Source organism: Streptomyces sp. PA03-3a (assembly GCF_033792735.1).
Lineage (GTDB): Bacteria > Actinomycetota > Actinomycetes > Streptomycetales > Streptomycetaceae > Actinacidiphila.
Genome location: NZ_JARAVM010000015.1, coordinates 110,257 through 165,943, shown reverse-complemented (window position 1 = coordinate 165,943; position 55,687 = coordinate 110,257). Strand labels below are relative to the sequence as shown.

Here is a 55,687-nt window from a genome sequence, read left to right as displayed (position 1 = left end):
CAGGTCGACGACGCGCTTGCGCGACCGGGTCTTGAACTCCTCGTCGGCGTCGAAGACCGTCCGGGAGGCCTTGTAGAGCCGGTTGAGGCGCGACATCGAGGCCTCGCCCGCCTCCTCGCCGGCCTCGGACGCCTCGTGGTCCAGCTCGTGCGGGTGCTCCACCAGGTACTGGATGAGCATGCCGAACTGGGTGCCCCAGTCGCCGATGTGATGGCGGCGGATCACCGTCTCGCCCTCGAACTCGAGGATCTTGACCAGCGCGTCGCCGATCACGGAGGACCGCAGGTGGCCGACGTGCATCTCCTTGGCCACGTTCGGCTGCGCGTAGTCGATCACCGTGGTGCCCGGCTCCGGCTTCACGGGCACGCCGAGCCGGTCGTCGGCGGCCCGGGCGGCGAGCGTCCGGGTGATCGCGGCGTCCGAGACGGTGATGTTGAGGAAACCCGGTCCCGAGACCTCGACGGCGGCGATCAGCTCGTCGCCGGCCGGGAGGGCCTCGACGACCTGGGCGGCCAGCTCGCGCGGGTTCTGCTTGCTCCGCTTGGCGAGGCCCAGCACGCCGTTGGCCTGGAAGTCGGCCCGGTCGCTACGTCGCAGCAGCGGGTCGGCACCGAGGGCGTCAGCGACGCGCTGCTGGATCGAGGCGGAAAGCGAGTTGACCGAGGCCATGGGATGGGTGCTTCCTGAGAGGGATCGGAGATCAACCCTCAGTATCCCACGCGCTACCACTCATTTTTCTCTGGGACAATTGCCGGGTACCGCGCTACCCGCTGCACAGGTGGAAGGAAGTCGAGACAGTGGCTCAGAGCACCGAGGCCGACTGGGTCGCCCGCTTCGCGGACGACGTCATCGCGGAAGCCGAGCGTCGGGCTCCGGGCAAGAAAATCATCGTCGCCTCGGGTATCAGCCCCTCCGGCCCGATCCACCTGGGCAACCTGCGCGAGATCATGGTCCCGCACCTGGTCGCCGACGAGATCAAGCGGCGCGGCGTGCCCTGCGAGCACATCCTGTCCTGGGACGACTTCGACCGCTACCGCAAGGTGCCGGCCGGTTACGACCCGGCGTACGCCGAGCACATCGGCAAGCCGCTGACCTCCGTGCCGGCGCCCGAGGGCAGCTCGTACGAGACCTGGTCGGACCACTTCAAGGCCCCGTTCCGCGAGGCGCTGGCGGCGCTCGGCGTCGAGGTCACCGAGATCAGCCAGACCGTCGAGTACACCTCCGGCGCCTATCGCGAGCAGGTCCTGCACGCGATGCGCGAGCGCCGGCGGATCGACGAGGTGCTCGGCCGCTACCGGACGAAGAAGAAGGGCGGCGGCGAGGAGCAGGACGACGAGGAGGCCACGCTCGCGCAGGCCCCCGAGTACTTCCCGTACAAGCCGTACTGCTCGGCCTGCGGCAAGGACACGACCACGGTCGTCGCCTACGACGACGACACCACCGATCTCACCTACGAGTGCCAGGACTGCGGCAACCGCGAGACCGTGCGGCTGAGCGAGTTCGACCGCGGCAAGCTGGTCTGGAAGGTCGACTGGCCGATGCGCTGGGCCTTCAAGGGCGTGGACTTCGAGCCCTCCGGCGTCGACCACCAGTCGCCCGGCTCCTCGTGGATGGTCGGCCAGCAGCTGGTGCGCGAGATCTTCGGCGCCGAGCCACCCATCGGCCCGATGTACGCCTTCGTCGGCATCAGCGGCATGGCCAAGATGTCCAGCTCCAAGGGCGGCGTGCCGATCGCGGCCGACGCGCTGCAGATCATGGAGCCGCAGCTGCTGCGCTGGCTGTATGCGCGCCGCCGGCCCAACCAGGCGTTCAACATCTCCTTCGGCGACGAGATCTCCCGCACCTACGACGAGTGGGACGCGCTGGAGCGCAAGGTCGCCGAGGGCACGGCCGCCCCGGTGGACCTCGCGGTGCACTCGCGGGCGGCGGGCACCGCGAGCGGTGAACTGCCCACCACACCGCGCAAGCTGCCGTACCGCACCCTCGCCTCGGTCGTGGACATCACGACCGGGGACGAGGAGCAGACGCTGCGCATCCTGCGCGACTTCGACCAGGAGCAGCCGCTGGCCTCCCTGGACGAGGCCCGGCCGCGGCTGGACTGCGCCGAGCGCTGGGTCAACACCCACGTCGAGCCGGAGGCCCGTACCCGGGTGCGCACCGAGCCGGACGCGGAGGCCCTGGCGGCTCTGTCCGGCGAGGAGCGGGAGGCGCTGAAGCTGCTGGTGGACGGGCTGCCCGAGCACTGGTCGCTGGACGGGCTGACCACCCTGGTCTACGGAGTGCCGAAGATCCAGGCGGGCTTCGCGCCCGACGCCAAGCCGACGCCGGAGATGAAGGTCGCCCAGCGCTCCTTCTTCGCCCTGCTCTACAAGCTGCTGGTCGGCCGGGACACCGGTCCGCGGCTGCCCACGCTGCTGCTGGCGGTCGGTCAGGACCGCGTGCGGGAGCTGCTGGCGGCGAGCTGAGCCGGACGCGCACAGGACGGCGGCGGGTGGCCCGGCCACCCGCCGCCGTCGCGCGTACCGGGGCGCGAATATTCGAACGCGGTGGGGGAGCGCCCGCGCTAGGGTCGTCGCACGCGGGGCGGCTCACGGTGTGCTTCCTTCTCTCACTGTCAATGAACAGCGCACCGGCTTCCCGCCCCGCGTACACGACCGGCGTCACCGGCCCGGACATGGGGACCGGGCACGGGACCACCGGTTCCCGGGGCGGCTCCCGGCGTGCTTCCTTTTCACAGTCATCGCTATCGCTGTGCCGCGAAGGTTGTCAGCGCGCCCACTTCCCGCCCCGGCACACCGACCAGGGGGAGACACAGGGATGTCCACGGCCACCACGCACGCCACCGCGACCGCGCCGCGCACGCTCGCGGCGGTGCTGCTCGCCCGCCGCGGTGCGGTCTACCTGCCCGCCGCGCCGCCGCAGCCGTCGCTCGCCACCGCGGCGGGCGTGGCACTGCTGGAGGCGGACCTGCTCGACCGCGGCCACCTGATCGCGCCCGCCCTGCGGGCCGCGCTCACCGAACGGAGCGAGGCCGCGCTGACCGCTGCCGGGCGTGCCCTGCTGGCCGAGGCCGACCAGGCGCTGGGCGCCGACCGGCCCCATGTGCCGCTGTTCCGCGACTTCCCCGCGAGCACCCCGCGGGACACCTTCGCCTTCTACGTCGACCGAGTGCTGACCCTGCTCTTCCAGCATCCGGAGCAGCCGTGCGTGCTGTGCGGCACGCAGGGCACCGTCCACGCCGTCTCGCCCTGCGCGCACCTGGTGTGCCGCTCCTGCTTCGACGGCGCGGATTTCTCGGCGTGCCCGGTCTGCCACCGCCGGATCGACGCGGACGACCCCTTCCTGCGGCCCCGCCGGCCCCGGCGCTTCGGCGCGCCGCGGCGCGCCCTGCCCGAGCGGCTGCGCGTGCTGCAGTACGGCGGCGACCTCGCGGCGCGGGACGCCGACGCGGAGCGCGAGATCGGCGGGCTCCTCGCCCGTACCGGCGCGCTGAGCCCGCAGGACGCCGACGACCTCGTGGCGCTGCTGGGGACCCGTGAGCGGGACGAGCTGGCCTGGCTGCCGGAGCAGATCCCCGGCCGGGAGACCAAGGCCCGGGTCCTGGCCTGGCTGCTGGCCGATCCCGCCGCGTACGCCACCGCCGTCCCGGCCGCCGCCGCGCGCATCGACACCGCGACCGACGTACTGCGGCTGCTCGCCGTCCGGTCGGGCGGTGACCCCGGCCTCGTCGACCTGCCGCGCTTCGGCGCGGTGCCGCGGCCGCTGCGGCGCGCCCTGCTCGGGGTGCTCGACGGCCTGGCGCCGGACCTGGCCGCGCAGGACATGCGCCGCCACCGGCACGCGTGGCTGCGCGTCGCCGAGCGTCTGCACCCCTTCGAGCACGCGGGCCGCTTCCCGCGGGCCGCGCTCGCCGTGGCGGCGCTCCGCGACACCCGCCTCGCGGACGGCGACGCGCTGACCGCGACCCTGCGGGCGGCGGCCGACGCCGCGCCGCGGATCGACGCCACCGGGACGACGGTACGGGTGCGCGGCTGGGCGGGCCGGGTCGAGGCCGCGCTGGACGCCATGGACGTACCGGCGGCGGTCGCGCTGCTGGCGCAGCGGCCGGGCGACTTCGTACGCCGGCTCGACCACCTGCTGCGGCTCTCCGGTGCCGCGGACGCGGACGTCGTGCTGTCGGCGCTGGAGACGGCGGTACCCAGGGTGTCGCCCGCGGTGCTGCTGTCCGCGCTCGGCGCGATCCGCAGCCGTCCGAACGCGGCCCGCACCAGGGTGTTCTTCCCGAAGGGCGGCAGCGCCAAGACGCATCTGGCGGACGACGACCGGCTGCCGGTCGACGCGGGTGCGCTCGGAAGGGCCGTGGCCGTGCTCCACGCCGAGGTGCTGCGGCGGGCGGCGGAGCGGGACGCGGTCGAGGTCGCCGTCGTGGACGCGGAACTGGACGGCCTGATCGCGCCGTTCACCGAGCGCACCGCCTCGCGGGCCCTGGTGACCCTGCCGCGCGGCAGCGAACTGCGTGTGCCGGAAGGCCGGACGATCCGGCTGTTCCTGCACTGGACGGAGAGCGAGCGGTCCGGGCGGACCGACCTGGACCTGTCCACGGCCATGTTCGACGCCGACTGGCGGCGGGTGGGCCACTGCGACTACACCGCCCTGCGGTTCGGCGGCGGCGCCGCGGTGCACTCGGGCGACCTGACCAGCGCCCCCGCCCCGGACGGTGCCGACGAGTTCGTCGACCTGGATCTGAACGCCCTGGCGGACGCCGGGGTGCGCCACCTCGTCGCGCTGGTCTTCTCGTTCAACGACGTGCCGTTCGAGGAACTGGACGAGGCGTTCGCCGGGCTGATGCTGCGCGACGAACCGGGCGACGCGGGGCCGGTGTTCGACGCCCGCGCCGTCGAGCAGCGCTACGACCTGACCGGGCGGGCCCGCACGAGCGTGCCGCTGGTGATCGACGTGGCGGGCCGCACGATGCGGTGGCTCGACGTGGCCAAGGGCGTCACCGGCACCCGCCACTCCGTGGCGCGGCACGGCGACGGCCTCGCCGCGCTCGCCGAGGGTCTGACCGGGATGTTCGCCTCAAGGGCCCGGGTGGGGCTGGGTGAACTGGCCGTCTGGCAGGCCGCGGCCCGCGCCGCGACCGTCCTGCTGCGGCACGCGGACGGCTCCACCACCGCCTACCGGCGGCGGGAGGACGAGTCCGCGGCGGAGTTCGCGGCCCGGATCGGTTCGCCGTACGCCGACCCCGCCGACGGCGTGGAGCCGGACGCGGCGCGGCTGGCGTACCTGCTGCGCGGCGACGTCGCCGTGGCCGAGGGCTGCGAGGTGTTCTCGCTGCACCCTGCAGCCCTCGACGCGGCGCGGGTGCGGCTGCTGTCGGCGTCCGACGTGGTCGCCTCGCTGGCCGCTGCCGCCGCTCCGGCCACCGGCTGAGAGGCTACGACGCGGTCTCCGTGGCCGTGGGACGGCGAACGCCCCGCCGACCCGTCGCGTGCTCGGACACCCGCCGAAGCCGGACACCGGGGGCCGGACACGCCGTACTCCGGCGGCCCTACGCGATGTGGTCTTCCATCATCTGGCTGTTGAGACGGGCCGTGAACTGTTCCATGTACTGGGTCAGATCGCGAGGCGGGAGGCGCAGTCCGTACGCGGCCTCGAGGTTCGCGGCGAAGGCGCGGGGCGTGGGCATTCCCTCGCCCTCTATCGACTGCCGGAACACCCGGTAAAGGTCCTCGTCCGGCGGCACCGCGTCCGGAACGCCCTCGCCGAGGGGACGCGTGCCGCCGGCGCCGTTGGGGACATGTACGGGCGGCTCTGGCTCCGGTGCCTGCTCCCGGACCGGCGCGGGAGCAGGCGCGGGAGCAGGCGCGGGCTCGGGTTCGGGCGCGCGGGGGTGCGGCACGGGGGCCTGCGGCGGCCTTCCCTGGGAGAAGGCCTGTTGCTGCGGCGGCGTATACGTGGACGGCCCGTTGTCCGGGGTGTAGCCGCCCTGGTAGCGCACGGGCTCGGGAGTGGCAAACCACTTGCTCGGCCCTTCCGCCACGGCGGTCGCCTCCGGCGCCTGGGCGGGCGGCATCGACTGGCCGACCCTGGAATCCTGATCCGGCGCCGCGACGGCGGGAGCTGCCGCCTGCGCGAGCCGCGGCCGCGGGTCGTTTCCTGTCGCCGTGATGCCGGCCGGGGCGGGGGCCGGGAGGTCGATGCCCGCGGCGGCCAGGCCGATGGCCGCGGTCTGCTCCATCGGCACCCCGTACCGGGCGAGCTTCAGCGGCATCAGGGACTCGACCGGGGCCTTGCGGCGCCAGGCCCGGCCGTAGCGGGCGCGCAGCCGGGCGCGGTAGACGAGACGTTCCTGCTCGACCCGGATGACCTCGTCGTAGCTGCGCAGCTCCCACAGCTTCATGCGCCGCCAGAGGCGGAAGGTCGCGAAGGGGGCCAGCAGCCAGCGGGCGAGCCGGACCGACTCCATGTGCTTGTCGGCGGTGATGTCGGCGACCCGGCCGATCGCGTGCCGGGCCGCCTCCACCGAGACGACGAAGAGGATCGGGATGATGCCGTGCATCCCGACGCCGAGCGGGTCCGGCCAGGCCGCCGCGCCGTTGAAGGCGATCGTGGCGGCCGTCAGCAGCCACGCCGTCTGGCGCAGCAGCGGGAACGGGATGCGCAGCCAGGTCAGCAGCAGGTCGAGTGCGAGCAGCACCACGATCCCGGCGTCGATGCCTATCGGGAAGACGTTGGCGAACCAGCCGAAGTCCTTGCGCAGCGCCAGCTCGCGCACGGCCGCGTACGAGCCCGCGAAGCCGATCGCGGCGATGACCACCGCGCCCGTGACGACCACACCGATCAGGATCCGGTGCGTCCGGTTCATGCGTATCGCGGACACCCGCGACCCTCCCAGGCTCGGAAACTGGCCTGCCCAGCCTGCCACACGGGGCAACGGGCAGGTTGCCCAAACGTGGTGAATCGGTACAGCGGATCCCGCAGTTGTTACGCGTTCGCCGCCGCGACCGCGGTGGCCGCCTCCTTGGCCGCCTTGAGCGCGCCGGCCTTCAGGCCGGAGCCGGCCGGGGTCTTCGCGTCCTCCAGGCCCGCGCCGTTGTAGGTGAGCACCAGCACGGCGTTCCCGGTGCGGGCGACGACCGTGACGTCCCGGTACTCCTCCTTGTCCTTCTTCGCCGTCGAGGTGACCGCGGTGCCCGCGTCCCACACGCCGTCCACCGCGACCGGAGTGCTCTTGGCGCCCTTGACCCGGCCGGCCTCGGCGACCTGCTCGGCGTAGCGCTCCTTCGCCTGCTCCTCGGCCGAGCCGAGGCCCGCGACCGTGTCGTAGCGCTGGAGGGAGACGTCCAGCCAGCGGTACTGGTAGCCGTCCAGGCCGTTCCAGGAGCAGCCGCCGCGCTCGTCGCGCTCGGCGGAGTGCGCGGGGGTGCCCGCGGGCTTCTTCGCCTTGGGAACCAGGGACTTGACGGTCTTGGCGCCGATGACCCGGCACGGGTCGGGGAGTTCGGAGTACCTGGCGGCGACGGCGCTTGGCGACGGTGACGCGGACTTCGACGCGGGGGCCGAGGCTGCGGCCTTGTGCGCGTCGTCCTTCGACGAGTCCGAGCCGGAGGAGCAGCCGGCGACGAGCATCACCGGCACGGCCGCGCCCACGAGCAGGCGGGCGAGGTGCGGGGCTGATCGGTGCATGGATCCTTCGCTCATTTCGTTGCGTGTCATGTCATGGCACAAACGGCCAGACTACGCGCTTCGTCTCATTCGTCGAGTTGATCTGCCAGCTCGGCCGCGACCTGGCGGGCGCCCAGCTGCAGCTCTTCGCTGGGCGGTTCGACCGATTTGTCCGTTGACCACTGGGAGAGTTCGACGGTGACCAGGACGTTCGCCATGCGGAAGACCACGGCGATGTCGCGGTGGAGTCCGGAGTCCTGGGTCTTGAGGGCGTCGTCGAGGAAGGCCCCGTCGCCGAGGTCGTCGAGGGTGCGCGGAGAGGTGTCGCCGGTGGCCGTGACGGACGGCGAGGGGGCGCCCGAGGCCGTGGGGTTCCCGCTCTCCGCGCCGGGCGGGCCCGCGGTCGCCGACGCGGAGGCGGCGGCGTCGGCCGGCGCCGTGGCGGCCGGGATGTGGGCCTCCGCGGCCCGGCTGTCGTAGTCCGCCGTGGCCTGGCTCTCGTCGCTGACGGATGTGTCGTACGACACGACGCGCTCGAGGTCGATGTGGAGGTAGCGGTTGCCGAGCTCGGTGCGGCCGGTCCATCTGCAGCCCGCCTTGCGGTCCGTGTCGAACGTCACGGTCGCCTCGCCCGCGTAGTCGTCCGCTTCCGGGACGAACTTCTCGAGCGTGCCGGGGGCCAGCGCACCGCACGGCTCGGGCAGTACCCGGTAGCGGCCGGGCGGGGCGGCCGGGGTGGACTGCCTGCCGTCCGCGGTGTCCCCGTTGCGTGCGCCGTCCCCCGTGCCGCCCGAGCCTGTGCACCCCGCCAGCGCGGCGGCGGCGAGCGCGGTCGTGCACACCGCGGCCACCAGGCCCCGGACCCGGTGCACGCGGTCTCCCGTTGGCTGCACTTGAGGTGGCCCCTTCCTCCGGCGATCGGTCCGGCGCCCGCGTAAATCCCTTGGCGGGGGTGGGCGACGGGTAGACACAATGTCTACCGCACGCGCTGCGGCCGTCGCCGGATCATGGGGCTGTATGGCTGGCTTCGCCCTTTATTTCGCTTTCCGTTGAGACGTGTTGTTTGTGTTGCCTTGATGGAAATCACCGTCCGACCCAGGGGGGATCGAGATGTCGTACACAGAAGTGCCCGGAGTGCGGGTGCCCATCCGCATGTGGACCGACCCGGCCGCGGTCGAGGGCGGGGCCATGCAGCAGCTGCGCAACGTCTCCTCGCTGCCGTGGATCAAGGGTCTCGCCGTCATGCCCGACGTCCACTACGGCAAGGGCGCCACGGTGGGCTCGGTGATCGCGATGCACGGCGCGGTCTGCCCGGCCGCGGTCGGCGTGGACATCGGCTGCGGCATGAGCGCCGTGCGGACCTCGCTGACGGCCGAGGACCTGCCCGGCGACCTCTCCCGGCTCCGCTCCAAGATCGAGCAGGCCGTCCCGGTCGGCCGCGGCATGCACGACGAGGCCGTCGACCCCGCCCGGCTGTACGGCCTGTCCGCCGCCGGCTGGGACCGCTTCTGGGACGGCTTCGACGACCTGGCGGAGCCCGTCCGGTTCCGCCGGGAGCGCGCGACGAAGCAGATGGGCAGCCTCGGTTCCGGCAACCACTTCATCGAGGTCTGCCTCGACGAGGAGGGCGCGGTCTGGCTGATGCTGCACTCCGGCTCGCGCAACATCGGCAAGGAGCTCGCCGAGTACCACATCGGCGAGGCCCAGAAGCTGTCCCACAACCAGGGCCTGGTCGACCGCGACCTGGCCGTCTTCATCGCGGACACCCCGCAGATGGCGGCCTACCGGCGCGACCTGTTCTGGGCGCAGGACTACGCGAAGCGCAACCGCGCGATCATGATGGCCCTGTTCCAGGAGGTGCTGCGGCGCGAGTTCCGCAAGGCCAGGGTCACCTTCGACGAGGTCATCTCCTGCCACCACAACTACGTGGCGGAGGAGCGCTACGACGGGATGGACCTGCTCGTCACCCGCAAGGGCGCGATCAGGGCCGGCAGCGGCGACCACGGCATCATCCCGGGCTCCATGGGCACGGGTTCGTACATCGTCCGCGGCCTCGGCAACACCGACTCCTTCAATTCCGCCTCGCACGGCGCGGGCCGCAAGATGAGCCGCACCGCGGCGAAGAAGCGGTTCTCCACGCGGGACCTGGAGGAGCAGACCAAGGGCGTCGAGTGCCGCAAGGACTCGGGTGTGGTGGACGAGATCCCGGGCGCGTACAAGCCGATCGAGAAGGTGATCGAGCAGCAGCGGGACCTCGTGCAGGTCGTCGCGAAGCTCAAGCAGGTCGTCTGCGTGAAGGGTTGAGCCCGGCCGGGCGGGCGGGTCCGGGGCCGCGAAGGGCCCCGTAGCCGCCCGTCGTCCCGCCGGGCGGCTACGGCTCCCGGTGCACCCGGTGCTGGGCGGCCTGGGCGCGGGGGCGGACGACCAGCAGGTCGACGTTGACGTGGGGCGGGCGGGTGACCGCCCAGGTGACCGTGTCGGCGACGTCCTCGGAGGTGAGGGGCTCGGCCACGCCCGCGTAGACGGCGGCGGCCTTCTCCTCGTCGCCGTGGAAGCGGGTGAGGGCGAAGCCCTCGGACTTCACCATGCCGGGGGCGATCTCGACCACGCGGACCGGCTCGCCGAGCAGTTCCAGGCGGAGCGTGCCGGCGAGGGCGTGGGCGCCGTGCTTGGCCGCCACGTACCCGCCGCCGCCCTCGTACGGGGTGAAGGCGGCCGTGGAGGAGAGCACGACCACGGTGCCGTCGCCGGAGGCGATCAGCGCGGGCAGGAAGGCCTGGACGGTGTTGAGCACGCCGAGGACGTTGACCTCGTACATCGTGCGCCACTCCGCGGGGTCGGCGGTGGCGACCGGGTCCGCGCCGAGCGCGCCGCCGGCGTTGGCGAACAGGACGTCCACCCGGTCCAGCGAGGCGGCGAGCGCGTCGACGGCGCTGCGGTCGGTGACGTCGACGGCGACGGCCGCCGCCGAGTGGCCCGCGGCGGTGATCTCCTCGGCGAGCGCTTCCAGGCGGTCGGCACGGCGGGCGGTGAGCACGACGTGGTAGCCGGCTTCGGCCAGCCTGCGGGCGGTGGCGGCACCGATGCCGCTGCTCGCGCCGGTCACGACTGCGGTACGGGGGCTCATGGTCGTGCTGCCTTTCGCCGTTCGGGAGGTCGGGAAGGGCGAGTGCCCGCCCACATTCGCAGCATAGGCGCGGTGGTGCCGGGCGCTCGCAGGGCGGTCCGCCGGTGGCCCCGGAGCCCCGCCGGTGTTGCTCAGCCTCCCGTGCCGGCCCATGCGGCGAGGGCCGCGGCGCGGTCCCCGGCGGCGGCGCGCTCGGCGGCCCAGGCGACATAGCCGTCGGGGCGGACGAGCAGCGTGGTGCGGCCGCGGTCCGTACGGGTGACGTGGACGGCGCGCGGGTCGGCGGGAGCGGGGGTGTCCGCGGGGCCGTCCGCGAGTCTCTCGGGGGTCACGAGGACGAAGCGGCCCGCGCGCAGGGCCTCGTACAGCCGGCCCTCGCGCAGGGGCAGATCGGGCGCGCGCCGGCCGGTCAGGGGATGGGCGCCGCGCGGGGCGGGGTAGGCGACGCCGATGCCGGTGACCGTGCCCAGGGCCCTTCGGCGCAGTGGCGGGAGGTGCCCGACGGCCAGGGAGAGGAGGTCGCGGAGGGCCCGCTGGAAGGCGTTGTGGGCCATGGCGAGCCGGATGATGCCGCCGCTGCTGCGCAGCACCATGGCGCCCACCGGGTGCCGTTCGGTCTGATAGGTGTCGAGCAGCGTGTCGGACGCGCCGCCGCGGACCACGGCGGCGAGCTTCCACCCGAGGTTGGCGGCGTCCTGCAGGCCGGTGTTCATCCCCTGCCCGCCGGCGGGGGAGTGGACGTGCGCCGCGTCCCCGGCGAGCAGCACGCGGCCGGCGCGGTAGACGGGCACCTGGCGTTCGTCGCTGTGGAAGCGGGAGAGCCAGCGGGTCTCGCCCATGCCGTGGTCGGTGCCCAGGGCGCGGCGCGTGATGTCGCGGACCTCGTCGAGGCCGACCGGGTCGCCGTCGGGCCGCTCGCCCGCGCGGTCCCAGCACATCACGCGGTACCAGCCGTCGCCGAAGGGCGCGACGAAGGCGAAGGCGTCTCCGGTGCCGTTGACGGTCAGCAGCCCGGGGGGCGGCTCGGCGAGCCTGACGTCGGCGAGCACGATCGACCGGATCACGGACCGCCCGGGGAAGGGCAGGCCCAGCGCGGTCCGGACGGCGCTGCGGTGTCCGTCGGCGCCGACCGCGTACGCGGCGCGGCGGGCGGTGACGGTGCCGTCGGCGGCACGGACGTCGAGCCGGACGCCCTCGTCGTCCTGGTGCACGGCCAGCACCTCGGTGCCGTGCTCGAAGCGCACGCCGGCGGCGCGAGCGCGGCGTTCCAGCAGTCGCTCCACCTCGTACTGGGGAGTGATCAGCAGGTAGGGGAAGCGGGAGGGCAGCTCCGTCAGGTCCAGTGAGAGCCGGCGGAAGAGCCGCAGGCCGTTCAGCCGGTGGCCGGTGGCGGCCAGTTCGTCGGCGAGGTCGCGGGCGTCGAGGAGTTCGAGGGTGCGGGCGTGGACGCCGAAGGCCCGGCTCAGGTTGGCGTGTCCCGGGGCGCGGCGCTCCAGGACGGTGACGGGGACGCCGGCCGCGGCGAGGTCCCCGGCGAGCAGCAGGCCGGTGGGGCCCGCCCCCACGACCAGGACCCCGGCCGGGTGGTCCGCGGTGCCGGGGCGACGGGCGGCGTCGATGCGGTTCTCGGTGCCGTTCTCGGTGGTCATGGCGGCCTCCTGGGGCCAACGTATGTGGGCCAACAGTTGTTGGCCAACGCTTGTTGGCAAACATAGACCGGCCCCTCTGGTGACGTCAACAGCTGTTGGCCTACAGTTGTGGGCATGACTGCGACGTCCCCCGCCCCCCGCCGGTCCGACGCCACCCGCGCGGCGATCCTCACCGCGGCCCGCGACCGCTTCGCCGCCGACGGCTACGAGCGCGCGACCATCCGCGCGATCGCCAGGGACGCCGGCATCGACCCCTCGATGGTCATGCGCTACTACGGCAACAAGGAGGGGCTCTTCGCCGCCGCCTCCGAGTTCGACCTGCGCATGCCGGACGTGGCGGCGGTCGCGACCGAGGACGTCGGGGCCGTTCTCGTCACGCACTTCCTGGAGCGCTGGGAGGAGGACGAGACGCTGACCGCGCTGCTGCGCGTCGGCGTCACCAACCCGGCCGGCGCCGAGCGGATGCGGTCCATCCTGCAGCGGCAGCTCGCACCGGTCGCCGCGGCCGTGTGCCCGGATCCGGAGCCCGCACGGGCCGCGGAACGCGCCGTGCTCGTGGCCTCGCAGATCCTCGGCATGGCCGTCAGCCGGTACGTGCTCCGCTTCCCGCCGGCCGTGGAGATGCCGCGCGAGGAGGTCGTGGCCTGGCTGGCGCCCACCGTCCAGCGGTACCTGACAGCCGTGGCTCCCTGAGCCGGCGGGCGGTCGCCGTCCGCGCGGGGCGGACCCGTGAACGAAGGAGTGACGAGGCATGGAGCAGCCGAAGAACGTCCTCGCGGTGATCGCGCCGCACGTCGGGGGCCGCGGTGCCGGTGCCGCCCTCGCCGGGCTCTTCGGGGACCGGGCCGCCGTCACGGTCGTGGAGTCCGCCGACGAGGACCCGGCCGCGCTGGCCGCGGCCCACGTGATCATGACGGCACTGGGCCCCGTGACGGCCGGGCACCTCGCCCGGGCGACCGCCCTGGAACTCGTCCAGTGCACCAGCCACGGGCACGAGCACGTGGACGTCGCCGCCGCCCGCGCCCGCGGCGTACCGGTGTGCACCATCGGTTCCAGCGGGGCCGAGACGCAGAGCGTCGCCGAGCAGGCCTTCGCGCTGATGCTCGCGCTCGCCAAACGGATCGTCCCCGGGCACGAGGCGCTCTCCCGCGGTGAGTGGCCGCTGCCCCGTCTGCAGCGCTCGCTGACCGAACTGGACGGCCGGGTCCTCGGCGTGATCGGCCTCGGGGCGATCGGGCAGGCCGTGGCCCGGCGGGCCGCCGCCTTCGGGATGACCGTGCTCTACACCTCGCGCGGGCCCGTACCGGCCGAGGCCGAGCGGCTGCTCGGCGCCCGCCGTGTGGCGCTGGAGGAACTGCTGGCCGCCGCCGACTACGTCTCCGTCCACGTCCCGCTGAACGGCGCGACCCGGCATCTGCTCGACGCGCGGCGGCTGGCGCTGCTCAAACCGACGGCCTTCCTGGTCAACACGGCGCGCGGCGCGGTCGTCGACCAGGACGCGCTGGCCGACGCCCTGGAGGCCGGGCGCCTGGCCGGTGCCGGGCTCGACGTCTTCGAACCCGAGCCGCCGCCGGCCGGGACACGGCTGCTCCAGGCGCCCAACGTCGTCCTGTCGCCGCACGCGGGGGGTGCCACCCGGGACACCGTGGCGCGGATCGCCCTGGCCGCCGTCCGCAACGTCGTGGACTTCCTCGACGGCCGGCCGCTACGGGACGTCGTCCGCGCCGCGCAGGCCTGAACGGGTCCCGGGAGAAGGCGCCTTGCCCGCTCGCCGCCGGCTCAGGCGCTCTGGTCGCCCTCGACGTTGGTGCCCGGGCCGAGCCCGGCGAGCGCGTCCTTGGCCACCGCCAGGGCGCCGTCGCGGACCTCGGAGTCGTCCGGCGACTTCTTGTTCTCGAAGTCGCTGCCGTTGTAGGTGACGGTCACGACCGCGTTGCCCTTGCGGAACACCACGACCGCCTCGCGCGTCTGCTGCTTGTCCTCGGTCGTCAGCTCCACGGACACGGACGCCTCGTCGCCGATGCCGGCGGCCGTGATGGACTTCTTCAGGCGCTTGTACGAGGCCTTCGCCGCAGCCTCGCCGTCCTGGCCGCCGCTGCTGGTGGACACCTCGAAGGTCACGTCGAGCCACCGGTAGTCGAAGCCCTTGAGGGCGTTCCACGAGCAGCCGGTGCGGTGCGAGGGGTCGGTGAGGGAGAGCTGCTTGCCCGCCGTCTTGGCCTCCGGCACCAGCTTCTTGATGGTCGCGGCCTTGATCGCGGTGCACGGTGCGGGAGGTTTGGAGTAGGTGGCGGGCGCGTCTTTCGAGCCGTCCGAACCGGAACCGGAACCGGACCCGGAGTCCGAACCCGAGCCGGAGTCCGACCCGGACGGGGCGGCGGAGCCGGCCGGGGATCCGTTCGCCGACGTACGGCCGGCCTCCTCGTGGGACGAGGAGGCCATCGTCCAGCCGACGATGGCGAGTATGGCGGTGGGCAGCAGACGAGCCGCCAGGGTGAGGGGCAGGGACGCCACGGCGGTCTTCTCTTCGTCGATCCTGAGGAACCTGGGGCTGAGGAGGTGAGCGTGGGGGACGTGGGGCCTGAGCGTACGACGCGAAGATGAGATTGCCATATGAAAGTGGCCCGGGAACAGACCAGGCGCGTAGGGGTTGCGGCACCGGGCGTGACGGGTGTAGTCGCGCGCCCCGTCAATCCGGGTGCGCGGCGGTGGTGTCGGAGTCGGGACAGGCGCCGTGACCGATCTTCTGGGGGGCGACGTCGGACGTCTTCGACCCCGTCGCCATGGGCAGGCTGCCCGATGTGTGGGTCCTCGGCGTCTCCGCGGCGGACCGGCAGGCGCTGCTCGACCTGGTCGTCGCCCGCGGCTGGTGGCACGAGTACGCGGAGGGCTGCCGTGTGCTGCCCCTGCCGACCGCCGCGCGGGTGCTGTCCCGGCCGTGCGACGCCGAGGTGCCGACCCTGTGCGTCGAGCCCGTGCCCGGCTTCCGGGCGATCTTCCGCTTCCTGTCGGACGAGACGATCGACTTCGGCATCGACCTGTACGAACTGCAGGGCCAGGAAGGGCTGGACGCCTGCTGCGGCTTCCTGCGGGCGATCGGCCGGCGCCTGGACCGAACCCTCTTCCTGTGTCCGGAAGGCGCCGACGTGGACCTGGCGATCCTCTGGTACGAGCCGGGTGGCGACCGCATCGCCGTCCGGCACGACCGGTGACAGCGTGGGAGCGCTCTCATAGCATGCGGGGACATGAGGAGCCTGACCAAGCGCGCCCTTTCCGCCGAGCAACTGGCCGCCATGCTGCGGGCGTCAGCGGGCGTCGGCTGCAGCGTCGAGGCGGAGCTGACGGACGGCTGGTTCAACGCCGCCTACCGGGTGCGGCTCGACGACGGGCGTCCGGCGGTGGTGAAGATCGCCCCACCGCCGGACGCCGCCGTCCTGCGCTACGAGCGCGGCATCATGGCCACCGAGGTCATGGCGCACCGCCGTATGGCCGCCCTGGGCGGCATCCCGCTGCCGGAACTGCTGTACGCAGCCCCGGAGTTCATGGCGCTCTCGGTCCTGCCCGGCACCCCCTGGGACAAGGCGGCCGACCGCATCCCCGCGGACCGGCAGGCCCGGCTCCGCCGTGAACTGGGCCGGATCGTTGCGCGGCTGCACACGCTGGCCCCGGAGGACGGCCGGTACGGCTACCCGGCCCCCGAGGCCGGGCTGTCGGCGGCGGACTGGCCGACGGCGTTCGGCGCCATGGTGGAGGCGCTGCTGGAGGAGGCCGGGCACCGGCACACCCCGCTCGGCGCCGCCCCCGAAGAGATCCGCGCACTGGTCGTGGCCGGCGCGGACGTCCTGGCGGAGGTGGAGGAGCCGCGGCTGGTCCACTTCGACCTGTGGCCCGGCAACGTCTTCGTCGCCGACGACGGCTCCGCCGTCACCGGGCTCATCGACCACGAGCGGGCCTTCTGGGGCGACCCGTTGGCCGAGCTGGTCTCCCTGGCCCTCGGCGGCGACGCGGGCCCCGGCAGCGATCTCGTGGCCGGCTACCGCGAGGCGGGCGGCGTTCTGGACTTCGGGCCGTCCGCGCTGCACCGGCTGGCCCTCTACCGGGTCTACCTGGGCCTGATCCTGGTCGTCGAGTGCGGCCCGCGGGGCTACCCCGCCGACCACGCCGACCATGTCCGCGACGTCCTCGGCCGGTGGGTCGCGGAGCTCAGGACCATACGGCGGGCCCGGCCCGACTCGGCCTAGGACAACCATCGGGCCCCGTCGCGGCACCTGGAGGCCGGGGGAGTCACCCGGCGGCGGTCGTGGGCTGCTCCACCACGTTCCGGCCGCCGATCGGCGCCACCCGGCCGGGCTGCTCCGGCGGCCGGCCCGCGGTGAGGCCCGTGCCGGACACAGGGGTGGCGGCGTGGGCGGACGGCGGGGCGGTCGTGGGGGCCGCCGTGTGCGTGGACGCGTGCGTGGGCGTATGGGCGGGCGTGTGGGCGGGGGCGGCGTGGGCGGGCGCCGCGTGGGCGCCTCCGGACTGCTGCGCGGCTCCCGGGGCGATCGCCATCGGGGCGGCGGAGGAGGGCACCGCCGCGGTGACCGCGCGGGTCGCCTCCGTCTTCGGGTGCTCGTCCTTGTCGGGTGCGTGGCTCACCCCGAACCGGGTCCGCAGGTGGTGCCCGGCCGCCTCGTCGAGGCTCACGGGCCGCTGCAGCCGTACCGCCAGCCGGCTCGCCTCCCGGCCCAGCGCCGCGAGGTCCTCCCACCTCAGGTGCACGACGAGCGGCAGTTCCGCCTCGCCGTCGGGGAGCGCTTGAAGGCCCTGGAAGGGGACGTTGCTCTGACTGTTCATCGGCCGGTCCTCACCGTCGGCTGCAGTGCGGTACGCGAGGGGATACGCACCCCGGCACCGGAACGTTCAGCCGCGCCCCCGCGGCGCGCTGCGCACGGCGGGGATGATGGGACCGTGCGCACCCTCGGGATCGACCTCGCCGCGGGCCCCCGGACCACCGCGGCGGCGGTCGTCGTCTGGCCCGGCGACGGCACGGCCGCCGTCGCGCCGCCGCTGCTCGGGTGCGCCGACGATGCGCTGGTCGACCTGCTGTCCGGCCTGGAGGCGGAGGAACGCGCCGGAGTGGACTGCCCCTTCGGCTGGCCGATCCCCTTCGTCGAGGCCGTCACCGCCCACACGGCGGGCGCGCCCTGGCCGGGACGGGGCACCGACAGCGCCGTGCACCGGGCGACCCTGCGCCACCGCCGCACCGACATCCTCACCCACGAGGAACTCGGCGGCCGGTGGCCGCTGTCCGTCGCCTTCGACCGGCTCGGCGCCACCGCGGCCCGCTGGGCCCATCTCGCCGACGCACTCGCCGCCCGCGGACGTCCGGTGGCCCGCGACGGTTCCGGGCGGATCGCCGAGGTGTACCCCGCGGCGTCCCGCAGACGATGGGGCCTCGGCCGCGAACGCTCCATGGCGGAACTCTGCGCGGCCGCGCCCTGGCTGCGGTGCGGCCGGGCCGAACGCGCCGTGTACGACGGCAGCGAGCACGCCTTCGACGCCCTGATCGCCGCGCTGGCCGCCCGCGCCGTGGGGCGCGGGCTCACCCGCCTCCCGTCCGGCCCCGAACAGACCCGCGCCGCGGCCGTCGAGGGCTGGATCCACGTCCCCCACGCGGCCACCCTCGCGTCGCTGCCGTGACGCCCGGCCCGGTCAGGGGAGGCGGATCGCGAGGGTGACGACCGTGCCGACCGGGCCCGGGACGATCGAGAGGTGGTCGGTGACCAGGCGGACGAGCCACAGGCCGCGCCCACAGCGGGAGTCGAGGCCGGGGAGCAGTTCGGGGATGACGGCGGCGTCGAAGCCGGGGCCGCCGTCGGTGACCCGGCACTGCACCTCGCCGTCGGTCCGGCGCAGCATCAGGCGGCCGCGGCCGCCGCCGTGGACGATCGCGTTGGAGGCCACCTCGTTCACCGCCAGGACGAACTCCCCCCGGTTCGCCGCGGGCAGGCCCGCCCGCATCGCGAACTCCTCGGTCAGCACGCGCAGCCGGGGAAGGTCTCCTTCCGCGAAGTCGCGTTCGAGCCGGCACCCGCCGGCGGCGGGGTCGCCGGCGGACGGTTCACGCAGCTCCTCCAGCATCAACCGCTCACCCCGATCAGCGTCAGCCCCGGCAGGGCCGCCGCGCCCAGTCTGCGCAGCAGTGCCAGGTGGAAGGCCGAGCAGCGGACCTGCACCCGCACCCCCCGCTCTCCCGCGGCGGCCACCAGCGTCAGCAGCTCCGCCGCACACCCCACGTCGAGGAAGTGCAGGTCGCGCAGGGCCAGTACGAGGTGCCCGCCCTCCGCGGTCCGGCGCAGCGCGTCCGCGACCACGCCGTGGAACCGTTCCCGTGTGCCGAGGTCGGCCTCGCCCAGTAGCCGCAGCCGTCCCTCGGTGCGCGTCGCGTACAGCGCGCCGAGCCGGGTCAGCAGGTTGCGCGGGTGCGCCTGCGCCATCGCGTCGAGCACGTCCCCGGCGAACCACCGGCGGTCGTAGGCGCAGACCTCAGCGTAGGGGCGTCCGGCGAAGAGGTGGTCGGCGTGGGTCTCGCGATGCACCATCGCGTCGATGGGCGCGCCCAGGTCGCGCACCCAGTGCATGTCGATGTACGCCCGCAGGCCCACGTATCCGTCGCGGACCGCGCGGTCGGTCTCCTCGGTGAGCCGGCCCTGCTGCCGCACCGCCGTGAACTCGTCCTCCGGGCTGATCAGTTCGCGCATGCTGCTCAGCACGAGCTGCCCGCTCCGCCGTGCGGAGCGCACCCATGCGTCGGCGTCCCCGGGCCGCCCGGCGTCGTCGGCCGGTCCCAGGTGGGCCAGCACCTCCGGGTCCGGCACACCGGGGGCGGCGAAGACCATCACCCGCTCGCCGGCCGCCAGCCCGAGCCGTGCGAACGCGGCCAGGACGTCCCAGCGTGTGTCGTCGCCGTCGTAGCTGACGAACGCGTGGTCGCCGGGCCGCATCCGCTGCACCGGCACGACCCGCACATCCGCGGCAGGCATCCGTCCTCACCCTCTGGTCTACGAGCTGCCGAGGGTAGGAGCGCGTACCGCGGGGACGCCAGGCGGGACCGACTCTGCCCGGGATCGCGCGGGGAGCGACCGCGACCGCGCCGCGGCTGCCCGGAAGCGTCCGTCCGTCAGCACGATGTGACGGACGGTGATCAACGTGCCGGTCAGGCGCCCGTGCGCCGGCCCGGCCGTCCCGTACCGCGTCACCCGGATGCGCCGTGAGGACGATGCTCCCGTCCCCGCCGTGGTCCAGTGGGGGCGTGGCGAGTTCCCGACGGGAGCCGGGCGGGCGCGCGGGCGTTCAGGTGTGCGCGTGCGGGCGTCGGGGCCGTCGGACGGGCCGCGGGAAGGAGGTGGTGACGACGCCCCGCCGGAGCCCTGCACGGCTGTGAGAGCGACCACTTGCCCCCGTTTCGGCAGGCAGCGCGGATTAAGCCCCGGTAAACTCCTTGTTCGCCATTTCCGGCGCCCGGTGAAAGGGCCCGTCGCCGTCCGGTCGGGACGGCCGCGGCAGAGGGAGGCCGGGCGTGCGCCAGTCGCGGGAACCAGCCCGCGCGCCGGGACGCCGTGGTCCCCGGCCGTCCGGTCGAAGGTCGCCGGCACCGCAGTGGTCCCGAGCTTTTGGAGGGTTTGACATGCGTCCGTCCCTGGCTGTGAGTGACCGGATCAAGGTGCCCGGCGCGTCCGCCGCCGCGCCACCGTCCCCCGGCTCGCCCGAGCCGGGGAGCACCGTATGACACTCGTCGAGTCGCCCTTCCCGCTCCTGGAGGACCCCGCCCCGGCCGGTGCCGCCGGCGTCCCCGGCGAACCGGGTCCCGCGCTCTTCCGGGCCGGCGCCGCCGCCCCCGAGCGCACCCTGCTCGGCATCCTGGCCGCCACCGCCCGGGCGCACCCCACCGCGCCCGCCGTCGACGACGGCACCACGGCGCTGAGCTACCGCGCCCTCGCCGCGGCGGCCGAGCGCCTGCGCCGCCGCCTGGCGGAGGCCGGCATCGGGGCCGGCGACCGGGTCGGCGTACGGGTGCCCTCGGGCACCGCCGACCTGTACGTGGCGATCCTCGCCGTGCTCTGCGCGGGCGCCGCCTATGTGCCGGTCGACGCCGAGGACCCGGAGGAACGCGCCCGGCTGGTCTTCTCCGAGGCACAGGTGTGCGCCGTCATCGGCGAGCACCTCGCGATCACCGCGTGGGCAGGGCCCCGCGGCACCGCAGGCCGCCGTCCCGGGCCGGACGACGACGCGTGGATCATCTTCACCTCCGGTTCCACCGGCAGGCCGAAGGGCGTCGCCGTCACCCACCGTTCGGCCGCCGCGTTCGTCGACGCCGAGGCGCGTCTGTTCCTCGCGGACGAGCCGCTCGGACCCGGCGACAGGGTGCTGGCCGGGCTGTCGGTGGCGTTCGACGCCTCCTGCGAGGAGATGTGGCTGGCGTGGCGGCACGGAGCCTGCCTGGTACCCGCGCCGCGCTCCCTCGTGCGCACCGGCCTGGACCTCGGCCCGTGGCTGGTCGAGCAGGGCATCACCGTCGTGTCCACCGTCCCCACCCTGGCCGCGCTGTGGCCCGTGGAGGCGCTGGACGACGTCCGCCTGCTGATCTTCGGCGGGGAGGCCTGCCCGCCCGAACTCGCCGAGCGCATGGCCGTCGAGGGCCGCGAGGTGTGGAACACCTACGGCCCGACCGAGGCCACCGTCGTCGCCTGCGCCGCCCAGCTCACCGGCGAGGGCCCGGTCCGCATCGGGCTGCCCCTGGACGGCTGGGAGCTCGCCGTGGTGGACGTCCACGGCGAACCGCTGCCCATGGGCGCGACCGGCGAGCTGGTCATCGGCGGGGTCGGCCTCGCCCGCTACCTGGACCCCGCCAAGGACGCCGAGAAGTACACCCCGCTGCCCGCCCTCGGCTGGGACCGCGCCTACCGCAGCGGCGACCTGGTCCGCGCGGACACGGAGGGCCTGGTCTTCGTCGGCCGCGCCGACGAGCAGGTCAAGCTCGGCGGCCGCCGCATCGAACTGGGCGAGATCGACGCCGCCCTGCAGGCGCTGCCCGCCGTCGCCGGCGCTGCCGCCGCCGTACGCACCACCAAGGGCGGCAACCAGATCCTGGTCGGCTACGTCGCGGTGACCGAGGACTTCGACCAGGCCGACGCGCTCGCCCGGCTCCGCGAGGCGCTGCCCGCCGCCCTCGTGCCGCTGGTCGCGGTCGTCGGCACCCTGCCGACGCGGACCTCGGGCAAGGTCGACCGGGACGCGCTGCCCTGGCCGCTGCCCGGGCTCGAGACGCCCGCCGCGGAGCTCGCCGGCACCGAGGGGCTGCTCGCCGGGCTGTGGGGGGAACTCCTCGGCGCTCCGGTGACCGGGCCCGAGGCCGACTTCTTCGCGCTCGGCGGAGGGAGCCTCACGGCCGCCCGCCTCGTCTCCCAGCTGCGCGGCCGCTACCCCGCAGCCGCCGTCGGTGACGTCTACCAGCACCCCACCCTCGGGGCGCTCGCCGCCCGCCTGGACGAGGCCGCCGCCCGCCGCGCCGCCGCGCGCCCGGTACGGCCGGTGCCCCGGCGGGCCGCGGCGGTCCAGCTGGCGCTGATGCCGCCGCTGCTCGTCCTGGCCGGACTGCGCTGGGGTGTCGTGGCGGCCGCCATCGGCAACACGCTGCTCCTCCTCGGCGCCTTCCCCTGGGTACCGGCCGTCTCCTGGTGGTGGGTGCTGGCCGGCTGGGCGCTGCTCGTCAGCCCCGCCGGACGGGTCGCCGTCTCGGCGGGCGGCGCCCGGCTGCTGCTGCGCGGGGTGCGTCCCGGCACCTATCCGCGCGGCGGGGCGGTGCACCTGCGCCTGTGGGCCGCCGAACGCCTGGCGCACGTCAGCGGCGCCGGCAACCTCACCGGCGCCTGGCTGAGCCACTACGCCCGCGCGCTGGGCGCCAAGGTCGGCGACGGCGCCGACCTCCACGCGCCGCCGCCGGTCACCGGCATGCTCAAGCTCGGCAAGGGCAGCGCGGTCGAGCCCGAGGTCGACCTGTCCGGGCACTGGCTCGACGGCGACCTGCTGCACATCGGCAAGATCCGCGTCGGGGCGGGCGCCACGGTCGGGTCGCGCAGCACCCTCCTGCCCGGCGCCCGGATCGGCAAGCGCGCCGAGATCGCCCCCGGCTCCGCCGTGGTCGGCGCGGTCCGGGCGGGGCAGCGCTGGGGCGGTGTGCCCGCCGTCCGCAGGGGCAAGGCCCCGCACCGCGGCGCCGACTCCCGGCCGCCGCGGCGGCTGCGCTGGGCGGCGGCGTACGAGGCGACCGCCTTCGCCCTGGACCTGCTGCCCGCGGTGTCGGCGCTGCCCGCCCTGCTGGTGGCGGCCCGCTTCCTGCGCGACGCCGGTGCCGCGCCGCTGTCCGCCGCGCTCACCGCCGTCCCCCTGGCCGCGCTCGCCTGGCTGCTGACGTACGCGCTGCTGGTGCTGGCCGGGGTGCGGCTGCTGGGCGTCGGGCTGCGCGAGGGCCACCACCCCGTGCACGGCCGCGTCGCCTGGCAGGCGTGGACGACGGCCCGGCTCATGGACCGGGCCCGCACCCATCTGTTCCCGTTCTACGCCAGCCTGCTCACGCCCGTGTGGCTGCGGGCGCTCGGCATGAAGGTCGGCCGCCGGGTGGAGGCGTCCACCGTGCTGGCGCTGCCCACGATGACCACCGTCGGCGACGGGGCCTTCCTCGCCGACGACACCATGGTCGGCAGCTACGAGCTCGGCGGCGGCCGGATGCGCATCGCCGAGGCCCGGATCGGCAAGAAGGCCTTCCTCGGCAACTCCGGCATGACCGCCCCCGGCCGCTCGGTGCCGAAGAACGGCCTGGTCGGCGTGCTCTCGTCGACGCCCAAGGGCGCCAAGGCGGGCAGCTCCTACCTCGGCATGCCGCCGATGAAGCTGCCCCGGGTCCCCGAGGAGGGCGACCGCAGCCGCACCTTCGCGCCCCCCCGGCGGCTCGTGCTGGCCCGCGCGGCCGTCGAGCTGTGCCGGGTCGTCCCCGTGATGTGCGCGGTCGCGCTGGTGGTGCTGGTGCTCGCCGGGTACGCGGCGGTGGCGGGCCGGTACGGGGTGCCGGTGGCGCTCGCCGCCGGCGGGGCGCTGCTCGCGGGCGCCGGTGCGGCCGCCTGCGCGGTGGCCGTCGTGATGAAGTGGCTGTTGGTGGGGCGGGTGCGGGCGGGCGAACGGCCGCTGTGGAGCTCGTTCGTGTGGCGCAACGAACTGGCCGACACCTTCGTCGAGGTGCTGGCCGTGCCGTGGCTGGTCGGCGCGGTCGGCGGCACCCCGCTGATGAACCTGTGGCTGAGGTGCCTGGGGGCGCGGATCGGGCGCGGCGTATGGTGCGAGACGTACTGGCTGCCGGAGGCGGACCTGGTCCGGGTCGGGGACGGCGCGACCGTCGGCCGCGGCTGCGTGGTACAGACACACCTGTTCCACGATCGGATCTTGCGGATGGACGAGGTCGTACTCGGCGCGGGCGCGAGTCTGGGCCCGCACGGCATCGTGCTGCCCGGCGCGACGGTCGGGGCCCGCAGCGCGATCGGCCCGGCCTCGCTCGTCATGCGGGGCGAGGACGTGCCCGGGGGCACCCGCTGGCTCGGCAACCCGATCTCCGCCTGGCACACAGAGGGGGCCCGCACAGGGTGAGCAGCGGCAAGCGCGTGCGTGGCGGGGCCGCCGTCCCCGCCACGCCCGGGGCGGAGGTGTCCGCGGACTCCTACTTCCCCGAGCACGGCAACGGCGGCTACCGGGTCACCCACTACGACCTGGAACTCGACTACCGCCCGGCGGCCAACCGCCTGTCGGGCCGGGCCCGGATCTCCGCGGTGGCGGACCGGGCCCTGTCCGCGTTCAGCCTCGACCTGGGCGCCTTCCGCCTCGACCGGGTCCTCGTCGACGGCCGCCCCGCCCGCTACACCCACCGCGCGGGCAAGCTCCGCGTGAGGCCCGCGAAGGCGCTGCCCGAGGGCCCGTTCGCGGTGGAGGTCCGCTACGTCGGCAACCCGAGGCCCGTCCGCTCCCGCGACTGGGGGGAGCTGGGCTGGGAGCAGCTGGAGGACGGCGCCCTCGTCGCCAGCCAGCCGATCGGCGCGCCCTCCTGGTTCCCCTGCAACGACCACCTCGGCGACCGGGCGGGCTACCGGATCACGGTGACCGCGCCCTCGCCGTACACGGTCGTCGCCAACGGCAGCCTGGAGTCGTACCGGGTGGGCGCCTCCACGACGACCTGGGTGTACGACCAGCCGCGGCCGATGCCGCCGTACCTGGCGACCGTGCAGATCGGCCAGTACGAGCTGATCGACCACCTCGGCGGCCCGCTGCCCCAGCCCGCCGCCGTACCGCCGCGCCTGACCGCCGACTTCGCCCACGACTTCGGACGACAGCCGCGGATGGTGGAGGCGTTCACCGAGTTCTTCGGGCCCTACCCCTTCGGCGAGTACGCGGTCGTCGTGGTCGACGAGGAGCTTGAGGTGCCCGTCGAGGCGCACGGGGTCTCCGTCTTCGGCCGCAACCACCTGGACGGCCGCCGCGGCGGCGAACGCCTCGTCGCCCACGAACTGGCCCACCAGTGGTTCGGCAACAGCCTCGCCCTCGCCGACTGGCGGCACATCTGGCTCAACGAGGGCTTCGCCGCGTACGCCGAGTGGCTGTGGGCGGAGTCCTGCGGCGAGACGACCGCCGCCCGCAGCGCGGCCCGCGCCCACGCCAAGCTCGCCGCCCAGCCCCAGGACCTGCGGCTCGCCGACCCCGGCGTCCGGCGCATGTTCGACGACCGGGTGTACAAGCGCGGCGCGCTCACGCTGCACGCGCTGCGCACGGTCATGGGCGATCCGGCGTTCTTCCGGCTGCTGCGGGCCTGGACCGCCGCCCACCGCCATGGCACCGTGACCACCGGGCAGTTCACCGCCCTGGCCCAGGAGCACACCGGCCGGCCGCTGGAGGAGCTGGTCTTCCACCCGTGGCTGCACGGGACACGGCTGCCACGTCTGCCGATCGGGGGAGCATGAGCGACACGCACACGGACGAGGGCGGCATCGTCGTCTACTGGCGGCCCGGCTGCACCTTCTGCATGAAGCTGCGCGCACAGCTGCGGTTCGCACGGCTGCGCCACACCAAGGTCAACATCTGGCGCGATCCGGACGCCGCCGCCTTCGTGCGCTCCGTGGCGGACGGGAACGAGACCGTGCCGACCGTCACCGTGGCGGGGCGGCCCATGGTCAACCCGTCGCTGCGGCAGCTGAGGGAGGCGGTCAGGGCGTACGCCCCGCACCTTCAGCCGAAGCGCGACACATAGCGGCGCTGCCAGGGCGTCTCCACCGCGCGCCGGGCGTAGTGCTCGCGCACGTAGGCGACGGCCTCGCCTGGCGGCACCCCGTCCAGCACCGCCAGGCACGCCAGGGCCGTGCCCGTACGGCCGACCCCGCCGTGGCAGGCGACCTCCACCCGCTCGCTTGCCGCCCGGCGCCACGCCTCGCGCAGCGTCTCCGGGGCGGCGGCGCGGTCCGCCGGCAGCCGGAAGTCCGGCCAGCGCACCCAGCGGCTCTCCCAGGCCACCGCCGGGGGCTCGTGGCCCAGCAGATACAGCCCGAACGTGGGGACGGGCCCGGCCGGCAGCGGATGCCGCAGCCCCCGGCCGCGCACCAGCCGCCCGGACGGCAGTCGCAGCACCCCCGGTGCGCCCGGCTCCCAGCCGGGCACGGGCTCAGCGCCCATGGCCGCCGCCCGCCGCCGGGTAGAGCACGGCGCCGGTCAGGCCGCCGTCGTCCGCGGCGTCCGCCCGCAGGCCGGACAGCCGCAGGCAGGCCTCGGCGGTGTCGTCCACGGGCGGGCACTCGACCCGCACGGAGCCGACCGCGGTCACCGCGCCGTCGTGGTGCAGTTCCCCGCCGGCGGACGGTGCGGGCAGCCCGCCGTGCAGGGTGCCGAGGGCGACGACGTCGCCGGACGCGCCCGAGGCCTCCCGGATGCCGAAACGCCAATGGGCGTCGCTCGCTTTGAGGAGGTATTTCCCGGACCTCCCGCATTCCGCCAGGGAATCCCCGCGGGCGCGGACCAGTTCGGCTATAGCGCAGCACAACGGGGCGTCATGTCCGGCCGCCGTGCGGAAACGGCTGAAATCGGCGAGCGGCGCGGACCGCATCGCGCGGTCGAGCAGGACGACCGCCGACTCCCGTGCGTGCGGATGGCCGTGCTCGGCGATGTCCAGCAGGAACGGGGCCGCGACGACGGCGCCGGGAAGCACCTCCCCGGTGCGTCCGCGCAGCAGGGAACTGCTGGTCAGGGCCGCCACCGCGGAGGCGACCGCGTCGAGGTCGCGCGCGGCGGCGAGTGCCCTCAGGCCGTCCCGGGCGTCCTCGGTCCGAGGGCGCGGCCGCGGCGTGGGAATGGCATTCCAGTTGACGGCGTCGATCTCGGTGAGCAGCATCCGCACATGATTCCACCCGCTCCGGAATTTCGGGGTTCCGCATGCGGGACAAGCGTTCGAGCGGCTATCCTCCGCCGCCTCAGGCGGTGTGACGCAGATACAGCGCGCCGCAACTGTGGCAGAACGGCTGCGCCGCCGGCGTCCCCCACACGTCCTCCGCCTGCACGGCCGCGGCGGGGGAGAGCTCCCGCCCGCACAGCCCCGTCGCGGCGCCGTCCTCGACCATGTGCCACGCCCGCACCGGGCCGTCGCCGGCCGGGCCGCCGTTCTCGGTGTCGTACTCCGCACGCATCTCGTACACGGGCATCGTGGTGCCTCCGGGTGGGTCATGCCCCTTGTGGTGCCGGTAGTCCAGTATGTCCGTGCGCCACACCCTCGGCGATCCCGGCCGCGCCGGGGGCGGGAGTGCCGCGGTGGAGCGGCCCGGGGGGCTCGGTCAACGACCGTGCGGCGCCGGTGGGTTGGCCGCGGCGAGCGGCGAACCGCCCTCAACCGCCCTTCGGTGGCGGAGTCCGAGTGGCCCCGCGGGGCGGACGCCACGGGTGACCGGTGGACGGCGGACCGTCACCGATTCGGTCACCCATCGTGATCGGGGAAGTTCCCACCGCATGAATGAAGTCCGAAATTAGGGGATTTCACCCTATGTATTGACTGCGGGGAGTAATGGAACCTAGGGTTCATGTCAGAGGACGACTCCTGTGAGCCGTATCCCGTCCGATATTCCACGTCTGTGATGGTGTGTCCGCACCCGAGGTCCGGACGCACCCCCCGTCGCACCAGTGCCATGCGCATCGGCCGGTGCGACCCGCGCACGGTCGCACGCGACCGGCGCCGACGTTCCGCACCTCGAAGGGGAACGACAATGCGCGTCCAGAGCATGACCATCCGCCGGGTCGCCGCGGCGGCACTCGCGGCACCGATCCTCGCCCTCGTCGGAGCCGGCGCGGCCGGCGCGGCGCCGCAGCAGGCGGCCCCCGCCTCGCACCAGTCCGTCGTCACCCACGGGGACGGCTGCAGGGGCTACGGGGACTGGGGTTACGGATGGCGTTACAACCACCACTACGACAACGGCTGTGGCTACGGCTGGGGAGGTTACGGCTGGGGAGGTTACGGCGGCTACGACAACGGCTACGACAACGGCGTCGTCGTGGTGGTGCTGTAACCGTCAGTGAACCCGCGTTCGCCCGGCGTCTGTCACGGCCACACCAGGCAGTACAGCTGGTGCCCGCTCTCGTGGCAGCGCTGGGCGAAGTCCTGCCACTCGTGCAGCATCTTGTAGATCATGAACGCGTCCCGCGGTCCTCGGCGGTCGGGGACGGTGGACCAGATGAAGGCGGCGGCGCCGAGGGCCTCCTCGTCGGCCTTGCGCAACGGCTCGACGACGGAATGGGGCAGTTTGACGACGGCGTAGTCGGGATGGAGCACCACGAGTTCCAGCGGCGGGACCTTCGCCGGGGGTATGCCCTCGATCCCGGTCAGCACCATCGCGGCCATCGTCTCCGGCTTGACCTTGGTGTACATGCCCTGACCCAGCTCGTCGCCGCCGAGTTCCTCGGGTCGCATCGAGATGGGGACCCGAGCGGCGGTGGCGCCGTCGGGCGCGCCGAAGTACTTGTAGGTCACCCCCACTCGGCCACCCCTGCTCCCGCTTTTCTCAACGGCCCTGTCGCGCTCTTTCGGCGGCCGGCGGCGCCGACCGGTGGGGCGGGCGTGCTCCGCGCCCGGGTCTTCCGACCCGTCGCCCACGTCACCGCGTTCGCCACCGCGCTGCATTCCACTACCCGACCATCCGCAGACCCAACCGCGCAACCCGATCATCGTCTCAGATGCACGGTCGATACCTCGTCGCGCAACGCCCGGCATTTGAGAGCATGTGCTTGTGAGCTATCCGTACGCCTACGAAGCGCCAGTTTCTCAGACCTTGTTCGATCGAGCAGCCGCCGTGACCCCTGGTGGGGTGAACAGCCCGGTACGCGCCTTTCGTGCCGTGGGCGGTACGCCCCGGTTCATGGTGTCCGGAACGGGTCCCTACCTGAAGGACGCGGATGGTCGCGAATACGTCGACCTCGTCTGCTCGTGGGGGCCGATGATCCTCGGCCACGCCCACCCCGAGGTGATCGCCGCCGTGCAGGCGGCGGTTGCGCGGGGTACGTCCTTCGGCACTCCCGGTGAGGGTGAGGTGGAACTGGCCGAGGAGATCGTGGCGCGCGTCGCGCCGGTGGAGCAGGTACGGCTGGTCTCCTCCGGCACCGAGGCCACGATGTCGGCGATCCGGCTGGCGCGCGGGTTCACGGGCCGGGCCAAGGTGATCAAGTTCGCGGGGTGTTACCACGGTCATGTGGACGCCCTGCTGGCCGCCGCGGGTTCCGGGGTTGCCACGTTCGGGTTGCCGGACACCCCCGGGGTGACGGGCGCGCAGGCCGGCGACACGATCGTGCTCCCCTACAACGATCTCGGCGCGGTACGGGCCGCGTTCGCCGCCCACCCCGGCGAGATCGCCTGCGTGATCACCGAGGCGTCGCCCGGCAACATGGGCGTCGTGCCGCCGGCCGAGGGCTTCAACCAGGGCCTGGCGGACCTCTGCCGCGAGAACGGCGCGCTCTACATCTCCGACGAGGTCATGACGGGCTTCCGCGTCTCGAAGGCCGGCTGGTACGGCATCGACGGCGTGCGCCCCGACCTGATGACCTTCGGCAAGGTGATGGGCGGCGGCTTCCCCGCCGCGGCGTTCGGCGGCCGTGCCGACGTGATGGCGCACCTCGCGCCCGCCGGGCCGGTCTACCAGGCGGGCACGCTCTCCGGTAACCCGGTGGCCACCGCCGCGGGCCTCGCCCAGTTGCGGCTGCTGGACGACGCGGTGTACGAGACCGTCGACTCCGTCGCCGCGGAGGTGTCGGGCCTGGTCACCGCCGTGCTCGCCAAGGAGGGCGTGGCGCACCGCCTGCAGGCGGCGGGCAACATGTTCTCGGTGTTCTTCACCGAGGACCGGGTGACGAACTACGACGAGGCCAGAAAGCAGGAGGCGTTCCGCTTCACCGCCTTCTTCCACGCGATGCTCGCCCAGGGCGTGTACCTGCCTCCCTCCGCCTTCGAGTCGTGGTTCGTGTCGTCGGCGCACGACGGCGCCGCCGTCGAGCGCGTCGCCGCGGCCCTGCCGGCCGCCGCCCGAGCCGCCGCGGAGGCCACGGCATGAGCGAGATCACGGTCGTCCACCTGATGCGGCACGGCGAGGTCGAGAACCCCACCGGCGTGCTCTACGGGCGTCTGCCCGGCTACCACCTGTCCGATCTGGGCCGGAAGATGGCCGACCGGGTCGCCGAGCACCTCGCGGGCCGCGACATCCGCCATGTCGTCGCCTCCCCGCTGGAGCGCGCTCAGGAGACCGCGGCGCCGATCGCCGCCGTCCTCGGCCTCGACGTCGCGCGCGACGATCGGCTGATCGAGGCGGACAACGTCTTCCAGGGCAAGACCTTCGGCGTCGGCGACGGCGCGCTCAAGCGTCCCGCCAACTGGAAGCACCTGGTCAACCCGTTCCGGCCGAGCTGGGGCGAGCCCTACGCGGACCAGGTCGTCCGCATGACGGCGGCGCTGGAGGCGGCCCGGGACGCGGCGCGCGGCCACGAGGCGGTGTGCGTCAGCCACCAGCTGCCGATCTGGATCGTGCGCAGCGCCGTCGAGCAGCGGCGCCTGTGGCACGACCCGCGCAAGCGGCAGTGCACCCTGGCGAGCCTGACGTCCTTCACGTTCGAGGGCGACCGGATCGTCTCCGTCGGCTACACCGAGCCCGCCCGCGACCTGGTCCCCGCGCACCTGCTGGCCGGGGCGAAGCCGGTCAAGGGCGGCAGCAAGGGCTTCGGCGCGTAGCCGTTCCCGGGTGGCGCCGGTCACGGAGACCGGCGCCACCGCGCACGCTCCGCGACGGCCGCCGCCGCCCGGCCCGATCCGGTGTCCCGAGGCGGTGAATTTCCTCGCCCCGGGAAGGAACCCGCCGCACGCCCATGGCATCTAGCGCGATGGGGCCGAGGCACGGCACGGGGATTGGGGCGCGGAATGCGGGACATCAGCCGACGAGGAGTACTGGGCCTGGCGGCCGGAGCGGCCGCGGCCGGACTGGCGGGCTGCGCCGGGGAGGGCCCCGGCGACCGGCACGCGAACGGGGGGTCCCCGCCGTCGCCGACGCCGTCCGCGGGCAGCCCGCGGGTGTCGCCCTCCCCGTCCCCGTCGGTGCGGACGATAGGTGACGGTTCCACGGCCGACACCGGGCCGCAGCCGCACCAGCCCGTGGTGGAGCGCCTGGAACCGGGGGAGAAGCCGCCGCAGTTCGTGATCTTCTCCTGGGACGGGGCGGGCGAACTGGACAACGGGCTCTTCGAGCGGTTCCGGAAGCTCGCGGTCGAGCACGACGCGAAGATGACCTTCTTCCTCTCCGGCGTCTATCTGCTCCCCGAGTCGAAGAAGCGGCTCTACAAGCCGCCGCGCAATCCCGTGGGCGCCTCCGACATCGGCTACCTCACCGACGCCCACATACGCGTCACCCTGGAGCAACTGCGGCTGGCCTGGCTGGAGGGCCATGAGATCGGCACGCACTTCAACGGCCACTTCTGCGCGGGGTCCGGCTCGGTGGGCCGCTGGAGCCCGGCCGACTGGCGCAGCGAGATCGAACAGGCCGTCGGCTTCGTGGAGAAGTGGCGAACCCACACAGGCTTCACCGACCTGCCCCCGCTGCCCTTCGACTACCGCAAGGAACTGGTCGGCGGCCGTACGCCCTGCCTGCTGGGCCAGGGTTCGCTGCTGCCCACCGCCGCCCGCCTGGGCTGGCGCTACGACGCCAGCGGACCGGGCGGTCTGCAGGTGTGGCCGGGCAAGAGCCACGGGCTGTGGAACCTGCCGCTGCAGGCGGTGCCCTTCCCCGGCCGCTCCTTCGAGGTGCTGTCGATGGACTACAACATGCTGGCCAACCAGTCGGTGAACTCCACGCGCGGCAACCCCGCTCGCTACCCGGCCTGGCAGCGGCAGGCCCGAGACGCCTACTTGGCGGGCTTCAGCCGGGCGTACGAGACCAACCGGGCGCCGCTGTTCATCGGCAACCACTTCGAACAGTGGAACGGCGGGATCTACATGGACGCCGTCGAGGAGGCGCTCCGGCGGATCGCCGACCACCGGGACGTGCGGCTGGTGTCGTTCCGCCAGTTCGTGGACTGGCTGGACGCGCAGGACCCGGCGGTCCTGGCGAAGCTGCGCACCCTCGGGCCGGGGCAGCGCCCGGCGGGCGGCTGGCGCCGATTCCTCGCGCAGGAACGTTCCTCCAAGTCCCCTTCGTCCTCTGTCTCCCCTTCCTTCTCCTGAGCGTCTGATCCGACCGGTTCGCACACCTGGCCGGGGCCGCGATTAACCGTCGCTTACTTGGGGCATTTGCCGCTTTCGGCAAAGCTGTCGGGGGTGCGTAAGATCGCCCCCGGCCTCATGCGAAACTTTTCACATGAGTCCTACGCGCGCCCTCCGACGCCGTCCGCTCCGCCGTGCCGCCGCACTCGCCGGGGCAGCCGCGTTCGCGCTGGCCGTCACGGCCTGCTCGACCTCCACCGCGTCCTCCAACGGCACCGGCTCCGGGACGAACTACGTCGGCGGGACGGGTGAGATCTCCACGGTCGAGCCGGGGCACCGGGTGGCCGCGCCGGAGCTGAACGGGAAGTCCGTGGAGGGCGCCCCGCTGAGCCTCGCCGACCACAAGGGCAAGGTCGTCGTCCTCAACATCTGGGGCTCGTGGTGCCCGCCCTGCCGGGCCGAGGCGCCGCACCTGGCGAAGGTGGCGAAGGAGACCGGGTCCCAGGGCGTGCAGTTCCTCGGCATCAACACCCGGGATCTGCAGACCGCGCAGGCCAAGGCCTTCGAGAAGGAGTTCGCCATCCCCTTCCCGAGCTTCTACGACCCGTCCGGCGACCTGGTGCTGCGCTTCCCCAAGGGCAGCGTCAACCCGCAGGCCATTCCCTCCACGCTGATCATCGACCGCCAGGGGAAGATCGCGGTGCGCGCGCTGAAGGAACTGAGCGCCGACGAGCTGCACGAGGTCCTCGACCCGGTGATCGCGGAGAAGTGACGTGAGCGCACTCGCCGCCGGTGCCAACCAGACCGTGCTGAACGGCGCCCTGCTCGCCGCCGTGCCGATCGCGCTCCTCGGCGGCCTGGTCTCGTTCTTCTCGCCGTGTGTGCTGCCGCTCGTCCCCGGCTACCTGTCGTACGTGACCGGCGTCACCGGCACCGACCTGGCCGAGGCCCGGCGCGGCCGGATGCTCGCGGGCGCCTCGCTGTTCGTCCTCGGCTTCACCGCCGTGTTCGTCTCCGGCGGCGCGCTGTTCGGCAACTTCGGCTGGACGCTGCAGGAGCACAGGGCGGTCATCAGCAAGGTGCTCGGCGCGCTCACCATCGTCATGGGCCTGGCCTTCATGGGCCTGGTGGGCGGCATCACCCAGCGCGAGTTCCGCTTCCACCGCAGGCCCACGATGGGCCTGGTGGGGGCGCCGCTGCTCGGCCTGCTCTTCGGCATCGGCTGGACCCCGTGCATCGGCCCGACCCTGGCCGCCGTCAACGCGCTCGCCTTCAACGAGGCCAGCGCGGGCCGCGGCGCGCTGCTCACCGCCGTCTACTGCCTCGGCCTCGGCCTGCCGTTCATCGTGGCGGCCGTCGCCTTCCGCCGCGCGCTCGGCGCCTTCGGCTGGGTCAAGCGCCACTACGTGTGGGTGATGCGGATCGGCGGTGGCATGCTCGTCGCCGTGGGCCTGCTGCTCGTCACCGGCGTGTGGGACCACATCGTCTACCAGATGCAGATCTGGTCGTCCGGCTTCACTCCAGGGATCTGATCCATGAGCTCCAAAGACACCGCGGGGGCACCCCCCGGCGCGGCGGCGGACACCGGTGCCGACCTCGGCGCGGCCGGCGCACAGTTGTCGACCGCGCCCGTCGAGGACCTCGGCCAGGCCGTCCCCGGCTCCTTCGGCGGCGTCCGCAAGCCGGGCACGGCCGGCGCGCTCGCCTGGACCGGCCGCGAGGCCGGGGGCTGGGTGCGCTGGACGTGGCGTCAGCTCACCTCCATGCGGGTGGCGCTGATCCTGCTCTTCCTGCTGTCGCTGGCCGCCGTCCCCGGTTCGCTGGTGCCGCAGACAAGCGTCGACGAGATCAAGGCGCAGAACTTCAAGGACGCCCACACCACGGTGGCGCCGCTGTACGAGAAGCTCGGGCTGTTCGACGTCTACAGCTCGGTGTGGTTCTCGGCGATCTACATCCTGCTGTTCGTCTCGCTCGCCGGCTGCATCGTGCCGCGCAGCTGGCAGTTCGTCGGCCAGCTCCGCGCCAAGCCCCCGGCGGCGCCGCGCCACCTCACCCGGCTCCCGGCGTACGCGACCTGGCGCACCGAGGCCGAGCCGGAGACCGTGCTCGCCTCCGCGCAGCGCCTGCTGCGCGCCCGCCGCTTCCGCACCGAGGCCGCCGGCTCGGCGGTCGCGTCGGAGAAGGGCTTCCTGCGGGAGGCCGGCAACCTGCTGTTCCACGTCGCCCTGTTCGGACTGCTGATCTCCTTCGCGGTGGGCGGGCTGTTCAAGGCCGAGGGCGGCAAGCTGATCGTCGAGGGCGACGGCTTCAACAACACGCTCACCCAGTACGACGACTTCAAGCCGGGGACCTTCTACGACGCGGACGACCTGGACACCTTCGGCTTCAAGCTGGACGGCTTCAACGCCTCGTACGCGCGCAGCGGCCCCCAGAAGGGCACCCCGCGCACCTTCCGCGCCAACATCCGCTACTGGACGAGCCCGGGCGGCAAGCAGACGAAGTCCGCGATCGAGGTCAACGAGCCGCTGGAGGTGGGCAGCTCCAAGGTCTACCTGATCGGCCACGGCTACGCGCCCGTCGTCACCGTCAAGGACGGTCAGGGCAACGTCGTCTTCCAGGGCCCGGTCCCGTTCCTGCCGCAGGACGGCAACCAGACCTCGGTCGGTGTGATCAAGGCGATGGACGTCCGCGACCACGCCGACCGCAAGACCCAGTACGGCTTCCAGGGACTGTTCACCCCCACCTTCGCGCTGAACGCGCAGCAGGGCCCGCACTCGTCCTTCCCGGCCCTGGACTACCCGGCGCTCGTCCTCACCGCCTACCACGGCGACCTGGGCGTGGACGCCGGCCTGCCGCAGAACGTGTACCAGCTCGACACCAAGAAGATGAAGCAGTTCAAGGACGCCGACGGCCAGATCGTCAGCAAGGCGATGAAGCCGGGGGAGACCCTCGCGCTGCCCGACGGCGACGGCTCGCTCACCTTCGACGGCGTCAAGACCTGGGCCACCTTCCAGGTCTCCCACCAGGTCGGCAACGGCTGGGCGCTGATCAGCGCCGTGGCCGCGATCGCCGGGCTGGCCGGCTCGCTGTTCATCCAGCGCCGCCGGGTCTGGGTGCGCGCGGTGCGCGGCGACGACGGCACCACCGTCGTCGAGCTGGCCGGACTCGGCCGCAGCGAGTCGGCGCGGATCGCCGACGAACTGGGCGAACTCGCCGCCGCCCTCACGGCCACGGCCCCGCCGCTGCCCGCGGTGGACCCCGAACCCTCAGAAGAACCCCTGCCTCACGACGAAGGAGCGCGCGCGTGACCACCGCTGCCGCGGTCAACGAGAACGTCGCCCACATCAGCAACCTACTGATCTACTCGGCGATGGCGGTCTACACGCTGGCCTTCCTCGCGCACATCGCGGAGTGGGTCTTCGGCAGCCGCAGCAAGGTCGCCAGGACCTCCGCCGCGCTCGCCCCCGCCGCCGGGTCCGTGCCCGCGGTCACCGTGACCGTGAAGCAGGGCGGCGGCACCGCCACCCTGACGCGGCCCGAGGTCGTCACCCGGGCCTCCGCCAGTGACCGCGGCATCGCCGACGGTCCCGGCGCGGCAGGCGACACCGAGCAGGGCGACCTCTACGGCCGCATCGCGGTGTCCCTGACCGTGCTGGCGTGGGCGCTGCACGTGGGCGGCGTCGTGGCCCGCGCGGTCTCGGTGCAGCGCGCCCCCTGGGGCAACATGTACGAGTTCTCCACCACCTTCGGCGCCACGGCGGTCACCGCCTACCTGGTGCTGCTCCTGCTGGGCAAGAAGGTGCGCTGGATCGGGCTCTTCCTGACCACCTCGGTGCTGCTCGACCTCGGCCTCGCCGTCTCGGTCCTCTACACCGACAGCGACCAGCTGGTCCCGGCCCTGCACTCGTACTGGCTCTGGATCCACGTCTCCTGCGCCATCATCTCCGGCGCCGTGCTCTACCTGGGCGCGGTCTCCAATGTGCTCTACCTCTTCCGCGACCGCTACGAGACCGGCCTCGCGGCCCCGGGCGGCAGCAACGAGGGCGCCTGGGCGAACATCATGTACCGCCTGCCGTCGGCCGCGAGCCTGGACAAGTTCGCGTACCGCGTGAACGCCATGGTCTTCCCGCTGTGGACGTTCACGATCATCGCCGGCGCGATCTGGGCCGAGGCGGCCTGGGGCCGCTACTGGGGCTGGGACCCCAAGGAGACCTGGTCCTTCATCACCTGGGTGGTCTACGCGGCCTACCTGCACGCCCGGGCCACCGCCGGCTGGAAGGGCCGCAAGGCCGCCTACCTGGCGCTGCTCGCCTTCGCCTGCTTCCTGTTCAACTACTACGGCGTGAACATCTTCATCACCGGCAAGCACTCCTACGCCGGCGTCTGAGCCCCCCGGCCGGGGTTCAGCCCAGGCCGATCGCGTCCAGCTTCGCCCGCAGGTACGCGTGCGAGTCCACCGGCTCGTACGCGTGCCTGCCCACGGGCGCGGCCAGCGGCGTGACGCGGGTGCCGGGGTCGCACTCGTAGAACCACACCAGCGACATCAGCTCCTCCGCCGGGGCGTCGGCCGGCGGGGGCAGTACGCGGTGCCGTCCGGAACGCCAGCGGTCGCCGGTCCAGCGGGCCATCAGGTCGCCGATGTTGACGGTGAAGGAGTCCGGTTCCCAGGGCGCGTCCTGCCAGCCGTCCTCGTCGGTGTGGACCTGGAGACCGCCCCTGCCCCGCTGGCGGTCGAGCACCGTGACCGTGCCGAAGTCGGTGTGCGGGCCGATCCTGAACTGGCCCGGCTCCGGCGGCCCGACCTCGTCGGTGCCCGGGTACCAGTTGATGTTGAAGCCCCAGGTGGGATGGCGGGTGTGCCGGGTGAACAGGTCCCCGGGGCCGCCCAGCGCGGCGGCCAGCAGCTCCAGCAGGTGGTCGGAGAGTCCGCGCATGCGCGCCACGTACGCGCTCACCAGCGGCCGCAGCCGCGGCGCCTCGGCCGGCCAGACGTTGGGCAGGAACCACTCGGCGTCCACCGCCGGGTCGCCGCTCGGCTCCTCGGCGGCGAAGGACCAGGACTCCTTCAGGTCCGGAGGGGTGGCCGTGCCCTCCGCGTAGCCGTTGGCCTCCGCGCCGGGGCCCAGCCAGCCCCGGCCGCCCACCCGCACCGCGTACGGCTCCTTGACGGCGGCGGGCAGCCGGAAGAAGCCGAGGGCGGCCTCCCGGATCGCGGCGCGCAGTCCCGGGTCGACGCCGTGCCCGGTGACAGCAGGAAGCCGGCCGAGCACAGCGCCTCGTCCACGGTGGCGGCGATGCGGGCCCGGGCGGCGGCGTCGCCGGTGAGCCAGGGCCCGAGGTCGATGGTGGGGATCACGCGCCGATGTCCTCGTTCCACAGGTCGGGACGGGCCGCCACGAAGTCCGTCATCAGGGCGACGCACTCCGGGTCGTCCAGCAGCACGATCTCCACCCCGTGCTCCGCCAGCCAGTCGTGGCCGCCGTGGAAGGTGCGGGCCTCGCCGATGACCACCCGGGAGATCCCGAACTGCCGGACCAGGCCGCTGCAGTACCAGCACGGCGACAGCGTCGTCACCATCGTCGTGCCGCGGTAGATGCGCTGCCGCCCGGCGGCGCGGAACGCCGCCGTCTCGCCGTGCATGGACGGGTCGCCGTCCTGCACACGGCGGTTGCGGCCGCGACCCAGCACCGTGCGGCCGTCCGGGCCGTACAGCGCCGCCCCGATCGGGACACCGCCCTCCGCGAGGCCCGCTCGGGCCTCCGCGACGGCCGTCGCCAGCATTGTCCGCGCGTCGTCCATGACGCCCAGTGTCCCGCAGGATCAGCCGCGCGGCTGGTTGTCCTGGCCGTCGCCGGAGCCGCTCTCGCGCTGCCGCAGCTCCTCCTCGCGGCGCCGCAGATCGGCCTCCCAGCTCTTGAGCAGCTGCTCGTCCTTCTTGTTCTCCTCGCGCAGCGAGTGCAGGAACTCCGGGTTGTCGTCCGGCGCGACCCACTGCGTGCGGTGGTTGCGGTGCCATTCCGCGGGCGTGCTCCCGCCCGCCGGGGCCGTGCGGTGCTTGCCGGCCACCAGCCAGGCGATCGGGCCGATCAGCACCTCGCCGAAGAGCAGGATGACGATGACCCAGACGACCTTGGGGAGGCCGCGCACCTGCTCCTCGGGCGTGTTGAGGCAGTCGATGAAGGCGTAGATCCACAACGCCAGCACCAGCAGGAACGGGATGTACCGGATCATCGCGGAGGTGCCCCCCAGGCAGCGGCGGCGGGGCGCGGCAGGGCCCCGGTGACGGGTACAGGGTAGTCCGTGCCGGATACTGGACCGCATGGCTTACGACGATCTTCGCTCGCTGCTGAGGGCCCTGGAGAAGGAGGGGGACCTCAAGCGCGTCAAGGCAGAGGTCGACCCGTACCTGGAGGTCGGTGAGATCGTCGACCGCGTCAACAAGGCGGGCGGCCCGGCGCTGCTGTTCGAGAACGTCAAGGGCTCCTCGATGCCCCTGGCGATGAACGTCTACGGCACCGACCGGCGGCTGCTGAAGGCGCTCGGCCTGACGTCCTACGCCGACATCGGCGACCGCATCGGCGGGCTGCTCAAGCCGGAGCTGCCGCACGGCTTCGTCGGCGTCCGCGAGGCCTTCGGCAAGCTCGCCGGGATGACGCACGTACCGCCGAAGAAGGTGAAGGACGCCCCCGTCCAGGAGGTCGTGCTCACCGGCGACGACGTCGACCTGGACGCGCTGCCCGCGCTGTTCACCTGGCCCGAGGACGGCGGCTCCTTCTTCAACCTCGGCCTGACGCACACCAAGGACCCCGAGACCGGCGTGCGCAACCTGGGCCTGTACCGGCTGCAGCGGCACGACCGCCGCACCATCGGCATGCACTGGCAGATCCACAAGGACAGCCGCAACCACTACCAGGTGGCCCAGCGGCGCGGCGAACGCCTGCCGGTGGCCATCGCGTTCGGCTGCCCGCCCGCCGTGACGTACGCCTCCACCGCGCCGCTGCCGGGCGACATCGACGAGTACCTCCTCGCCGGCTTCGTCGGGGGCAGGCGCATCGAGATGGTCGACTGCAAGACCGTGCCGCTCCAGGTGCCCGCCCAGGCGGAGGTGGTCCTGGAGGGCTGGCTGGAGCCCGGGAAGATGCTGCCCGAGGGGCCGTTCGGCGACCACACGGGCTTCTACACCCCGCAGGAGCCCTTCCCGGCCCTGACCATCGACTGCGTGACGATGCGCAGGCGCCCGCTGCTGCAGTCCATCGTGGTGGGCCGGCCGCCGACCGAGGACGGCCCGCTGGGCCGTGCCACCGAGCGCTTCTTCCTGCCGCTGCTGAAGGTCATCGTGCCGGACATCGTGGACTACCACCTGCCGGAGGCGGGCGGCTTCCACAACTGCGCGATCGTCTCGATCGACAAGAAGTACCCCAAGCACGCCCAGAAGGTCATGCACGCCATCTGGGGCGCGCACATGATGTCGCTGACCAAGCTGATCGTCGTGGTCGACGCCGACTGCGACGTGCACGACCTGCACGAGGTCGCCTGGCGGGCGCTGGGCAACACCGACTACGCCCGCGACCTGTCGGTCGTCGAGGGCCCCGTGGACCACCTCGACCACTCCTCGTACCAGCAGTTCTGGGGTGGCAAGGCGGGCATCGACGCGACCCGGAAGCTGCCCGAGGAGGGCTACACCCGCGACGGCGGCTGGCCCGAGATGGTGCTCTCCGACCCGGAGACCGCCGCGACGGTCGACCGCCGCTGGAAGGAGTACGGCCTGTGAGCGCCGAATCAGCGACCCCGGATCTCTTCGGACCCTCCCCGCGCCCGGACGGCAAGGTCCGGGCGTTCCTGCGGCTGGTGATGATCGAGCACTCGGTCTTCGCCCTGCCCTTCGCCTACATCGCCGCGCTCAGCGCGATGTTCGCGCAGGACCGGTCCGTCCACTGGTGGCAGCTCTTCCTCATCACGGTCGCCATGGTGGGCCTGCGCACCTTCGCCATGGCCTGCAACCGGATCATCGACCGCGAGATCGACGCCCGCAACCCCCGCACCGCGGGACGCGAACTGGTCACCGGCGCCGTGTCGGTGCGCTCGGCGTGGACCGGCGCGCTGATCGCCGTGGTGTTCTTCCTGGGCGCCGCGGCGCTGCTCAACCCGCTGTGCCTGGCGCTGGCGCCGATCGCGGTGGTCCCGATGGTGGTCTACCCGTACGGCAAGCGGTTCACGGACTACCCGCACGCCATCCTCGGCCTCGCCCAGGCCATGGGCCCGGTCGGCGCCTGGCTCGCGGTCTCCGGTTCCTGGTCGTGGGACGCCGTGATCCTCGGCCTCGCGGTGGGGGTGTGGATCGGCGGCTTCGACCTCATCTTCGCCTGCCAGGACGTCGCGGCCGACCGCGCCCACGGGGTGCGCTCGGTGCCGGCCCGCTTCGGCGTCGACGGCGCGCTGTACGGGGCGCGGGTGAGCCATGCGGTGACGACCGCGCTGCTCGTCTGGTACGGACTCGCGGTCGGCGCCGGGGCGTTCTGGTGGGTCGGCATGCTGATCGTGGGCGGCGCCTTCGTCTACGAGCACAGCATCGTGAAGCCCGGCGACCTCAGCAGGCTCAACCGGGCGTTCTTCACGGTCAACGGCTTCATCGGCATGGCGCTGTTCCTCTGCGCCCTGCTGGACCTCGCGGTGCGCGGCCTGGGCGTCTGACGCCCGGGCCGCGGTCGGCCGCGACCGCTCAGCCGCGCACGAACGGCAGGGCGACGAACTTCGGGTAGCTCCACCACTGGCCACCGTTGGCCTTGGTGCTGCCGATGATGCAGAAGATCACCCCGGTCAGGAGGTGCAGCGCGGCCAAGGCCATCAGGCCGAAGCCCACGAAGGGCAGCCAGACCGGTCCGCCGTGGTCGTACGCGGCCACGGCGGCGAGGCCGCCGCCGTAGCCGACGATGCCCAGGAGGCCCGCGATGGCCGCGGTGATGCCGTAGTTGATCCCCTGCGCGGCGTGGTGCCGGATGAAGGGGTCCTGCTTGTTGCGCTCGTTGGAGCGGATGACCAGCGGGGTCACCCAGGCCAGCGCCCAGCCCAGGCAGCACATGCTGCTGCCCGCCACCACGGTGAGCAGCGCGCCCAGGTGGGCCCACATGGCCGGCGTGGTGGGCGGCCGCAGCGGCGGGGGCGGGAACGGCAGCGGTCCCTGGCCGTGGCCGTAGCCGTAGCCGTACGGGGGCTGCGGCGGTGCGGGCGGCGGGTACGGCGGGGGCGGTGACGGCACGGCGTGGGGACCCTGCGCCGGACCCGGCTGCGGTGGCACGGGCGGCGCCGTGTCCCGCGGCGGTACGTCCTCGTGCTTGCTGAAATCGGTCATGGAGAACCGCCCCCCGTCGTTTGGTCCCCGGATCCTACGGCCTCATCTGATCAGCCCGTCGGCGGGGCGGTCCCGGAAGAGGAAGGCGCCCACGACGCCGCCGACGAGGCCGAAGAGGTGGCCCTGCCAGGAGACCCCCTGCGCGCTGGGCAGGACGCCCCACAGGATCGAGCCGTACGCCACCGCGACGATCAGGCCGACCGCGATGTCGATCAGGCGCCGGTCGACGAAGCCGCGCACCAGCAGGTAGCCGAACAGGCCGAAGACGACGCCGGAGGCACCCGCGGTGTTGGTGTGCGGCGGGGCCACCAGCCAGACCCCGCCGCCGCTCGTCATGATGATCACGAAGACCACGCTCATCAGGCGGCCGATGCCGCGCAGCCCCGCGAGGAAGCCCAGCACGAGCAGCGGCAGGCTGTTGGCGGCCACGTGGTCGAAGCCGAAGTGGATGAACGCGGCGGGGATGATGTCGCGCAGCTCGCCGATCTGCTGCGGCACGATGCCGAAGGTGTCGAGGGCGTGATGGGTCATCACGTCGACGCACTCGATCAGCCAGAGCAGTCCCACCCAGATGAACATGACCGCCGCGGCGGTCTTCGCACGCTCTCCGGGACCCGGTACGGCGCTGCCGCGGACGCGCCGCCGGGCGTCGCCGGCGTCATGGCCGGCGACGGGTTCGTACGCCACAGGTCCCCCCTCGTGGTTGTCCACCGCCCGCCTGTCCGGCCAGGCTTCCCTCACGGTAGACAACGACAAGGGCATCGGTGGCGGTTCCCGGGCCTACTCGTCCATTCCGCCCATCATCAACTGCATCATGGCGCCCATGACGTCCTGCGGGTCGAGCGGGGTGGCGCCGGCCGGAGCGGCGACGGGCGCCGCGTCGGGGGCGAAGCCGACGGTCAGCGGCAGCGCGCCGTGGATCTCGTCACCGGAGTCGAACTGGTCGAGGTCGAGGCTGATCCCCGACAGCGTGCCGTCCTTGACGGCCACGTCCACGGTGACGTCCTTGTCGGGCACGTCCTTCAGGTCGGAGGGCGAGACCCCCTCGGGCAGCTTGTCCGCCAGCGGCTCCAGGGCGTCGGCGAGCGCGTCGGCCGTCTTCCCCGCGGGGACGGTGACCTTGACGATGTCGGCGCCGTCCTTGGTGCCGGCGTCGGTGATCTTCGCGTTGCGCTCCAGGGCCCGGCGCAGCGCCTTGGTGATCCGCTCCTGCGTCCCGGCGTCCAGCTCCGGGGTGTCCGGGAGCGGCGATCCGGCCGGGCCGGCCGCGGCCATGCTCCGGGAGAACTCCTGGAAGGCCGCGGGGTCGACGGAGATCCACTTGCCGCCGAGCGCGTCCTTCACCGACCTGTAGGAGGAGGGCAGCTCGTCCGCGGCGTCGAGGAACGTGCGGAAGCCCTTCATACCGCCCTTGCTCTGCGCGGAGCCGAGATCGTCCGCGAGCGACAGGAACTGCTGCACGTCCACCCGCAGATAGGTCTTCCCGTCCGACAGGCTGCGCATCTCCAGCAGGTCCGCGCCCCGGCCGAACGAGACCCGCAGCGCCACCGAGGCGCCCTCCGCCTTGTCGTCCTTGGCGTCCTTGACGTCCTTGTCGTCCTTGAGGTCCTTCAGCGGCCGGGCGGCGCTCACGGACAGCGAGACGTCGAGACCGGCGAGCATCTTCGCGTCGGCCCGGGTGAATCCGTCCGAGCCCTTGAGCGCGGACCAGATGCGCTGCTCGCTGCCGTCGAAGCCCACGGACACCGTGACGGCCTTCTGCTCGCCGAGGCGGTCGAGCGCCCGCTGGAGCCTGGCACCGGCGCTCAGGTCGCCGGCGGTGCCGCAGGCGGCGGTGGTGGCGATGAAGGCGGCACAGCCGAAGGCGGCGATGCCCTTGCGCGTGGCGTTGATGACGTACTCCTCGGTCGACACGTGAACGAGAACTGGACCCGCGAGGTGGCCGGAAGGTTGTACGAGTGGCCGGATAGGCTCGCGGCATGGACGACAGCGAGCGCGGGACACCGTGGGTGGTCGGGGTCTCCGGGGCCTCCGGGACGCCGTACGCCGCGGCGGTGCTGCGGGCGCTGCTGCACGCCGGTGAGGCGGTGGACCTGGTGGTCAGCCGGGCCGCCCGGCTCACCGTCCTGGACGAGACCGGGGCGCCCTTCCGGGACGCCCACTGGCGCGAGGACCTGGCCCGCTGGCTGGCCCGCGGCGCGGACGGCACCCCCGATCGGTTCGAGACCGATCTGAGCCGGGTGCGGTACTGGTCCGCCGGGGACCTCGCGGCGGGGCCGAGCTCGGGTTCGTACCCGGTCAAGGGGATGCTGATCGTGCCGGCGAGCACGGCCTGCGTGGCGGGCGTCGCCCTCGGGCTCTCCAAGGACCTGCTGCAGCGGGTGGCGAGCGTCACCCTCAAGGAGCGGCGGCCGCTGGTCGTCGCCGTACGGGAGACGCCGCTCGGCGGCCAGACCCTGCGGCACCTGGTCGCGCTGGACGAGGCGGGCGCCGTGGTGCTGCCGGCCTCGCCCGCCTTCTACGCGGGGGCCAGGGACATCCAGGACCTGGTGGACTTCGTCGCGGGCCGGGTACTGGACGCCGTACAGGTGCCGCACAAGCTGTACCGGCGCTGGGAGGGCGAGCTGGGCGCCGCCGGGGCCGGGGTCGACGGGGCTGCCGCGGATTGATGCGCAGGGCACATCCCCGTGGATGCCTTAGATTCTTGTCCTGACAGCTCAGTCGTGGCATGAATGAAGGGGTCCAGTCTGATGGACGCGGTGGACAGGCAGCTCATCCAGGCCCTCCGTGAGAACGGCCGGGCCTCGTACGCCGAGCTGGGCCGGCTGGTGGGCCTGTCCGGACCGAGCGTCACCGACCGGATCAACCGGCTGGAGCAGGCCGGAGTGATCACCGGCTACCGCGCCACGATCCACCCCGCGGCCCTCGGCCTCGGGGTGACCGCGCTGGTGGGGCTGCAGCTCAGCGACGCCGCCGACCACGAGGACGTGGCCACCCGGCTGCGCGACCTGGACGAGATCGAGGACTGCTGGTTCATCGCCGGCGACGACTCGTACATGCTCAAGGTGCGGGTCCCCGACGTGGACGGCCTGGAGCACACGATCCGCCGGCTGTCCGGCACCAAGGGCGTCGCCCGCACCCGCACCACGGTCGTGCTCTCCACGAAGTGGGAGAACCGGGTCGGGGAACTCCCCGAGAGCATCTAGGCGTAAGGTCGAACGGTCGATTTCGGATGGTGAAGGCGAGGCGGACGATGGACGCGGGGCTCAAGCGCGAACTGGAGGAGAAGGTCTACGCGGGTGAGCGGCTGACCCGCGAGGACGGCATCGCCCTCTACGAGTCCGACGACCTGGCCTGGCTGGGCGGTCTCGCCCACCACGTGCGGACGCGGAAGAACGGCGACGTCGTCCACTTCAACGTCAACCGCCACCTCAACATGACCAACGTCTGCACCGCCTCCTGCGCCTACTGCTCCTTCCAGCGCAAGCCGGGGGAGAAGGACGCGTACACGATGCGCATCGAGGAGGCCGTCCGGCTGGCGAAGGAGATGGAGGGCGACAACCTCACCGAGCTCCACATCGTCAACGGCCTCCACCCGACGCTGCCGTGGCGCTACTACCCGCGCTCGCTGAAGGCGCTCAAGGAGGCGCTGCCGCACGTCTCGCTGAAGGCGTTCACCGCCACCGAGATCCACCACTTCGAGACGATCTCCGGGATGAGCGCGAGCGAGATCCTGGACGAGCTCATCGAGGCCGGCCTGGAGTCGCTGACCGGCGGCGGCGCCGAGATCTTCGACTGGGAGGTGCGGCAGCACATCGTCGACCACCGCACCCACTGGGAGGACTGGTCGCGCATCCACCGCCTGGCGCACGAGAAGGGCCTCAAGACCCCGTGCACCATGCTGTACGGGCACATCGAGGAGCCCCGGCACCGGGTGGACCACGTGCTGCGGCTGCGCGAGCTGCAGGACGAGACCGGCGGCTTCCAGGTCTTCATCCCGCTGCGCTACCAGCACGACTTCGTGGACCTGAAGGACGGCAAGGTCCGCAACACCCTCCAGGCGCGCACCACGATGGCCAGCGGCGCAGAGGCGCTGAAGACCTTCGCGGTCTCCCGGCTGCTGTTCGACAACGTGCCGCACGTGAAGGTGTTCTGGGTCATGCACGGCGTGCAGACCGCCCAGCTGGCGCTGCAGCACGGCGCGGACGACATGGACGGCTCGGTCGTCGAGTACAAGATCACGCACGACGCCGACAACTACGGGACGCCCAACAAGCTCACCCGGGACGACCTGCTGGAGCTCATCCAGGACGCGGGCTTCCGCCCCGTCGAGCGCAACACCCGGTACGAGATCATCCGCGAGTACCCCGGTCCCGACGCGGCGCGCCGCGAGTCGCCGCAGCCGATGCGCGTGTGAGACCGCCCGCGGGACGGAACCGATGGCGCGTCGCCGTGTGTCGGCGGCGCGCCCCGGCGTACCCTCGCGCGCCCCGGCGTACCGAGGCTTCGCCTTCACCCCGATGTCGTCCGGCGTCCGGACGCCCGTCGAATGCTGTCAGCCCCGGTGCCTAGGGTGTGCGCCATGGCACTGCGCTTCACCCTCGACCCCGAGCTCACCCCCGGTCTGCGGGAACAGCTCGTCTCCCTGTGGACCGACGTCACCAACGCGGGCGGCGCCGTCGGCTTCGTCGCGCCGGTGACCCGTACCGACGTCGCCCTCGAGGCCGAACGGCACTACTCGGCGCTGTCCGAGGGCAGGGCGCACATGGTCGCCGGGTTCGACGGCGACCGGCTCGCCGCCTCGGCCTTCCTCACCTTCAACACCCACCGGCTGATGAGGCACTGGGCCTGGCTGTACACGGTGATGGTCGACCCGTCCCTGCAGGGCCGCGGGCACGGCTGGGAGCTGATGCTGGCGGCGGAGCGAGCCGGCCGCGACCTGGGCCTGGAGGGGCTGAAGCTCACCTGCCGCGGCGGCATGGGACTGGAGCGCTTCTACGCCTCGGCCGGCTACAAGGAGGTCGGGCGTGTCCCCGCGGCGATACGCGTCGCCGCAGGTGACGACCGGGACGACATCACGATGTGGCTCCCGCTGACCTGACCGCCGCGGGCCCGTGCTTCACTGATACGGGTACGTCCGGTACGTCCCGCGGGCCGGAACGAGGGAAACGAAGGAAGTGGCAACGACCGTGAGCTGGAAGCCGAGCCCCATGCTGCGCTACTCCCTGATGCGTCTCGGCCTGTTCGCGGCCTGCTTCCTGGTGATCTGGGGCCTGGTCTACGTCCGCGTACTGCCCTCCGGCCTCGGCGACTCCAACCTGCTGTGGGTGATGCTGCTCGCGCTGGTGATCAGCGCGCCGCTCAGCTTCGTCGTGCTGCGCGGAGCGCGCGAGGCGGCCTCCGTGCAGGTCTCCGCGCGCGTCGAGCGCACCAGGGCGAACCTCGCCGCCAGCGCCTCCCAGGAGGACGAGGCGGACGACGCCGCGCGCGCGGCGACGCAGGGCAGCTGACACACCCGGGGGCCGGTCGGGGGCGGAGTGACCCGCGGGCGGGTGCCCGGAGAGGTCCGCGAACGGCAGATGCCCGGCGCGGCGGTCGCGGCATCGTCGAACGGGCGGGCGTCGGCACGCCGTTGCCGTCCCCCCACCTGAACCGCGAGGAAGGCTGTGGAGCGGGCTCCGCGGCTTCTTCACGCACACCGCCGACCACCCCGACGGCTGGGCCGCCTCCACCGACAGGCGCGCACCATCGGCGACTCCCGTTCGCCCGTGCCCGGACGCCCGGCACGGTCTACGGACCGACGGTTCCGGTGAGGTGGATCCGGTCCCCGGAGCGGACGGCGATGTCCCGCCCCCGTCCGGGCCCCCAGGCGTCCCCGTCCGAGGCCGCGTAGGTGACGGTCCCGGGCAGCAGGACCGGGGCCCTGAACTCCGCCCGCAGTGTGACCGTTTCGGCGTCCGCGGGGACGGCCTCCGCGGCGCAGCGGGCGACGGTCCACATCCCGTGGGCGATGGCGCGAGGGAAGCCGAGCGGCCGCGCCGTCAGCGGGTGGACGTGGATCGGGTTCCAGTCGCCGGACACGGCGGCGTGCCGGCGCCCGAGGCCGGCCGGGAGCCGCCACTCCGCCACGGCGGGAAGTCCCGTCGCCGCGGCGGCCGCCGTGCCGCCGCCGGCCGTGCCCCCGCCCTCCGCGTCGCTCGCGCGAGTCCGCGCGAGAAAGCCGCTGCGGTCGCGCCAGACGACCTCCCCGCCGGCGGACGCCTCGGTGACCATCACGACCTCGACGCCGCGCCGGTGGGGGCGCGACTCCTCGGCGTGGACGGCGATGTCGGGTCGGTCGCCGGACAGGAGCGGGCGCCGCTGGACGATCTCGATCCACGTGTGCACCAGGCCGAGCAGCGGAAGCGGGAAGCTCCGCCGGGCCATCAGCCGGGCGGCGAGCGGGAATCCGAGGATGTGCGGATACGTCAGCGGCAGCCGTTCGGCCGGGGGGAAGCCGCACACCTCGGCGTACGCGGCGAGCCGCCGGGGGTCCACCCGGACGGCCGGCGCGGTCGCCGGCTCGGCGGGCAGCGGCGCCTCGGCGTCCGGGTGTTTGCCGAGACCGGTCAGCACGCCTCGGGCGAGGGTGAGCATCAGGGGCATCGTGGGTTCCCGCGGAGTCGGTGGGCGGTCGTGGACGGGCGGGCGGAGTCCGCCCGCGGACGCGTCCCGCCCTGCCCCGGTCGCCGCCCGGGAACCGTACGGCGTGGCGCGGTCGGTCTGCAGCGCGTCGCCGCGATGCCGCTGATGGGGCGGTGGTGGGGGACGGCCGCCGTCCCGCAGCGTACCGGCCCCGATCGGGGCGCCGGCGATCCGAAGGCCGCCGCCGACCCGAGAAGGTTACCGAAGGTAACGTTCACCCATGCCGAGGGCGGGGGCGGGCGCGTCGACGCGCCGCGAGGGGGCGCGGGCGGGCCTGACCTCCGACGTGAAGCAGCCGGCCCGGTTACGGGCGGCGCGATTTCCGCGTTTCCCTCACGCAGCCCACAGGGTGATTCATCGTGTGGTCGGTGGAATTCGCGGAGTAATCGGGCCATCTCGCCCCGCCCGTGAAACCGCGCCGCGCGGCGGCCCCCACCGACTTCGCACACGGGATCGAATCGCATGGTGCCGGGCTCCGACCGCGGGCGCCCGCAAAAGGCAGGAGCCCCGCACGATGTGTGCGGGGCTCCTTGGGTACTGCTTATCGGTTACTGCACGTCAGTCCGCGATCAGGCGGGGACGACGTTCTCCGCCTGCGGGCCCTTCGGACCCTGCGTGACGTCGAAGGTCACCGCCTGGTTCTCCTCCAGCGAACGGAAGCCGGAGGCGTTGATCGCGGAGTAGTGGACGAAGACATCGGGGCCGCCGCCGTCCTGGGCGATGAAGCCGAAGCCCTTCTCGGCGTTGAACCACTTGACGGTTCCGGTAGCCATAAGCCCTCCTTGGGCCAAAGGGTTGCCCTGCTCCAGAACCTGCCCTGCTCACTGCAAGAAGTCTGAAAACTACAAAAGCCCGCGGTCACATGCTCCGCAGGCTCTGTACTGCAAGGGAAACCAAACTGCAACTTGCGACGACAGTAGCACGGAGCATCTGCGGCGGGGAAGAGCGACAAGATCCGATTTCACACGCGCCGCGCGAGGCGCGAACGCGGAGTGAACGCCGTGCCGGTCTCCGGGCGCCCGGCGCGGAGCCGGGGACCCGCCTGAAGTTCACCTGCGCGGGGGTCTAGCCTCCTGATGTGGACAAATCTGCGCCTCTTCCATCCGCCAGTGGCGTGCGCCGGACCCGGCCCCGCGTCGGGCACATCCAGTTCCTGAACTGCGTGCCCCTTTACTGGGGACTAGCCCGGACGGGTGCCCTGCTCGACCTGGAGCTGACCAAGGACACGCCCGAGAAGCTCAGCGCCCAGCTCGTCTCCGGGGAGCTGGACGTCGGTCCGATCACCCTCATGGAGTACCTCCGGCACGCCGACGAGCTGATCGCCCTGCCGGACATCGCCGTCGGCTGCGACGGCCCGGTGATGTCCTGCGTGATCGTGAGCCAGGTCCCGCTGGGCGCCCTGGACGGCGCCCGGGTCGCCCTCGGCTCCACCAGCCGGACCTCGGTCCGCCTCGCCCAGTTGCTGCTCGCCGAGCAGTACGGGGTGGAGCCCGAGTACTACACCTGCCCGCCCGACCTCTCGCTGATGATGCAGGAGGCCCAGGCCGCGGTCCTGATCGGGGACGCGGCGCTGCGCGCCTCGCTGCACGACGCGCCGCTGCTCGGCCTGGAGGTCCACGACCTCGGGCTGATGTGGAAGGAGTGGACCGGGCTGCCCTTCGTCTTCGCCGTGTGGGCCGCCCGCCGCGACTACCTGGAGTCCCTTCCCGGCGTCGTGCACGAGGTGCACCGGGCCTTCCTCTCCTCCCGCGACCTGAGCATGGAGGAGGTCGAGAAGGTCGCCGAGCAGGCCGCCCGCTGGGAGTCCTTCGACGCCCACACCCTCCAGCGCTACTTCACCACCCTGGACTTCTCACTCGGCCCCGAGCAGCTCACCGGCATCGCCGAGTTCGCCCGCCGGGTGGGCTTCCCGGAGCAGGCGCGCGTCGAACTGCTGGGCGCCGGGAGCTGACCCCCGCAACGGGCCGGCGGCACCCCGCCGCCGGCCCGGGGCCCGCCCGGCGGGCCCACTACGATCGGCGACGGCCCCGGCCGCGGCGCCGGGCGCCGGATCCGCTCCGGTGCCCGCCGCGAAGGCTGGGGTGACCACGGCGGCCACGGGTACAACTCCACTGACCTTCCGCACCGGCGAGAGGCGCGCAGATGCAGCCCCTGCAAGCGAACGACCCTTCGTCGATCGGCCCGTACCGTCTGCTGGGCCGGCTGGGCGCCGGCGGGATGGGCCGGGTCTACCTGGGGCGCAGCCCCGGCGGCCGGACGGTGGCCGTGAAGGTGGTGCGCTCGGAACTCGCGGACGACCTGGAGTTCCGCACCCGGTTCCAGCGCGAGGTCGACGCGGCGCGCCGGGTCGGCGGCGTGTGGAGCGCGCCGGTGCTGGACGCCGACACCGACTCGCCGGTCCCGTGGGTGGCCACCCGGTACGTCGCCGGTCCCGCCCTGTCCGAGGCCGTCGCCACCTTCGGGCTGCTGTCGCCGCGGGGCGTGCGGGCGCTGGGCGCCGGACTGGCCGAGGCGCTGGAGGCCGTGCACGGCCGGGGGCTGGTGCACCGCGACATCAAACCGTCCAACGTGCTGCTCTCGCTCGACGGTCCCGTGCTGATCGACTTCGGCATCGCCCGTGCCATGGACGCCACGGCCGCCCTGACCAGCAAGGGGGTGGTCGTCGGCTCGCCCGGCTACATGGCGCCCGAGCAGGTCACCGGCAGACCCACCGGCCCCGCGGCCGACATCTTCGCGCTCGGCGCGGTGCTGGCCTTCGCCGCGACCGGCAGCGGCCCCTTCACGGGGGACAGCGCGGCCGTCCTGCTTTACAAGGTCGCCCACGAGGAGCCGGAACTCGACGGCGTCCCCGAGGAGTTGCGCCGGATCGCGGAGTCCTGCCTCGCCAAGGACCCCGCGGTACGCCCGACGCCGCGCCGGCTCGCCGAACTGCTGGCGCCCGGCGGCGACGCCGCATCGCTGGTGCGGGCCGGCTGGCTGGCCGCCCCGCTGACGGAGCGCCTGGGGCGGCAGGCCGTCGAACTGCTCGACCTCGAACCCACCCCGCACCCGGGCCCGGCCGCCGGCAGCCCCGAAGGGACCGCCGGGGGACCGGGCGGCGGCCACGGCTCGTACGGTTCGCACCCCTCGTACGGTTCGCACCCCTCGTACGGTTCGCAGCCCTCCTACGGGTCGTTCGGCCCGCCGCCCTCGCTGACCGAGCCCCAGGACGCACCGCCGTTCGCCGCCACGCCGCCGCCCGCCCCCGCCCCGGGCCGCCGCGGCCGCGTCGCCGCGCTGGCCGCGACGGGGATCGTGCTGCTCGCGGCGGCCGTGACCCTGGCGCTCGTGCTGCCGGGACTCCTCGACGGCTCGAACCAGGCCAAGGGCGGCGAGCGCACCCCCTCGCGGAGCGCGGGCTCCGGGACCGCACCGGCGTCCTCGGCCACGTCCTCGCCCCCGGCACCGTCCTCGCCGGCGGCGTCCGAACCGCGCCTGGACGCCCTCCCGAAGGCCTTCGCCGGTACCTGGAAGGGCGACACCGTCACCGCCCACGGGGTGCCGGGGACGATGGAGATCACCCTGCGCGAGGGCAAGGTCGGCGCGGTCGTCGGCCGCGACAAGAGCGTGCTGGACCTGCTCGGCCAGCCCTACGACTGCAGCGGCGACTGGAAGCTCGCCGAGGCCACCGCGAAAAGCGTCGTGCTCGACACCAGCGGCGGCACCAACCCGCATCCCGGGGTCTGCTCGGACGGCTCGGCCGACGAGCGGTTCACCCTCAACGCGGACGGCTCCCTGCACTACCGTTCGGGCGACTCCCTGGCCGGCCGTCCGGAAGGGGACCTCAGGAGGCAGGGCGGCTGACCCCCTGGCGTAGGCTGGGCGCGTCCGTCACACCCCTCGGAAGGATGCCCGGTGAGCGAGAACGCCGACCTCCAGTCCGTCCTCGACCGCGCCGCCGACGGCGGTCGCATCACCCCCGAGGAGGCGCTCGACCTCTACCGCTCGGCGCCCCTGCACGCCCTCGGCGCCGCCGCCGACGCCGTGCGCCGCCGCCGCTACGCGGGTACCGAGCACATCGCGACGTACATCATCGAGCGCAACATCAACTACACCAACGTCTGCGTGACGGCGTGCAAGTTCTGCGCCTTCTACGCCGCGCCCAAGGACACCGCCAAGGGCTGGACCCGCGACCTCGACGACATCCTGCGCCGCTGCGCGGAGACCGTCGAACTCGGCGGCACCCAGATCATGTTCCAGGGCGGCCACCACCCCGACTACGGCGTCGAGTACTACGAGAAGCACTTCAGCGCCATCAAGCAGGCCTTCCCGCAGCTGGTCATCCACTCCCTCGGCGCCTCCGAGATCGAGCACATGGCCCGCATCTCCAAGGTGCCGGTGGACGAGGCCATCACCCGCATCCACGCCGCGGGCCTGGACTCCTTCGCGGGCGCCGGCGCCGAACTGCTGCCGGCCCGCCCGCGCAAGGCGATCGCCCCGCTGAAGGAGAGCGGCGAGCGCTGGCTGGAGATCATGGAGACCGCGCACAGGCTCGGCGTGGAGTCGACCTCCACGATGCTCATGGGCACCGGCGAGACCAACGCCGAGCGCATCGAGCACCTGCGCATGATCCGCGACGTCCAGGACCGTACGGGCGGCTTCCGCGCCTTCATCCCGTACACCTACCAGCCGGAGAACAACCACTTGAAGGGCCGCACCCAGGCCACGCTCTTCGAGTACCTGCGGATGATCGCCATCGCGCGGCTCTTCCTGGACAACGTCGCCCACATCCAGGGTTCCTGGCTCACCACCGGCAAGGAGGTCGGCCAGCTGTCGCTGCACTACGGCGCCGACGACCTCGGCTCGGTGATGCTGGAGGAGAACGTGGTCTCCTCGGCCGGCGCCAAGCACCGCTCCAACCGCATGGAGCTGATCCACCTGATCCGCGCCGCCGGCCGGGTCCCCGCCCAGCGCGCCACCACCTACGAGCACCTCGTCGTCCACGACGACCCGGCGAACGACCCGGTTGACGACCACGTCGTCTCCCACCTGTCGTCGACGGCCATCGAGGGCGGCACGGCGCACCCGGAGCTGAAGCTGCTCAGCACCTCCTGACCCCGCCGATGCTGACGATCCATTCCGGGACCGACGGCACGGCCCTGGTGGCCGACGGCGGCCTCCTCGCCGCCGTCGGCCCCCTCGACGCGGTACGGGCGGCCCATCCGGGCGCCCGCGTCCGCGACTGGCCCGGCGCGCTGCGTCCGGGCCTGACCCACGAGGGCGAACTCCCGCCGGCCCCCACTCCGCGCGAACGCGTACACGCCCTGCTGCGGCGGGGGGTCACCGCCGTCGCCACCGCCCCCGCCGACCCCGCGCTGCGCTCCGCCCTGGACCGCAGCGGGCTGCTGCCGGCGCGCCAGGCGCCGACCCTGGAGCCGGGCGCCCGGGCGGACTTCGCCGTCTTCGACGAGCACGGCGCCTGCCTCGCCACCGTCGTGGCCGGCCGGCTCCTGCACCGCAGGGCCTGACCGGCCCACGCGGGCCGCGCCGTACGGCGTTCCGCGACGGCCGCCGGGGCCCCTGCGCGGGGCGCGGGGCCGCCGGGTGAAGAATGGGGGCGTGACCCGAGCCTCCCTGGACAAGCAGCCGCACGAAGTCGCCGCGATGTTCGACGACGTCGCGGCCAACTACGACCTGACCAACGACGTGCTGTCGCTCGGCCAGGACCGCCGCTGGCGCAAGGTCGTCGCGCAGGCCCTCGCCGTCCGTCCCGGCGAGCGCGTGCTGGACCTCGGCGCCGGTACGGGCACCTCCTCCCTGCCCTTCGCCGAGGCGGGCGCCCGGGTCGTGCCGTGCGACTTCTCCCTGGGCATGCTGCGCGAGGGCAAGCGCCGCCACCCCTTCCTCCCGCTCACCGCGGGCGACGCGACCAGGCTGCCGTTCGCCGACGGGGTCTTCGACGCCGTCACGATCTCCTTCGCGCTGCGCAACGTGCACGACACCGACGCCGCGCTGCGCGAGATGCTGCGGGTCACCCGGCCCGGGGGCCGGGTCGTCATCTGCGAGTTCAGCCACCCCACCTGGGCGCCGTTCCGCACGGTCTACACCGAGTATCTGATGCGGGCGCTCCCGCCGGTCGCCCGGGCGGTCAGCAGCAACCCCGACGCGTACGTCTACCTCGCCGAGTCCATCAGGGCCTGGCCCGACCAGCCCGGCCTCGCCGCACGACTGCAGAAGGCCGGCTGGTCGAAGGTCGCATGGCGCAACCTGTCGGGCGGCATCGTGGCCCTGCACCGCGCGGTGCGCTAAGCCGGGGCGCCCGGCCCGCGCGCGAAAGCGGCCACATAGACTGCACGGGTCCGGTCCGGCCGCCGCCGGCCGGCCGCAGACAGTCCCGCATCAGCCCAGAGCAGCGAGGAGCACCGTGACCGAGACCGCCGCTTCGGAACGCAGCGCCGATGTGATCGTCGTAGGTGCCGGGCCCGCGGGCTCGACGACGGCCTACTACCTGGCGAAGGCGGGACTCGACGTCCTGCTGCTGGAGAAGACCGCCTTCCCGCGCGAGAAGGTCTGCGGCGACGGCCTGACGCCCCGCGCGACCAAGCAACTCGTCGCGATGGGCATCGACATCTCCGAGGAGGCCGGCTGGCTGCGCAACAAGGGCCTGCGCATCATCGGCGGCGGGGTCCGGCTGCAGCTGGACTGGCCGGACCTGGCCTCGTTCCCCGACTACGGGCTCGTGCGCAAGCGCGAGGACTTCGACGAACTCCTCGCCCAGCAGGCGCAGAAGGCCGGCGCCCGGCTGTACGAGCGCTGCAACGTGGGCGCCCCGATCCGCGACGAGCGCACCGGCCGCATCACCGGCGTCGAGGCCAAGCTGGGCGAGGAGAAGACCCCGGTCACCTTCCACGCCCCGCTGGTGGTCGCCGCGGACGGCAACTCCACCCGGCTCTCCCTCCAGATGGGCCTGCACCGCCGTGAGGACCGCCCGATGGGCGTGGCCGTCCGCACGTACTTCACCTCCCCGCGGCACGACGACGACTACCTGGAGTCGTGGCTGGAGCTGTGGGACCGGCGCGTCCCGGGCGACCCGCGGCTGCTGCCCGGCTACGGCTGGATCTTCGGCATGGGCGACGGCACGTCCAATGTGGGCCTGGGCGTCCTCAACACCTCCGCCTCCTTCAAGGAGCTGGACTGGCGCGAGGTGCTGAAGGCCTGGTGCGCCTCGATGCCCGAGGAGTGGGGCTACACCGAGGAGAACATGACCGGGCCGATCCGCGGCGCGGCCCTCCCGATGGCCTTCAACCGCCAGCCGCACTACACCAAGGGCCTGCTGCTGGTCGGTGACGCGGGCGGGCTGGTCAACCCGTTCAACGGCGAGGGCATCGCCTACGCGATGGAGTCCGGCCAGATCGCCGCCGACGTCATCGTCCAGGCGCACGCGCGCG

The 55,687-nt window shown here is 73.3% G+C and carries 53 protein-coding genes and 1 pseudogene (2 of these 54 running past the window's edge); 32 read left to right on the top strand and 22 right to left on the bottom strand.

The window, feature by feature from the left end; all coding sequences use genetic code 11:
- Positions 1-669, bottom strand: the 5' portion of a protein-coding gene (gene argS, locus PV342_RS20100) for an arginine--tRNA ligase (protein WP_500318147.1). 1,095 nt of this gene lie to the left of the window's left edge; only the first 669 of its 1,764 coding nucleotides appear in the window; the start codon lies at positions 667-669; its stop codon lies off the left edge, out of view.
- Positions 670-797: 128 nt separating this feature from the next.
- Between argS and lysS the strand changes: the two genes are divergently transcribed.
- Both lysS and PV342_RS20090 read left to right on the top strand, forming a co-directional pair.
- Positions 798-2,465 (top strand): lysine--tRNA ligase, encoded by a 1,668-nt coding sequence (gene lysS, locus PV342_RS20095; protein ID WP_500318145.1) that lies wholly within the window; start codon positions 798-800, stop codon positions 2,463-2,465.
- A gap of 352 nt (positions 2,466-2,817) precedes the next feature.
- Positions 2,818-5,433: an MXAN_6230/SCO0854 family RING domain-containing protein gene (locus PV342_RS20090; protein ID WP_500318143.1), complete on the top strand. Its 2,616-nt coding sequence runs from the start codon at positions 2,818-2,820 to the stop codon at positions 5,431-5,433.
- Positions 5,434-5,551: 118 nt separating this feature from the next.
- Here PV342_RS20090 and PV342_RS20085 read toward each other — a convergent pair whose 3' ends face one another.
- The 3 genes from PV342_RS20085 to PV342_RS20075 form a co-directional block, all read right to left on the bottom strand.
- Complete coding sequence (locus tag PV342_RS20085) at positions 5,552-6,868, bottom strand: DUF2637 domain-containing protein (RefSeq protein WP_500318167.1); 1,317 nt, start codon at positions 6,866-6,868, stop codon at positions 5,552-5,554.
- Positions 6,869-6,987: 119 nt separating this feature from the next.
- Positions 6,988-7,689 (bottom strand): DUF3558 domain-containing protein, encoded by a 702-nt coding sequence (locus PV342_RS20080; protein ID WP_018558738.1) that lies wholly within the window; start codon positions 7,687-7,689, stop codon positions 6,988-6,990.
- A gap of 65 nt (positions 7,690-7,754) precedes the next feature.
- Positions 7,755-8,540 (bottom strand): hypothetical protein, encoded by a 786-nt coding sequence (locus PV342_RS20075; protein WP_400804239.1) that lies wholly within the window; start codon positions 8,538-8,540, stop codon positions 7,755-7,757.
- 238 nt (positions 8,541-8,778) lie between these two features.
- Between PV342_RS20075 and PV342_RS20070 the strand changes: the two genes are divergently transcribed.
- Positions 8,779-9,972 (top strand): RtcB family protein, encoded by a 1,194-nt coding sequence (locus PV342_RS20070; protein WP_361005217.1) that lies wholly within the window; start codon positions 8,779-8,781, stop codon positions 9,970-9,972.
- A 67-nt stretch (positions 9,973-10,039) separates the two neighbouring features.
- Here PV342_RS20070 and PV342_RS20065 read toward each other — a convergent pair whose 3' ends face one another.
- Entirely contained in the window at positions 10,040-10,795 is a 756-nt protein-coding gene (locus PV342_RS20065) for an SDR family NAD(P)-dependent oxidoreductase (protein WP_026250943.1), read from the bottom strand.
- Positions 10,796-10,926: 131 nt separating this feature from the next.
- Complete coding sequence (locus PV342_RS20060; protein ID WP_500318141.1) at positions 10,927-12,444, bottom strand: FAD-dependent oxidoreductase; 1,518 nt, start codon at positions 12,442-12,444, stop codon at positions 10,927-10,929.
- 114 nt (positions 12,445-12,558) lie between these two features.
- Here PV342_RS20060 and PV342_RS20055 point away from each other — a divergent pair, with 114 nt between their 5' ends.
- Together PV342_RS20055 and PV342_RS20050 are read left to right on the top strand one after the other, a co-directional pair.
- A complete protein-coding gene (locus PV342_RS20055) occupies positions 12,559-13,137 on the top strand; it encodes a TetR/AcrR family transcriptional regulator (protein WP_386991216.1) in 579 nt (192 codons plus the stop codon).
- Between the two features lie 58 nt (positions 13,138-13,195).
- On the top strand, positions 13,196-14,182 hold the full coding sequence (locus PV342_RS20050) for a 2-hydroxyacid dehydrogenase (RefSeq protein WP_500318138.1): 987 nt from the start codon (positions 13,196-13,198) through the stop codon (positions 14,180-14,182).
- A gap of 41 nt (positions 14,183-14,223) precedes the next feature.
- On the opposite strand, the gene PV342_RS20045 is transcribed toward PV342_RS20050, so the two are convergent.
- Positions 14,224-14,958, bottom strand: a complete 735-nt coding sequence (locus PV342_RS20045; protein WP_396347209.1) for an uL14 family ribosomal protein — start codon at positions 14,956-14,958, stop codon at positions 14,224-14,226.
- A 269-nt stretch (positions 14,959-15,227) separates the two neighbouring features.
- Between PV342_RS20045 and PV342_RS20040 the strand changes: the two genes are divergently transcribed.
- Together PV342_RS20040 and PV342_RS20035 are read left to right on the top strand one after the other, a co-directional pair.
- Complete coding sequence (locus tag PV342_RS20040; RefSeq protein ID WP_500318136.1) at positions 15,228-15,656, top strand: hypothetical protein; 429 nt, start codon at positions 15,228-15,230, stop codon at positions 15,654-15,656.
- Positions 15,657-15,689: 33 nt separating this feature from the next.
- Complete coding sequence (locus PV342_RS20035) at positions 15,690-16,685, top strand: phosphotransferase family protein (protein WP_500318134.1); 996 nt, start codon at positions 15,690-15,692, stop codon at positions 16,683-16,685.
- Between the two features lie 43 nt (positions 16,686-16,728).
- Here the strand turns inward: PV342_RS20035 and PV342_RS20030 are convergent, their stop codons facing one another.
- On the bottom strand, positions 16,729-17,280 hold the full coding sequence (locus PV342_RS20030) for a hypothetical protein (RefSeq protein ID WP_500318132.1): 552 nt from the start codon (positions 17,278-17,280) through the stop codon (positions 16,729-16,731).
- A 114-nt stretch (positions 17,281-17,394) separates the two neighbouring features.
- On the opposite strand from PV342_RS20030, the gene PV342_RS20025 reads away from it, so the two are divergent.
- Complete coding sequence (locus tag PV342_RS20025) at positions 17,395-18,126, top strand: DUF429 domain-containing protein (protein WP_500318130.1); 732 nt, start codon at positions 17,395-17,397, stop codon at positions 18,124-18,126.
- Between the two features lie 12 nt (positions 18,127-18,138).
- Here PV342_RS20025 and PV342_RS20020 read toward each other — a convergent pair whose 3' ends face one another.
- Positions 18,139-18,567, bottom strand: a complete 429-nt coding sequence (locus PV342_RS20020; RefSeq protein ID WP_433422690.1) for an ATP-binding protein — start codon at positions 18,565-18,567, stop codon at positions 18,139-18,141.
- The gene (locus PV342_RS20015) at positions 18,567-19,469 is read right to left on the bottom strand and encodes an MEDS domain-containing protein (protein ID WP_500318128.1); all 903 of its coding nucleotides are present in this window, start codon (positions 19,467-19,469) and stop codon (positions 18,567-18,569) included. Before PV342_RS20015 ends, PV342_RS20020 begins: the two co-directional genes overlap by 1 nt.
- Before the next feature lie 742 nt (positions 19,470-20,211).
- Here PV342_RS20015 and PV342_RS20010 point away from each other — a divergent pair.
- The 3 genes from PV342_RS20010 to PV342_RS20000 are packed head-to-tail and all read left to right on the top strand — an operon-like array spanning position 20,212 to position 25,771.
- Positions 20,212-24,123 (top strand): Pls/PosA family non-ribosomal peptide synthetase, encoded by a 3,912-nt coding sequence (locus PV342_RS20010; RefSeq protein ID WP_500318127.1) that lies wholly within the window; start codon positions 20,212-20,214, stop codon positions 24,121-24,123.
- On the top strand, positions 24,120-25,484 hold the full coding sequence (locus tag PV342_RS20005; RefSeq protein ID WP_391579550.1) for a M1 family metallopeptidase: 1,365 nt from the start codon (positions 24,120-24,122) through the stop codon (positions 25,482-25,484). Before PV342_RS20010 ends, PV342_RS20005 begins: the two co-directional genes overlap by 4 nt.
- A complete protein-coding gene (locus PV342_RS20000) occupies positions 25,481-25,771 on the top strand; it encodes a glutaredoxin domain-containing protein (protein ID WP_018558754.1) in 291 nt (96 codons plus the stop codon). The genes PV342_RS20005 and PV342_RS20000 overlap by 4 nt, the downstream gene beginning before the upstream one ends.
- Here PV342_RS20000 and PV342_RS19995 read toward each other — a convergent pair.
- The 3 genes from PV342_RS19995 to PV342_RS19985 all read right to left on the bottom strand — a co-directional run bounded on the left by PV342_RS19995 (position 25,750) and on the right by PV342_RS19985 (position 27,209).
- Positions 25,750-26,190, bottom strand: a complete 441-nt coding sequence (locus tag PV342_RS19995) for a protein-tyrosine phosphatase family protein (RefSeq protein WP_386991238.1) — start codon at positions 26,188-26,190, stop codon at positions 25,750-25,752. The genes PV342_RS20000 and PV342_RS19995 overlap by 22 nt on opposite strands.
- Complete coding sequence (locus PV342_RS19990; RefSeq protein WP_500318124.1) at positions 26,180-26,902, bottom strand: hypothetical protein; 723 nt, start codon at positions 26,900-26,902, stop codon at positions 26,180-26,182. The genes PV342_RS19995 and PV342_RS19990 overlap by 11 nt, the downstream gene beginning before the upstream one ends.
- A gap of 79 nt (positions 26,903-26,981) precedes the next feature.
- Positions 26,982-27,209 carry a hypothetical protein gene (locus tag PV342_RS19985; RefSeq protein ID WP_361005258.1) on the bottom strand — a complete coding sequence of 76 codons (228 nt, stop codon included), beginning with the start codon at positions 27,207-27,209 and terminating at the stop codon, positions 26,982-26,984.
- 555 nt (positions 27,210-27,764) lie between these two features.
- Here PV342_RS19985 and PV342_RS19980 point away from each other — a divergent pair.
- The gene (locus tag PV342_RS19980) at positions 27,765-28,064 is read left to right on the top strand and encodes a hypothetical protein (protein ID WP_361005260.1); all 300 of its coding nucleotides are present in this window, start codon (positions 27,765-27,767) and stop codon (positions 28,062-28,064) included.
- 32 nt (positions 28,065-28,096) lie between these two features.
- Here the strand turns inward: PV342_RS19980 and PV342_RS19975 are convergent, their stop codons facing one another.
- Complete coding sequence (locus tag PV342_RS19975) at positions 28,097-28,675, bottom strand: hypothetical protein (RefSeq protein ID WP_199789194.1); 579 nt, start codon at positions 28,673-28,675, stop codon at positions 28,097-28,099.
- Positions 28,676-28,781: 106 nt separating this feature from the next.
- Here PV342_RS19975 and hemL point away from each other — a divergent pair, with 106 nt between their 5' ends.
- From hemL to ccsB, 7 genes are all read left to right on the top strand, one after another.
- Positions 28,782-30,095 (top strand): glutamate-1-semialdehyde 2,1-aminomutase, encoded by a 1,314-nt coding sequence (gene hemL / locus PV342_RS19970; RefSeq protein WP_500318121.1) that lies wholly within the window; start codon positions 28,782-28,784, stop codon positions 30,093-30,095.
- Entirely contained in the window at positions 30,092-30,766 is a 675-nt protein-coding gene (locus tag PV342_RS19965; RefSeq protein WP_386991245.1) for a histidine phosphatase family protein, read from the top strand. Before hemL ends, PV342_RS19965 begins: the two co-directional genes overlap by 4 nt.
- A gap of 186 nt (positions 30,767-30,952) precedes the next feature.
- Positions 30,953-32,248, top strand: coding sequence for a polysaccharide deacetylase family protein (locus tag PV342_RS19960; protein WP_391579555.1), 1,296 nt, complete (start codon positions 30,953-30,955; stop codon positions 32,246-32,248).
- Positions 32,249-32,381: 133 nt separating this feature from the next.
- Complete coding sequence (locus tag PV342_RS19955) at positions 32,382-32,999, top strand: TlpA family protein disulfide reductase (protein ID WP_500318119.1); 618 nt, start codon at positions 32,382-32,384, stop codon at positions 32,997-32,999.
- 1 nt (position 33,000) lies between these two features.
- Positions 33,001-33,759, top strand: coding sequence for a cytochrome c biogenesis CcdA family protein (locus tag PV342_RS19950; RefSeq protein WP_018558764.1), 759 nt, complete (start codon positions 33,001-33,003; stop codon positions 33,757-33,759).
- 3 nt (positions 33,760-33,762) lie between these two features.
- Entirely contained in the window at positions 33,763-35,535 is a 1,773-nt protein-coding gene (resB, locus tag PV342_RS19945; RefSeq protein WP_500318117.1) for a cytochrome c biogenesis protein ResB, read from the top strand.
- Complete coding sequence (ccsB, locus tag PV342_RS19940) at positions 35,532-36,614, top strand: c-type cytochrome biogenesis protein CcsB (protein WP_400804282.1); 1,083 nt, start codon at positions 35,532-35,534, stop codon at positions 36,612-36,614. The genes resB and ccsB overlap by 4 nt, the downstream gene beginning before the upstream one ends.
- 16 nt (positions 36,615-36,630) lie before the next feature.
- On the opposite strand, the pseudogene PV342_RS19935 reads toward ccsB, so the two are convergent.
- The 3 genes and pseudogenes from PV342_RS19935 to PV342_RS19925 form a co-directional block, all read right to left on the bottom strand.
- Positions 36,631-37,583 (bottom strand): annotated as a pseudogene (locus PV342_RS19935) (isopenicillin N synthase family dioxygenase).
- Positions 37,580-38,026, bottom strand: coding sequence for a nucleoside deaminase (locus PV342_RS19930; protein ID WP_500318116.1), 447 nt, complete (start codon positions 38,024-38,026; stop codon positions 37,580-37,582). The pseudogene PV342_RS19935 and the gene PV342_RS19930 overlap by 4 nt, the downstream one beginning before the upstream one ends.
- A 21-nt stretch (positions 38,027-38,047) precedes the next feature.
- Positions 38,048-38,458, bottom strand: a complete 411-nt coding sequence (locus PV342_RS19925) for a PLD nuclease N-terminal domain-containing protein (RefSeq protein WP_018558769.1) — start codon at positions 38,456-38,458, stop codon at positions 38,048-38,050.
- A gap of 88 nt (positions 38,459-38,546) precedes the next feature.
- Between PV342_RS19925 and PV342_RS19920 the strand changes: the two genes are divergently transcribed.
- Positions 38,547-39,998 carry a menaquinone biosynthesis decarboxylase gene (locus PV342_RS19920; RefSeq protein ID WP_386991258.1) on the top strand — a complete coding sequence of 484 codons (1,452 nt, stop codon included), beginning with the start codon at positions 38,547-38,549 and terminating at the stop codon, positions 39,996-39,998.
- Positions 39,995-40,918, top strand: coding sequence for a menaquinone biosynthesis prenyltransferase MqnP (gene mqnP / locus PV342_RS19915; protein WP_400804289.1), 924 nt, complete (start codon positions 39,995-39,997; stop codon positions 40,916-40,918). Before PV342_RS19920 ends, mqnP begins: the two co-directional genes overlap by 4 nt.
- Positions 40,919-40,946: 28 nt before the next feature.
- Here the strand turns inward: mqnP and PV342_RS19910 are convergent, their stop codons facing one another.
- The 3 genes from PV342_RS19910 to PV342_RS19900 form a co-directional block, all read right to left on the bottom strand.
- Positions 40,947-41,576 (bottom strand): magnetosome magnetite crystal formation protein family, encoded by a 630-nt coding sequence (locus PV342_RS19910; protein ID WP_500318113.1) that lies wholly within the window; start codon positions 41,574-41,576, stop codon positions 40,947-40,949.
- 42 nt (positions 41,577-41,618) lie between these two features.
- Complete coding sequence (locus PV342_RS19905) at positions 41,619-42,155, bottom strand: rhomboid family intramembrane serine protease (RefSeq protein WP_391579611.1); 537 nt, start codon at positions 42,153-42,155, stop codon at positions 41,619-41,621.
- 201 nt (positions 42,156-42,356) lie between these two features.
- Positions 42,357-43,490: a hypothetical protein gene (locus PV342_RS19900; RefSeq protein ID WP_400804294.1), complete on the bottom strand. Its 1,134-nt coding sequence runs from the start codon at positions 43,488-43,490 to the stop codon at positions 42,357-42,359.
- Between the two features lie 65 nt (positions 43,491-43,555).
- On the opposite strand from PV342_RS19900, the gene PV342_RS19895 reads away from it, so the two are divergent.
- The 5 genes from PV342_RS19895 (at position 43,556) to PV342_RS19875 (ending at position 47,086) form a co-directional block, all read left to right on the top strand.
- Positions 43,556-44,245: a UbiX family flavin prenyltransferase gene (locus PV342_RS19895; RefSeq protein ID WP_018558775.1), complete on the top strand. Its 690-nt coding sequence runs from the start codon at positions 43,556-43,558 to the stop codon at positions 44,243-44,245.
- An 81-nt stretch (positions 44,246-44,326) separates the two neighbouring features.
- Complete coding sequence (locus PV342_RS19890; protein ID WP_018558776.1) at positions 44,327-44,782, top strand: Lrp/AsnC family transcriptional regulator; 456 nt, start codon at positions 44,327-44,329, stop codon at positions 44,780-44,782.
- Positions 44,783-44,829: 47 nt separating this feature from the next.
- The gene (mqnE, locus tag PV342_RS19885; protein ID WP_026250949.1) at positions 44,830-45,993 is read left to right on the top strand and encodes an aminofutalosine synthase MqnE; all 1,164 of its coding nucleotides are present in this window, start codon (positions 44,830-44,832) and stop codon (positions 45,991-45,993) included.
- 165 nt (positions 45,994-46,158) lie between these two features.
- Entirely contained in the window at positions 46,159-46,677 is a 519-nt protein-coding gene (locus PV342_RS19880; protein ID WP_329186292.1) for a GNAT family N-acetyltransferase, read from the top strand.
- 109 nt (positions 46,678-46,786) lie between these two features.
- Positions 46,787-47,086, top strand: coding sequence for a DUF4229 domain-containing protein (locus PV342_RS19875; protein WP_018558780.1), 300 nt, complete (start codon positions 46,787-46,789; stop codon positions 47,084-47,086).
- A 280-nt stretch (positions 47,087-47,366) separates the two neighbouring features.
- On the opposite strand, the gene PV342_RS19870 is transcribed toward PV342_RS19875, so the two are convergent.
- Together PV342_RS19870 and PV342_RS19865 are read right to left on the bottom strand one after the other, a co-directional pair.
- A complete protein-coding gene (locus PV342_RS19870) occupies positions 47,367-48,221 on the bottom strand; it encodes a MaoC/PaaZ C-terminal domain-containing protein (RefSeq protein WP_500318110.1) in 855 nt (284 codons plus the stop codon).
- Between the two features lie 608 nt (positions 48,222-48,829).
- The gene (locus PV342_RS19865; protein ID WP_018558781.1) at positions 48,830-49,033 is read right to left on the bottom strand and encodes a cold-shock protein; all 204 of its coding nucleotides are present in this window, start codon (positions 49,031-49,033) and stop codon (positions 48,830-48,832) included.
- A gap of 341 nt (positions 49,034-49,374) precedes the next feature.
- On the opposite strand from PV342_RS19865, the gene PV342_RS19860 reads away from it, so the two are divergent.
- From PV342_RS19860 to PV342_RS19835, 6 genes are all read left to right on the top strand, one after another.
- Positions 49,375-50,211 carry a menaquinone biosynthetic enzyme MqnA/MqnD family protein gene (locus PV342_RS19860; protein WP_500318109.1) on the top strand — a complete coding sequence of 279 codons (837 nt, stop codon included), beginning with the start codon at positions 49,375-49,377 and terminating at the stop codon, positions 50,209-50,211.
- Positions 50,212-50,402: 191 nt separating this feature from the next.
- Entirely contained in the window at positions 50,403-52,103 is a 1,701-nt protein-coding gene (locus tag PV342_RS19855; protein WP_500318107.1) for a serine/threonine-protein kinase, read from the top strand.
- Positions 52,104-52,154: 51 nt separating this feature from the next.
- On the top strand, positions 52,155-53,354 hold the full coding sequence (gene mqnC, locus PV342_RS19850; protein ID WP_386991267.1) for a cyclic dehypoxanthinyl futalosine synthase: 1,200 nt from the start codon (positions 52,155-52,157) through the stop codon (positions 53,352-53,354).
- 8 nt (positions 53,355-53,362) lie between these two features.
- On the top strand, positions 53,363-53,767 hold the full coding sequence (locus PV342_RS19845) for a hypothetical protein (protein ID WP_500318105.1): 405 nt from the start codon (positions 53,363-53,365) through the stop codon (positions 53,765-53,767).
- A gap of 91 nt (positions 53,768-53,858) precedes the next feature.
- Entirely contained in the window at positions 53,859-54,548 is a 690-nt protein-coding gene (locus tag PV342_RS19840; protein ID WP_018558786.1) for a demethylmenaquinone methyltransferase, read from the top strand.
- A gap of 115 nt (positions 54,549-54,663) precedes the next feature.
- A protein-coding gene (locus tag PV342_RS19835; protein WP_329186288.1) for a geranylgeranyl reductase family protein crosses the window boundary here: on the top strand, positions 54,664-55,687 show its 5' portion. The gene runs 266 nt beyond the window's last position; only the first 1,024 of its 1,290 coding nucleotides appear in the window; its start codon is at positions 54,664-54,666; its stop codon lies off the right edge, out of view.

Bases quoted from the DNA above. Each gene is read 5' to 3' on its own strand.
- PV342_RS20090 (WP_500318143.1), top strand. From the start codon at position 2,818: ATGTCCACGGCCACCACGCACGCCACCGCGACCGCGCCGCGCACGCTC.
- PV342_RS20085 (WP_500318167.1), bottom strand. From the start codon at position 6,868: ATGAACCGGACGCACCGGATCCTGATCGGTGTGGTCGTCACGGGCGCG.
- PV342_RS20080 (WP_018558738.1), bottom strand. From the start codon at position 7,689: ATGCACCGATCAGCCCCGCACCTCGCCCGCCTGCTCGTGGGCGCGGCC.
- PV342_RS20070 (WP_361005217.1), top strand. From the start codon at position 8,779: ATGTCGTACACAGAAGTGCCCGGAGTGCGGGTGCCCATCCGCATGTGG.
- PV342_RS20065 (WP_026250943.1), bottom strand. From the start codon at position 10,795: ATGAGCCCCCGTACCGCAGTCGTGACCGGCGCGAGCAGCGGCATCGGT.
- PV342_RS20060 (WP_500318141.1), bottom strand. From the start codon at position 12,444: ATGACCACCGAGAACGGCACCGAGAACCGCATCGACGCCGCCCGTCGC.
- PV342_RS20055 (WP_386991216.1), top strand. From the start codon at position 12,559: ATGACTGCGACGTCCCCCGCCCCCCGCCGGTCCGACGCCACCCGCGCG.
- PV342_RS20050 (WP_500318138.1), top strand. From the start codon at position 13,196: ATGGAGCAGCCGAAGAACGTCCTCGCGGTGATCGCGCCGCACGTCGGG.
- PV342_RS20040 (WP_500318136.1), top strand. From the start codon at position 15,228: ATGGGCAGGCTGCCCGATGTGTGGGTCCTCGGCGTCTCCGCGGCGGAC.
- PV342_RS20035 (WP_500318134.1), top strand. From the start codon at position 15,690: ATGAGGAGCCTGACCAAGCGCGCCCTTTCCGCCGAGCAACTGGCCGCC.
- PV342_RS20030 (WP_500318132.1), bottom strand. From the start codon at position 17,280: ATGAACAGTCAGAGCAACGTCCCCTTCCAGGGCCTTCAAGCGCTCCCC.
- PV342_RS20020 (WP_433422690.1), bottom strand. From the start codon at position 18,567: ATGCTGGAGGAGCTGCGTGAACCGTCCGCCGGCGACCCCGCCGCCGGC.
- PV342_RS20015 (WP_500318128.1), bottom strand. From the start codon at position 19,469: ATGCCTGCCGCGGATGTGCGGGTCGTGCCGGTGCAGCGGATGCGGCCC.
- PV342_RS20010 (WP_500318127.1), top strand. From the start codon at position 20,212: ATGACACTCGTCGAGTCGCCCTTCCCGCTCCTGGAGGACCCCGCCCCG.
- PV342_RS20000 (WP_018558754.1), top strand. From the start codon at position 25,481: ATGAGCGACACGCACACGGACGAGGGCGGCATCGTCGTCTACTGGCGG.
- PV342_RS19995 (WP_386991238.1), bottom strand. From the start codon at position 26,190: ATGGGCGCTGAGCCCGTGCCCGGCTGGGAGCCGGGCGCACCGGGGGTG.
- PV342_RS19990 (WP_500318124.1), bottom strand. From the start codon at position 26,902: ATGCTGCTCACCGAGATCGACGCCGTCAACTGGAATGCCATTCCCACG.
- PV342_RS19985 (WP_361005258.1), bottom strand. From the start codon at position 27,209: ATGCCCGTGTACGAGATGCGTGCGGAGTACGACACCGAGAACGGCGGC.
- PV342_RS19980 (WP_361005260.1), top strand. From the start codon at position 27,765: ATGCGCGTCCAGAGCATGACCATCCGCCGGGTCGCCGCGGCGGCACTC.
- PV342_RS19975 (WP_199789194.1), bottom strand. From the start codon at position 28,675: ATGCAGCGCGGTGGCGAACGCGGTGACGTGGGCGACGGGTCGGAAGAC.
- PV342_RS19965 (WP_386991245.1), top strand. From the start codon at position 30,092: ATGAGCGAGATCACGGTCGTCCACCTGATGCGGCACGGCGAGGTCGAG.
- PV342_RS19960 (WP_391579555.1), top strand. From the start codon at position 30,953: ATGCGGGACATCAGCCGACGAGGAGTACTGGGCCTGGCGGCCGGAGCG.
- PV342_RS19955 (WP_500318119.1), top strand. From the start codon at position 32,382: ATGAGTCCTACGCGCGCCCTCCGACGCCGTCCGCTCCGCCGTGCCGCC.
- resB (WP_500318117.1), top strand. From the start codon at position 33,763: ATGAGCTCCAAAGACACCGCGGGGGCACCCCCCGGCGCGGCGGCGGAC.
- PV342_RS19930 (WP_500318116.1), bottom strand. From the start codon at position 38,026: ATGGACGACGCGCGGACAATGCTGGCGACGGCCGTCGCGGAGGCCCGA.
- PV342_RS19925 (WP_018558769.1), bottom strand. From the start codon at position 38,458: ATGATCCGGTACATCCCGTTCCTGCTGGTGCTGGCGTTGTGGATCTAC.
- PV342_RS19920 (WP_386991258.1), top strand. From the start codon at position 38,547: ATGGCTTACGACGATCTTCGCTCGCTGCTGAGGGCCCTGGAGAAGGAG.
- PV342_RS19910 (WP_500318113.1), bottom strand. From the start codon at position 41,576: ATGACCGATTTCAGCAAGCACGAGGACGTACCGCCGCGGGACACGGCG.
- PV342_RS19905 (WP_391579611.1), bottom strand. From the start codon at position 42,155: ATGTTCATCTGGGTGGGACTGCTCTGGCTGATCGAGTGCGTCGACGTG.
- PV342_RS19895 (WP_018558775.1), top strand. From the start codon at position 43,556: ATGGACGACAGCGAGCGCGGGACACCGTGGGTGGTCGGGGTCTCCGGG.
- PV342_RS19890 (WP_018558776.1), top strand. From the start codon at position 44,327: ATGGACGCGGTGGACAGGCAGCTCATCCAGGCCCTCCGTGAGAACGGC.
- mqnE (WP_026250949.1), top strand. From the start codon at position 44,830: ATGGACGCGGGGCTCAAGCGCGAACTGGAGGAGAAGGTCTACGCGGGT.
- PV342_RS19880 (WP_329186292.1), top strand. From the start codon at position 46,159: ATGGCACTGCGCTTCACCCTCGACCCCGAGCTCACCCCCGGTCTGCGG.
- PV342_RS19875 (WP_018558780.1), top strand. From the start codon at position 46,787: ATGCTGCGCTACTCCCTGATGCGTCTCGGCCTGTTCGCGGCCTGCTTC.
- PV342_RS19870 (WP_500318110.1), bottom strand. From the start codon at position 48,221: ATGCCCCTGATGCTCACCCTCGCCCGAGGCGTGCTGACCGGTCTCGGC.
- PV342_RS19865 (WP_018558781.1), bottom strand. From the start codon at position 49,033: ATGGCTACCGGAACCGTCAAGTGGTTCAACGCCGAGAAGGGCTTCGGC.
- PV342_RS19855 (WP_500318107.1), top strand. From the start codon at position 50,403: ATGCAGCCCCTGCAAGCGAACGACCCTTCGTCGATCGGCCCGTACCGT.
- PV342_RS19845 (WP_500318105.1), top strand. From the start codon at position 53,363: ATGCTGACGATCCATTCCGGGACCGACGGCACGGCCCTGGTGGCCGAC.